The sequence below is a fragment of the Seohaeicola zhoushanensis genome (assembly GCF_014656415.1).
Taxonomy (GTDB): domain Bacteria; phylum Pseudomonadota; class Alphaproteobacteria; order Rhodobacterales; family Rhodobacteraceae; genus Seohaeicola_A; species Seohaeicola_A zhoushanensis.
The window spans coordinates 1-55,256 of record NZ_BNCJ01000017.1 but is presented as its reverse complement, the minus strand read 5'-3'; the positions used below and the strand labels follow the sequence as shown (position 1 = coordinate 55,256).

The 55,256-nt window shown below is 67.9% G+C and carries 56 protein-coding genes (1 of these 56 running past the window's edge); 31 read left to right on the top strand and 25 right to left on the bottom strand.

The features are described from left to right. Nucleotides 1-466 carry the 3' portion of a GTPase gene (locus IE266_RS20695; RefSeq protein ID WP_189682034.1) on the top strand. Its footprint begins 674 nt before the window's first position, so the window shows 466 of its 1,140 coding nt (coding positions 675-1,140); the start codon falls outside the window, past its left edge; its stop codon occupies nt 464-466. 60 nt (nt 467-526) lie between these two features. Here the strand turns inward: IE266_RS20695 and IE266_RS20690 are convergent, their stop codons facing one another. Further along, the gene (locus tag IE266_RS20690) at nt 527-907 is read right to left on the bottom strand and encodes a hypothetical protein (RefSeq protein ID WP_189682033.1); all 381 of its coding nucleotides are present in this window, start codon (nt 905-907) and stop codon (nt 527-529) included. 393 nt (nt 908-1,300) lie between these two features. On the opposite strand from IE266_RS20690, the gene IE266_RS20685 reads away from it, so the two are divergent. Continuing rightward, nucleotides 1,301-2,470 carry an MFS transporter gene (locus tag IE266_RS20685; RefSeq protein ID WP_189682032.1) on the top strand — a complete coding sequence of 390 codons (1,170 nt, stop codon included), beginning with the start codon at nt 1,301-1,303 and terminating at the stop codon, nt 2,468-2,470. 84 nt (nt 2,471-2,554) lie between these two features. Beyond that, nucleotides 2,555-3,346 carry a C40 family peptidase gene (locus IE266_RS20680; RefSeq protein WP_189682031.1) on the top strand — a complete coding sequence of 264 codons (792 nt, stop codon included), beginning with the start codon at nt 2,555-2,557 and terminating at the stop codon, nt 3,344-3,346. A gap of 56 nt (nt 3,347-3,402) precedes the next feature. Here IE266_RS20680 and IE266_RS20675 read toward each other — a convergent pair whose 3' ends face one another. Both IE266_RS20675 and IE266_RS20670 read right to left on the bottom strand, forming a co-directional pair. Beyond that, nucleotides 3,403-3,813, bottom strand: a complete 411-nt coding sequence (locus IE266_RS20675; RefSeq protein ID WP_189682030.1) for a VOC family protein — start codon at nt 3,811-3,813, stop codon at nt 3,403-3,405. A gap of 76 nt (nt 3,814-3,889) precedes the next feature. Continuing rightward, nucleotides 3,890-4,978, bottom strand: a complete 1,089-nt coding sequence (locus IE266_RS20670; protein WP_189682029.1) for a helix-turn-helix domain-containing protein — start codon at nt 4,976-4,978, stop codon at nt 3,890-3,892. A 356-nt stretch (nt 4,979-5,334) separates the two neighbouring features. Between IE266_RS20670 and IE266_RS20665 the strand changes: the two genes are divergently transcribed. From IE266_RS20665 to IE266_RS20655, 3 genes are read left to right on the top strand one after another with little or no spacing between them, the layout of a single operon-like run. Further along, nucleotides 5,335-6,030 carry a metal-dependent hydrolase gene (locus IE266_RS20665; RefSeq protein ID WP_189682028.1) on the top strand — a complete coding sequence of 232 codons (696 nt, stop codon included), beginning with the start codon at nt 5,335-5,337 and terminating at the stop codon, nt 6,028-6,030. A gap of 6 nt (nt 6,031-6,036) precedes the next feature. Next, nucleotides 6,037-7,002: an adenylate/guanylate cyclase domain-containing protein gene (locus tag IE266_RS20660; protein ID WP_189682027.1), complete on the top strand. Its 966-nt coding sequence runs from the start codon at nt 6,037-6,039 to the stop codon at nt 7,000-7,002. A 5-nt stretch (nt 7,003-7,007) separates the two neighbouring features. After that, a complete protein-coding gene (locus IE266_RS20655) occupies nt 7,008-7,973 on the top strand; it encodes a nuclear transport factor 2 family protein (RefSeq protein WP_189682026.1) in 966 nt (321 codons plus the stop codon). Nucleotides 7,974-7,976: 3 nt separating this feature from the next. Here the strand turns inward: IE266_RS20655 and IE266_RS20650 are convergent, their stop codons facing one another. Both IE266_RS20650 and IE266_RS20645 read right to left on the bottom strand, forming a co-directional pair. Next, nucleotides 7,977-8,297 (bottom strand): ATP-dependent Clp protease adaptor ClpS, encoded by a 321-nt coding sequence (locus IE266_RS20650; RefSeq protein ID WP_189682025.1) that lies wholly within the window; start codon nt 8,295-8,297, stop codon nt 7,977-7,979. A 65-nt stretch (nt 8,298-8,362) separates the two neighbouring features. After that, complete coding sequence (locus IE266_RS20645) at nt 8,363-8,812, bottom strand: nucleoside deaminase (RefSeq protein ID WP_189682024.1); 450 nt, start codon at nt 8,810-8,812, stop codon at nt 8,363-8,365. 148 nt (nt 8,813-8,960) lie between these two features. On the opposite strand from IE266_RS20645, the gene IE266_RS20640 reads away from it, so the two are divergent. The 7 genes from IE266_RS20640 (at nt 8,961) to IE266_RS20610 (ending at nt 16,888) form a co-directional block, all read left to right on the top strand. After that, complete coding sequence (locus IE266_RS20640; protein ID WP_189682023.1) at nt 8,961-10,583, top strand: pseudouridine synthase; 1,623 nt, start codon at nt 8,961-8,963, stop codon at nt 10,581-10,583. Between the two features lie 171 nt (nt 10,584-10,754). Continuing rightward, entirely contained in the window at nt 10,755-11,630 is an 876-nt protein-coding gene (locus IE266_RS20635; RefSeq protein ID WP_189682022.1) for a 5-bromo-4-chloroindolyl phosphate hydrolysis family protein, read from the top strand. A gap of 123 nt (nt 11,631-11,753) precedes the next feature. Beyond that, the gene (locus IE266_RS20630) at nt 11,754-12,944 is read left to right on the top strand and encodes a toxic anion resistance protein (RefSeq protein WP_189682021.1); all 1,191 of its coding nucleotides are present in this window, start codon (nt 11,754-11,756) and stop codon (nt 12,942-12,944) included. Between the two features lie 130 nt (nt 12,945-13,074). Further along, nucleotides 13,075-13,992, top strand: coding sequence for a DUF2927 domain-containing protein (locus IE266_RS20625; protein WP_189682020.1), 918 nt, complete (start codon nt 13,075-13,077; stop codon nt 13,990-13,992). A 30-nt stretch (nt 13,993-14,022) separates the two neighbouring features. After that, entirely contained in the window at nt 14,023-15,174 is a 1,152-nt protein-coding gene (locus IE266_RS20620; RefSeq protein WP_189682019.1) for an SPFH domain-containing protein, read from the top strand. Nucleotides 15,175-15,238: 64 nt separating this feature from the next. Next, a complete protein-coding gene (locus IE266_RS20615) occupies nt 15,239-15,724 on the top strand; it encodes a cytochrome b (RefSeq protein WP_189682018.1) in 486 nt (161 codons plus the stop codon). Between the two features lie 63 nt (nt 15,725-15,787). Next, on the top strand, nt 15,788-16,888 hold the full coding sequence (locus tag IE266_RS20610; protein WP_189682017.1) for a TFIIB-type zinc ribbon-containing protein: 1,101 nt from the start codon (nt 15,788-15,790) through the stop codon (nt 16,886-16,888). Nucleotides 16,889-16,909: 21 nt separating this feature from the next. Here IE266_RS20610 and IE266_RS20605 read toward each other — a convergent pair whose 3' ends face one another. From IE266_RS20605 to msrB, 6 genes are all read right to left on the bottom strand, one after another. Continuing rightward, nucleotides 16,910-17,344 (bottom strand): DsrE family protein, encoded by a 435-nt coding sequence (locus IE266_RS20605; RefSeq protein ID WP_189682016.1) that lies wholly within the window; start codon nt 17,342-17,344, stop codon nt 16,910-16,912. Between the two features lie 85 nt (nt 17,345-17,429). After that, nucleotides 17,430-18,842 carry an FAD-binding oxidoreductase gene (locus tag IE266_RS20600; protein WP_189682015.1) on the bottom strand — a complete coding sequence of 471 codons (1,413 nt, stop codon included), beginning with the start codon at nt 18,840-18,842 and terminating at the stop codon, nt 17,430-17,432. A 43-nt stretch (nt 18,843-18,885) separates the two neighbouring features. Next, entirely contained in the window at nt 18,886-19,719 is an 834-nt protein-coding gene (locus IE266_RS20595; RefSeq protein WP_189682014.1) for an MBL fold metallo-hydrolase, read from the bottom strand. 62 nt (nt 19,720-19,781) lie between these two features. Beyond that, nucleotides 19,782-20,567, bottom strand: coding sequence for an inositol monophosphatase family protein (locus IE266_RS20590; RefSeq protein WP_189682013.1), 786 nt, complete (start codon nt 20,565-20,567; stop codon nt 19,782-19,784). Nucleotides 20,568-20,748: 181 nt separating this feature from the next. After that, nucleotides 20,749-21,258, bottom strand: coding sequence for a peptide-methionine (S)-S-oxide reductase MsrA (gene msrA / locus IE266_RS20585; protein ID WP_189682012.1), 510 nt, complete (start codon nt 21,256-21,258; stop codon nt 20,749-20,751). Then, the gene (gene msrB, locus IE266_RS20580) at nt 21,255-21,698 is read right to left on the bottom strand and encodes a peptide-methionine (R)-S-oxide reductase MsrB (RefSeq protein ID WP_189682011.1); all 444 of its coding nucleotides are present in this window, start codon (nt 21,696-21,698) and stop codon (nt 21,255-21,257) included. The genes msrA and msrB overlap by 4 nt, the downstream gene beginning before the upstream one ends. Before the next feature lie 146 nt (nt 21,699-21,844). Between msrB and IE266_RS20575 the strand changes: the two genes are divergently transcribed. Then, on the top strand, nt 21,845-22,363 hold the full coding sequence (locus IE266_RS20575) for a glutathione peroxidase (RefSeq protein ID WP_189682010.1): 519 nt from the start codon (nt 21,845-21,847) through the stop codon (nt 22,361-22,363). A 6-nt stretch (nt 22,364-22,369) separates the two neighbouring features. Here IE266_RS20575 and IE266_RS20570 read toward each other — a convergent pair whose 3' ends face one another. After that, nucleotides 22,370-23,245 (bottom strand): DMT family transporter, encoded by an 876-nt coding sequence (locus IE266_RS20570; RefSeq protein WP_189682009.1) that lies wholly within the window; start codon nt 23,243-23,245, stop codon nt 22,370-22,372. A gap of 152 nt (nt 23,246-23,397) precedes the next feature. On the opposite strand from IE266_RS20570, the gene IE266_RS20565 reads away from it, so the two are divergent. After that, the gene (locus IE266_RS20565; RefSeq protein ID WP_189682008.1) at nt 23,398-24,792 is read left to right on the top strand and encodes an alpha/beta fold hydrolase; all 1,395 of its coding nucleotides are present in this window, start codon (nt 23,398-23,400) and stop codon (nt 24,790-24,792) included. 128 nt (nt 24,793-24,920) lie between these two features. Here the strand turns inward: IE266_RS20565 and IE266_RS20560 are convergent, their stop codons facing one another. The 3 genes from IE266_RS20560 to ade all read right to left on the bottom strand — a co-directional run bounded on the left by IE266_RS20560 (nt 24,921) and on the right by ade (nt 28,601). Beyond that, nucleotides 24,921-25,208, bottom strand: a complete 288-nt coding sequence (locus IE266_RS20560; protein WP_189682007.1) for an HU family DNA-binding protein — start codon at nt 25,206-25,208, stop codon at nt 24,921-24,923. A gap of 130 nt (nt 25,209-25,338) precedes the next feature. Continuing rightward, complete coding sequence (locus IE266_RS20555) at nt 25,339-26,802, bottom strand: AMP nucleosidase (protein WP_189682006.1); 1,464 nt, start codon at nt 26,800-26,802, stop codon at nt 25,339-25,341. Continuing rightward, complete coding sequence (ade, locus tag IE266_RS20550; RefSeq protein WP_189682005.1) at nt 26,799-28,601, bottom strand: adenine deaminase; 1,803 nt, start codon at nt 28,599-28,601, stop codon at nt 26,799-26,801. Before ade ends, IE266_RS20555 begins: the two co-directional genes overlap by 4 nt. A 110-nt stretch (nt 28,602-28,711) precedes the next feature. Between ade and IE266_RS20545 the strand changes: the two genes are divergently transcribed. Further along, nucleotides 28,712-29,131: a VOC family protein gene (locus IE266_RS20545; protein ID WP_189682004.1), complete on the top strand. Its 420-nt coding sequence runs from the start codon at nt 28,712-28,714 to the stop codon at nt 29,129-29,131. A 9-nt stretch (nt 29,132-29,140) separates the two neighbouring features. Here IE266_RS20545 and IE266_RS20540 read toward each other — a convergent pair whose 3' ends face one another. Further along, entirely contained in the window at nt 29,141-30,001 is an 861-nt protein-coding gene (locus IE266_RS20540) for a LysR substrate-binding domain-containing protein (protein WP_189682003.1), read from the bottom strand. Between the two features lie 105 nt (nt 30,002-30,106). Between IE266_RS20540 and IE266_RS20535 the strand changes: the two genes are divergently transcribed. The 6 genes from IE266_RS20535 to IE266_RS20510 all read left to right on the top strand — a co-directional run bounded on the left by IE266_RS20535 (nt 30,107) and on the right by IE266_RS20510 (nt 37,372). Continuing rightward, nucleotides 30,107-30,862, top strand: a complete 756-nt coding sequence (locus IE266_RS20535) for a class II aldolase and adducin N-terminal domain-containing protein (RefSeq protein ID WP_189682002.1) — start codon at nt 30,107-30,109, stop codon at nt 30,860-30,862. Between the two features lie 20 nt (nt 30,863-30,882). Further along, on the top strand, nt 30,883-32,043 hold the full coding sequence (locus IE266_RS20530; protein WP_189682001.1) for an acyl-CoA dehydrogenase family protein: 1,161 nt from the start codon (nt 30,883-30,885) through the stop codon (nt 32,041-32,043). Between the two features lie 271 nt (nt 32,044-32,314). Next, nucleotides 32,315-34,333 (top strand): acetate--CoA ligase family protein, encoded by a 2,019-nt coding sequence (locus IE266_RS20525; protein ID WP_189682000.1) that lies wholly within the window; start codon nt 32,315-32,317, stop codon nt 34,331-34,333. Further along, nucleotides 34,330-35,109 carry a carnitinyl-CoA dehydratase gene (locus IE266_RS20520; RefSeq protein ID WP_189681999.1) on the top strand — a complete coding sequence of 260 codons (780 nt, stop codon included), beginning with the start codon at nt 34,330-34,332 and terminating at the stop codon, nt 35,107-35,109. The genes IE266_RS20525 and IE266_RS20520 overlap by 4 nt, the downstream gene beginning before the upstream one ends. Nucleotides 35,110-35,295: 186 nt before the next feature. Next, nucleotides 35,296-35,907: a polysaccharide biosynthesis/export family protein gene (locus tag IE266_RS20515; protein WP_189681998.1), complete on the top strand. Its 612-nt coding sequence runs from the start codon at nt 35,296-35,298 to the stop codon at nt 35,905-35,907. 73 nt (nt 35,908-35,980) lie between these two features. Then, on the top strand, nt 35,981-37,372 hold the full coding sequence (locus IE266_RS20510; protein ID WP_189681997.1) for a hypothetical protein: 1,392 nt from the start codon (nt 35,981-35,983) through the stop codon (nt 37,370-37,372). 3 nt (nt 37,373-37,375) lie between these two features. Here the strand turns inward: IE266_RS20510 and IE266_RS20505 are convergent, their stop codons facing one another. Together IE266_RS20505 and IE266_RS20500 are read right to left on the bottom strand one after the other, a co-directional pair. Further along, on the bottom strand, nt 37,376-38,947 hold the full coding sequence (locus IE266_RS20505; RefSeq protein ID WP_189681996.1) for a hypothetical protein: 1,572 nt from the start codon (nt 38,945-38,947) through the stop codon (nt 37,376-37,378). 204 nt (nt 38,948-39,151) lie between these two features. Beyond that, entirely contained in the window at nt 39,152-40,624 is a 1,473-nt protein-coding gene (locus IE266_RS20500; protein WP_189681995.1) for a methyl-accepting chemotaxis protein, read from the bottom strand. A 182-nt stretch (nt 40,625-40,806) separates the two neighbouring features. On the opposite strand from IE266_RS20500, the gene IE266_RS20495 reads away from it, so the two are divergent. The 7 genes from IE266_RS20495 (at nt 40,807) to IE266_RS20465 (ending at nt 45,575) form a co-directional block, all read left to right on the top strand. Continuing rightward, complete coding sequence (locus IE266_RS20495; protein ID WP_189681994.1) at nt 40,807-41,421, top strand: ribonuclease D; 615 nt, start codon at nt 40,807-40,809, stop codon at nt 41,419-41,421. After that, the gene (locus IE266_RS20490; protein ID WP_189681993.1) at nt 41,418-42,380 is read left to right on the top strand and encodes a KpsF/GutQ family sugar-phosphate isomerase; all 963 of its coding nucleotides are present in this window, start codon (nt 41,418-41,420) and stop codon (nt 42,378-42,380) included. Before IE266_RS20495 ends, IE266_RS20490 begins: the two co-directional genes overlap by 4 nt. A 13-nt stretch (nt 42,381-42,393) precedes the next feature. Beyond that, a complete protein-coding gene (locus IE266_RS20485) occupies nt 42,394-42,993 on the top strand; it encodes a hypothetical protein (RefSeq protein WP_189681992.1) in 600 nt (199 codons plus the stop codon). Then, nucleotides 42,990-43,481: a lipopolysaccharide transport periplasmic protein LptA gene (gene lptA / locus IE266_RS20480; RefSeq protein ID WP_189681991.1), complete on the top strand. Its 492-nt coding sequence runs from the start codon at nt 42,990-42,992 to the stop codon at nt 43,479-43,481. The genes IE266_RS20485 and lptA overlap by 4 nt, the downstream gene beginning before the upstream one ends. Then, nucleotides 43,481-44,239 carry an LPS export ABC transporter ATP-binding protein gene (gene lptB, locus IE266_RS20475; RefSeq protein ID WP_189681990.1) on the top strand — a complete coding sequence of 253 codons (759 nt, stop codon included), beginning with the start codon at nt 43,481-43,483 and terminating at the stop codon, nt 44,237-44,239. The genes lptA and lptB overlap by 1 nt, the downstream gene beginning before the upstream one ends. 250 nt (nt 44,240-44,489) lie before the next feature. Further along, on the top strand, nt 44,490-45,065 hold the full coding sequence (hpf, locus tag IE266_RS20470; protein ID WP_189681989.1) for a ribosome hibernation-promoting factor, HPF/YfiA family: 576 nt from the start codon (nt 44,490-44,492) through the stop codon (nt 45,063-45,065). A 45-nt stretch (nt 45,066-45,110) separates the two neighbouring features. Next, nucleotides 45,111-45,575, top strand: coding sequence for a PTS sugar transporter subunit IIA (locus IE266_RS20465; RefSeq protein WP_189681988.1), 465 nt, complete (start codon nt 45,111-45,113; stop codon nt 45,573-45,575). A 4-nt stretch (nt 45,576-45,579) separates the two neighbouring features. On the opposite strand, the gene IE266_RS20460 is transcribed toward IE266_RS20465, so the two are convergent. The 7 genes from IE266_RS20460 to cysQ form a co-directional block, all read right to left on the bottom strand. Then, nucleotides 45,580-47,004, bottom strand: a complete 1,425-nt coding sequence (locus tag IE266_RS20460) for a nodulation protein NodH (protein ID WP_189681987.1) — start codon at nt 47,002-47,004, stop codon at nt 45,580-45,582. Nucleotides 47,005-47,007: 3 nt separating this feature from the next. Continuing rightward, entirely contained in the window at nt 47,008-48,705 is a 1,698-nt protein-coding gene (locus tag IE266_RS20455; protein WP_189681986.1) for a DUF5927 domain-containing protein, read from the bottom strand. Then, entirely contained in the window at nt 48,702-49,688 is a 987-nt protein-coding gene (locus IE266_RS20450) for a glycosyltransferase family 2 protein (RefSeq protein WP_189682070.1), read from the bottom strand. The genes IE266_RS20455 and IE266_RS20450 overlap by 4 nt, the downstream gene beginning before the upstream one ends. 159 nt (nt 49,689-49,847) lie before the next feature. After that, nucleotides 49,848-50,909, bottom strand: coding sequence for a glycosyltransferase family 2 protein (locus IE266_RS20445; protein ID WP_189681985.1), 1,062 nt, complete (start codon nt 50,907-50,909; stop codon nt 49,848-49,850). A 48-nt stretch (nt 50,910-50,957) separates the two neighbouring features. After that, nucleotides 50,958-51,851: a UTP--glucose-1-phosphate uridylyltransferase GalU gene (gene galU / locus IE266_RS20440; RefSeq protein ID WP_189681984.1), complete on the bottom strand. Its 894-nt coding sequence runs from the start codon at nt 51,849-51,851 to the stop codon at nt 50,958-50,960. Between the two features lie 194 nt (nt 51,852-52,045). Then, a complete protein-coding gene (locus IE266_RS20435; protein ID WP_189681983.1) occupies nt 52,046-52,846 on the bottom strand; it encodes a 3-deoxy-manno-octulosonate cytidylyltransferase in 801 nt (266 codons plus the stop codon). Continuing rightward, nucleotides 52,846-53,646: a 3'(2'),5'-bisphosphate nucleotidase CysQ gene (cysQ, locus tag IE266_RS20430; protein ID WP_189681982.1), complete on the bottom strand. Its 801-nt coding sequence runs from the start codon at nt 53,644-53,646 to the stop codon at nt 52,846-52,848. The genes IE266_RS20435 and cysQ overlap by 1 nt, the downstream gene beginning before the upstream one ends. A gap of 122 nt (nt 53,647-53,768) precedes the next feature. On the opposite strand from cysQ, the gene IE266_RS20425 reads away from it, so the two are divergent. Both IE266_RS20425 and IE266_RS20420 read left to right on the top strand, forming a co-directional pair. Further along, nucleotides 53,769-54,590, top strand: a complete 822-nt coding sequence (locus IE266_RS20425) for an ABC transporter permease (protein ID WP_189681981.1) — start codon at nt 53,769-53,771, stop codon at nt 54,588-54,590. Further along, the gene (locus IE266_RS20420) at nt 54,587-55,183 is read left to right on the top strand and encodes an SH3 domain-containing protein (protein WP_189681980.1); all 597 of its coding nucleotides are present in this window, start codon (nt 54,587-54,589) and stop codon (nt 55,181-55,183) included. The genes IE266_RS20425 and IE266_RS20420 overlap by 4 nt, the downstream gene beginning before the upstream one ends. Nucleotides 55,184-55,256 lie beyond the last annotated feature (73 nt).

Sequence of the window (55,256 nt, the reverse complement as noted above, 5' to 3'; positions counted from 1 at the left end):
CCTTGCCACCGCGCTGCGCGGCTTCGCGGCCCAGATCGCGGCGATTCCCGGCCGGCTCGACATTGCCGCTCCGGCGCCGCGCCCGGTGGGTGCGCCCGGCCGCCCGGCCGCCCTGCCGCCGGTCGAGGGCCCCGACGCCGAGGCGGTGCAGGCCCTGCGCGACTGGGTGGCGGGCATGAACGGCATCCTCGCCGCCGGCATCGCCGATGCGGAAACCGGGGACTGCCTGCATCCGCTGGGCGGCGCGCCCGAGCTCGCCGCCAGCACCGCCACGTTTGCCCGTGCCGCCCGCACAGGCGACGCGGCCGAGGACACGATGGTCGAGATCGACGGGCACCAGCTGGTCATCCGCCCCACCGAGGACGGCCAACTGCTGTTCCTGCTGTGCCAGAGCGGCAAGATCACCCGTTCGATCGCCGGCGCAGCGCTGGCGCGGATGGTGCGGCTGTGGGATCAGCGCGACTGACCGCCAGGCAAGCGAAAACCGGCCGCGAGGGGCCGGTTCGGCACTGCAATGGGGTCAGGTTCAGCGGTTGAACATCGCCGGCCTCGCGCCGGTGGAACGGGCCGCCTCGATGAAACCCTCGATGATCAGGTCCGCCGTCTCGGTGTCATAGGCCTGGGTCCAGTTCCGCGTCGCCTCGGCATCGACGAAACCGATGAAGTCCTGCATCGCCTCGTTGCGGATCAGGCTGTCGGGCAGGTCGTCGTTCTTGATGAGCTCCTCGACGTCGTCGTGGCAGCGGATCTCCTCGGCGAGTTCCATCGAGTCGCCCTTGAGCGCGCGCTGCATGAACCAGTTTTCGCCCTGGCGCCGACGGTAGCCATGACTGATCTCCGAGCGCAGCTCGGTCAGCAGCGTGCCGATCGCATCGCGCTGCTGGGTATTCAGGATCTCGTCGCTCATCATCAAATCCTTGCTCGTTCTCGCCCGGTGGCGGCCGCAAGGGGCACGCCATTGCCGGCATACAATCCGACCGGACCCGATGTCCGGCCAGGTATTCGCCGCGGCGCCCCATGCGGGAATCGCCTTGCGACATGGTAAATAATTAGCCGCCGGACCACCCGGCGGCGTGATCTGTTGCCATGTTTCTGCCAGTGAAACCTGTCGAAACTTGGGCACAAGTTGGTAAACAAGCGATTGTCTTTACGGCGAAATGGTTAATCGTTCCGGATCGAGAACAATCGCCCCGGTTTATCCACAGGAGAGGCTTTCCCGCCGCACAGCGGCGAATCGCAACCGTTGCCCAGCGCGCGCCGGATGGCTAAGCAGGTCCGGCAGGCGGGGGGAGCAGGCAGAGTGCAGTCACGGTATCTCGTGGTGGTCGGCGCATGTCTGACCCAGTTCACCATCATCGGCCTGCTGTTCTCCTTCGGGCTGTTCTTCAAGGTCTTCGAGGCCGAGTTCGGCTGGTCGCGGACGCTGTTCTCGGCCTGCTCGTCGCTGGCCTTCTTCATGATGGGCCTGCTGGCCATGGTCGGCGGACGGCTGACCGACCGCTTCGGCCCGCGCCGCGTGCTCTCGGTCACCGGGCTGGCCTATGGCCTTGGCTATGCGCTGATGTCGCAGGTGACCGAGCCCTGGCAGATGTTCGCGATCTTCGGCACGCTGATCGGCATGGGGCTTGGCACCCATGACGTGGTGACGCTCTCGACCGTGGCGCGCTGGTTCAACGCGCGGCGGGGCACCATGACGGCGGTGGTCAAGGTCGGCACCGCCATCGGCCAGGTGGTGCTGCCGATGCTGGTGGCGCTGCTGATTGCAGGAGTTGGCTGGCGCGCCACGGTGATCGGCATGGGCGCGCTGGCCGCGCTGGTGCTGTTTGCCGCGGCGCAGGGCATGGCGCTGCCGCCGGTGCCGCGCCCGCTGGTTGCCGGTTCGGCGCCGCTGCCGCCACAGGCCCCGCCCCGGGGCGACCGGCGCACCCTGCTGACGCTCTGCGCGATCCAGGCCTGTTTCGTGCCCTCGCTTCTGACCGTGCCGCTGCACCTGCCTGCCCATGGCGCCGACCTCGGCCTGTCGGGCACAGGCTCGGCCGGGCTGGTCGCGGTGATCGGCGCGGCGAGCGTTGCCGGGCGGCTCGCGCTGGGCCGGGCGCTCGATTCCATCGGCGGGCGCAATGCCTACCTGATCTGCCTGGCCGGCATGGTGCTGGCGCTGGCCGGGCTGGCGCAGTTCCGCGAGCTTGGTCCGCTTTACGCGGTCGTCACGCTCTACGGCTTCTCGCACGGGGCGCTCTTCGTCGTGGTCTCGCCCACCGTCGCCGAATACTTCGGCCTCGACGGGCATGGCGCGCGCTTTGGCTGGGTGCTCTTCGCCGGCACCTCGATGGCCTGGCTCGGGCCGATCCTGGCCGGGCGGCTGTTCGATGTCACCGGCAGCTATACCTGGGCTTTCGTGACGCTGATGGCGATGGGGGTGCTGGCCTTCCTGCTGACGCTCTCGCTGCCGCGCCGCCGCCACGCCTGACGCAAATTTGCGCCGCAAGGCGGGTGTATTGCGAGGCCAGGGGCATTAGGTTCCCGGGCAGGACAGACAAAGCGGACACATCGAATGACCGCCACCAACGATACCGCAATGGACCGTTTCCTCGACTGGCTGGGGCGGCGGCTTACCGCGAAGCTGAACGATCCGAGCCCCGGCTACCGGCCCTATACCCCTTCGGATTTCGCACGCCTTCAGAGCCTGCTGCGCCCCGGCGACGTGCTGCTGGTCGAGGGGCACGAGCGGGTCTCGATCGGGATCAAGTATCTGACCCAGTCGACCTGGTCCCATGCCGCCATGTTCGTGGGCGACGCGCTGCCCCTGCCCGAGGACGGGTCGGAGCGGCCGCAACTGGTCGAGGTCAACCTCGGCGAGGGCTGCGTTGCGCGGCCGCTGTCGAAATATCGCAACTACAACACCCGCATCTGCCGCGCGCCGGGGCTGAGCGCGGCCGACCGCCGCGCCCTGGTCGACTTCATGGTTGCGCATCTGGGCACCCGCTATGACCTGCGCAACATCATCGACCTGCTGCGCTTCTTCATCCCGACGCCGCCGGTGCCGGTGCGCTGGCGGCGGCGGATGCTGCATTTCGGCTCGGGCGATCCGACGCGGGCGATCTGCTCGTCGCTGATCGCCCAGGCCTTTCAGTCGATCGGCTACCCGATCCTGCCGACCATCCGGGTCGAGGGGGAAGAGGGCGACTTCATCCGGCGCGAGGTGTTCCACATCCGCCACCACTCGCTCTACACCCCGCGCGACTTCGACCTTTCGCCCTTCTTCGAGGTGGTGAAGCCGACGCTGGCCGGCGGCTTCGACTACCGCGAGGTGATCTGGGACACTTCGGTCGAGGCGACACTCTAGGCAGGCGCGCCTCCCCTCTCCCGCAGGGGAGAGGGGCTGGGGGTGAGGGTGCGCAGTCAGGCGCCGTCGACCTGGTGCACCTCGATCACGTTGCCGTCGGGATCGTAGAAGAAGATCTGCCGCCAGCCCGCCACAGCGCGTTCGCCCCAGTCGGAATAGCGCACGCCCCTGGCCTCCAGGTGCGCCTTGAAGGCGTCGAGATCATCGGTGCGATAGGCGATATGCCCGTGGCTGACCGGGTTGACGATCTGGCCGGTGTTGAAGCCCGCCATCACGTCCTTCTGCGCCAGGTGGGTCTGGATCGCGCCATCGGTGACGAAGGCCACGTCGCCGGCATAGCCCTTCTTCTTCTCCAGCACCGGCAGGCCCTCGGTCTCGCGGTCGAGGCCGAGCACGTCGCGGTAGAAGTTGTCGAGGCGTTCGACGTTCTCGGTCACGACGTTGATGTGGTGCAGGGTCAGTTTCATGCGGGCCTCCTCCTCGGCGCGGGTTCGGGTCGAATGTAGCGCATTTGCCCCGCGCCGATACCGTCCCGCTGCCGCCTCAGAGCAGCAGCAGGAAGGGGTGGTCGATCCGGTTCTGACGGTAGAGCGCCTCGCGGATGCGGTCGCGGGCGACGTCCATGCGCATGTAGCGCACCAGCCGCTCCATCACCGGCCAGAAGGCGCCGTAGTCGCGCGCCAGCTTGCGCACGAGGAAGCGCGCCTTGTAGTCCTCGACCGCCACCTCGGCGAGACGGGCCCAGGGCACGGTCAGCAGGACGGCGAAGAAATCGGCCTCGAGTTCGAGCGAATCCGCGCTGTCGTAACCGCCGACCGCCACGGCCTCGCGCGCGTCGCCCATCGCGCGGGCGGCGAGGGCATGCGGCGCCATGTGGCCGTCGGGCTGGGCCGCGATATGGCCGCCGTGCAGGACGTGGTGGGCATAGTCGTGCAGCAGGACGTGGTTGCCGGCCACCCGGCTGCCGGTGGCGCAATCAGACCAGAAGGCGGTCTCGACGAAGAGCGTATGGCCCTTGCCGCCGCGCGCGATGACCGCGCTGGCCTCGGGCGCGAAGAGCGGCATTTCCGTCAGCAGCTCGATGTCGAGGCGCGGGTCCTCCTCGAACTCCACCTCGAGGAAGGCGGTGGCCGAGAGGCGGTCCTCGGGGCGGGCATGGCGGTTGCGGATCTCCTCGGAGAGCAGCACCAGCTCGGCCAGGCGCGCGGGCGAGAGGCGCGGATGGCCCCTGACCGGCGCGACGGGCGCGTCGGGCATCTTTGCGGTGTCGCGGTGGCGGCTGCCACGCGACTTGGCGGCGATCTCCTCGGCGATGATACGGTTGATCTGGGCCTTTACCGCGTCCGAGAGGTCGCCGCCGTGGCGCGCCAGCAGCGCCATCAGCCGGTCGTCGCCCATGTAGCGGCGCGTCTCGGTGCGGCGGCGGTTCGATTCCGCCGCGGCCTCGGCCAGGGCGCGGGCCGGCTCGGAGCCGGGCTGCAGGCCCAGGACGCGGGCATATTGCCCGACGATGGCGCGGGTGCAGGGGGCGCGCATCTGTTCCAGCTCGTCGACATCCTCGACGCTCAGACCGATCAGCGCGGCGAATTCCTCGTTGGTGAGCCCAAGGTGCCCACGCAGTTCGGAGGCCATTTTACCAAAAGTTGACAACACGAAACCAATCCTTCGAACCGGGGCGGATTGTTTTCCGCTCCCCCGCCCCTTCAGTTCGTGCCTGTATCGCGCCTCGTTACGCGGATGCCTTCCGCCTGATGTTTCCCAGGCTTGAAAGCGCAGGAAATAAAGGGTCCTGCCGGGTTCTCGCCGTCTCTTTTCAGATCCGTTCCAAACCCTGAATATAAGGGTAAGTCATGGTAAATGGCCTAGCAACAGATTCCGCCACCTTTTCGCCACGTTTGCGCGGCAGCCGCGCCGCGCGGGCCGATCCACACGGTGGAATTTCCGGCCACCGGTGCTAGTCTGGTTTCCAGTTAATCTGGGAGAACGACATGAAGATCATCTGGCTGGGCCACGGCAGCTTCCGCTTCGAATCCGCGGGAACCGCGATCCTGATCGACCCCTGGCTGACCGGAAACCCGGTGCTGCCGGCCGAGCGCCACGACGAGGCGGTCGAGGGCGCCAGCGCGATCCTGATGACCCACGCGCATTTCGACCATTCGGTGGATGTGGTGGCGCTGGCCAAGCGGCTCGACGTGCCGGTGATCGGGCAATACGACGTCATGTCCTGGTGGGCCGAGACGCAGGGCATCAAGACCATCGGCATGAACAAGGGCGGCACGGTCGACGTGGCGCCGGGTTTCCGCGCCAGCATGGTCAAGGCCGAGCATTCCTCGACCTTCGGCTCGGCCGAGGGGCCGAAGGCGGCGGGGTCCGAGGTTGGCTTCATGATCCACGCCGAGGGCAAGACGGTCTATCACAGCGGCGATACCGACATCATGGCGGACATGGCCTGGTTCGGCGAATACTACAAACCCGAGATCGGCATCCTCAGCGCCGGCGGCCATTTCACCATGGACATGAAGGCGGCGGCCTGGGCGGCCAGGAAATACTTCAACTTCAAGACCGTGATCCCCGGCCACTACAAGACCTTCCCGCTGCTCGAACAGTCGGCCCAGGCGCTGAAGGACGGGCTGCCCGGCGTCAACGTGGTGGAACCGAAGCTGATGGAGGCAATCGAGGTCTGATGCACCGTGGCTGAACCCGCGCGCCGTTCCCCGGAACTGGAAGCGATCACGCAGCGCTGGATGGGCGCGCTGCTGGCCTCGCGCGGCGAAACCATGGTCAACCTGCTCGCCCCGGCCGATCCGCTGGTCTTCTGCGGCACGGCCGAGGGCGAGTTCTTCGTCGGCGACGATTTCCGCGCGACCTATCTCGCCCATCTCAAGGAGATCCCGCCGGGTCGGATGATCGACTCGCGCGTCGAGGCCTGGGAGCGGGGCGAGACCGGCTGGGCCTATTGGCATGGCACCTTGGAGTTCACCACCACCCAACGGCCGATCCCCACGCGGGTCACGCTGATCTTCGCGATGTATGACGGGATCTGGCGGGTGGAGCATATCCACAACTCCTTCCCGGTCGCCAACCAGGAGGCGCTGGGATACGAACACACCGCCCATGACGCCCTGCTGGAAGCCGCGCGCAAGCTCGACCCGCAGGTCGGGTCGAGCGGTTCGGCCACGGTGATGTTCACCGATATCGCCGACAGTTCGGCGATTGCCGAGGCAGTGGGCGATGCGCGCTGGAGCAAGGTGGTGCAGGCGCATGTCGAGATGGTGCGCCAGGAGCTGGAAGCGCACGGCGGGCGGCTCATCAAGTCGCTGGGCGATGGCACCATGTCGACCTTCGCCTCGGCCGGGCAGGCGATGCTGGCCGCGCTCGACATCCAGGCGGCGCTGGACGGACAGGCCGAGGAGCCGCGCCTGCGGGTGCGGATCGGGCTGCATACCGGCGACGTGGTGCAGGCGGGCGACGATTTCTTCGGCACGGTGGTCAACAAGGCCGCGCGCATCGCCGCCTTTGCCCGTCCGGGCGAGATCCTGGTGTCGGAGGCGACCCGCATCATGGTGGGCGGCGCGTCCGAATTCCATTTCACCGATGCATCGAGAGTTGCACTGAAGGGGCTGGAGGGCGATCATCTGGTCTACAGGCTGGAGTGACGTCGATGATCCGCGCATCGCCCGAACTGGTCGCCGTGGCCCGCCGCTGGCACTTCGCGCTGCGGGACAAGGACGAGCCCGCGCTGCTGAACCTGATGACCGAGAACGAGGCGCTGCGCTATATCGGCACCGCCGACGGCGAGATCTGGTCGGGCGCGATGCTGCGCAAGGGGCTGGGCGCCCATGCCCGCGAGATCCCCGACTATGACTTCCGCGAGATGAGCCTGGAGGCTTTCGAGAACGGCGATACCGGCTGGGCGCTGTTCACCGGCGAAACCACCTATGCCACCGGCGGCGCGCCGTCGTTCCACCGCTATTCCTTCGTCTTCGTGCTCGAAAGCGGGGCCTGGAAGGTGGTGCAGGTGCATGGCTCGAACACCGTCTCGAACGTGGCGAAGATGGGGATCGAGCATACCGCGCTCGACGCGCTGGTGGCCGCCGCCAAGGCGGGTTTCACCGGAAAGGGCACCGCCGGGACCACCTCGGTCATGTTCACCGATATCGCCGGGTCGTCGGCGCTGGCGCAGGTGGTGGGCGATACTGCCTGGGCCGACCTCGCCCGCCGGCACCTGGCCCGCGTGACCGATACGGTCGAGGCGCACGGCGGGCGGCTCATCAAGTCGCTGGGCGATGGCACCATGTCGACCTTCCCCTCGGCCGGGCAGGCGATGCTGGCCGCGCTCGACATCCAGGCGGCGCTAGACGGACAGGCCGAGGAGCCGCGCCTGCGGGTGCGGATCGGGCTGCACACCGGCGACGTGGTGCAGGCGGGCGACGATTTCTTCGGCACGGTGGTCAACAAGGCCGCCCGCATCGCGGCCCTTGCCGGGCCCGGCGAGATCCGGGTCTCGGACGCCACGCGGATCATGGTGGGCAGCCTCGCCGGGCTGGTCTTTTCCGACCCGGCGCGGGTGGCGCTGAAGGGGCTGGAGGGCGACCACCTGGTCTATCGGCTGGAGCGGGGTGGCTGAGGATCAGTCCTCGCGCTCGGTGGTGAAGGCGAGCGGATAGCCCTTGCGCTGGCCCGCCTCGGTGCCCTGCCTGGCCTTCAAGTCCGCCACCTCGCGGGTGAAGACCGCCACCACGCAGGCGCCGCGCCGGTGTGCGGTCAGCATCACGCCCAGCGCCTCGGCCTCGGTCATGCGGAAGACGCCCATCAGCACGCTCACCACGAATTCGCGCGGGGTATAGTCGTCGTTCAGCAGGATGACCTTGTAGAGATGCGGCCGCTCGGGCCGCGCCTCGACCTCTGGCGCGGGGGTCTGGACCTTTGGAGGGGCGGTGGTCTCGCTCATCGGGCGCTCCGGGGCGGCCTGCGCGAGGATAGCGCAGAGCGGGTCCTGCGGCCAGTGCGGGCGACCTATCGGCGGTTGGCGAAGAAGTCCCTGAGCAATTCCGAGGCGGCCTCGTCGGCAATGCCGTCGATCACCTCGGGCACGTGATGGGCCTGCGGGTGGGTGAAAACGCGCGCGCCATGGGCCACCCCGCCCGACTTCGGGTCGGCCGCGCCGTAGCAGACCCGCGCGAGGCGGGCGTTGGCGATGGCGGCGGCGCACATGGCGCAGGGTTCCAGCGTGACCCAGAGCGTGTAGCCCGGCAGCCGCTCCGACCCGGCGGCGGCGCAGGCCTCGCGCAGGGCGAGGATCTCGGCATGGGCCGTCGGGTCGCAGAGTTCGCGGGTGCGGTTCCCCGCCGCCGCGACCACCCGGCCATCTGGCGCCACCAGCACGGCGCCCACCGGCACCTCGCCGCGCAGGGCGGCGGCCCGCGCCTCGTTCAGCGCCTGATCCATGTGGGACGTGAAGGTCATGACGCACCCTTTACCGCAGCGCCGCCCCGGCGCAAGCCGCAGGGCGGAAAGCGCGGTGGATGACGTGCCGTTCCGGCCGCAATAATTCGCTCTTCGCCCCTGCGAGTCAGCTTTCTTTCCTGCGGCATTTGCTCTACGGGTCGCGCGCATGAGCACCCCCACCTCCCCCGGCGATCGCATCGCCAAGATCCTGGCCCGCGCCGGCATCGCATCGCGCCGTGATGCGGAACGCATGGTTGCCGAAGGCCGCATCACCGTGAACGGCGTCGTGATCGACAGCCCGGCCCTCAACGTGACCAAGTCCGACACCGTGCTGGTCGACGGCAAGCCGCTGCCGACGCCCGAACCGGCGCGGCTCTGGCTCTATCACAAGCCGCCGGGGCTGGTGACGACCGAGCGCGACGAACTGGGCCGCGCGACCATCTTCGACAACCTGCCCGAGGACATGCCACGGGTGATGAGCATCGGCCGGCTCGACCTCAACTCCGAGGGGCTGCTGCTGCTGACCAACGACGGCGCGCTCAAGCGCCGGCTGGAGTTGCCCTCGACCGGCTGGCTGCGCCGCTATCGCGTGCGCATCAACGGGCGGCCGACCGACGCGGACTTCGAGCCGCTGCGCCAGGGGCTGACCATCGGCGATGAGACCTTCCTGCCGATGATCGTGTCGCTCGACCGCCAGCAGGGGGCGAACGCCTGGCTGACCGTCGGCCTGCGCGAAGGCAAGAACCGCGAGATCCGGCGGTCGATGGAAGACCTCGGCTTCAGCGTGAACCGGCTGATCCGGCTGTCCTATGGCCCGTTCCAGTTGGGCCAGCTGCAACCCGGCGAGGTCGAAGAGGTGCGCCGCAAGGTGCTGCGCGACCAGCTGGGTGAGGCCGCGGTGGTGGTGGTGAAGCCCTCGAAGAAGGAAGGCTTTGGCCCCCGCCGGGCCGATCTCGGCCCCAAGGCTCCGGTGACGGAAGAGGCCGAGGCCCCGGTGCGCAAGCGTTTCGACAAGAACGCCCCCCGCCCGGCGCGCGAAGAGGGCGCCAAGTCCTTCCGCAAGGGCCCGCCTCGCGATGGCGACCGCCCGGCGCGTTCGGGCGACGACAAGCCGCGCTACCCGCGCCGCGATGACGATGGCGCCAAGTCCTTCCGCAAGGGCCCGCCGCGTGACGGCGACCGACCGGCGCGTTCCGGTAACGACAAGCCGCGCTATCCGCGCCGCGATGACGATGGCGCCAAGCCCTTCCGCAAGGGACCGCCGCGTGATGGCGACCGGCCAGCGCGTTCCGGTGACGACAAGCCGCGCTATCCGCGCCGGGATGACGACGGGGCCAAGCCCTTCCGCAAGGGACCGCCGCGTGACGGTGCCAAGCCAGCGCGTTCCGGTGACGACAAGCCGCGCTATCCGCGTCGGGATGACGACGGCGCCAAGCCCTTCCGCAAGGGACCGCCGCGTGACGGTGCCAAGCCAGCGCGTTCCGGTGACGACAAGCCGCGATACCCGCGTCGGGATGACGACGGGGCCAAGTCCTTCCGCAAGGGACCGCCGCGTGACGGCGACCGACCGGCGCGTTCGGGCGACGACAAGCCGCGCTATCCGCGCCGCGATGACGACGGGGCGAAACCCTTCCGCAAGGGCCCGCCGCGCGACGGCGCCAGGCCCGCGCGCTCGGGCGGATCTGGCAAACCCGCCCCCAAGCCCGGCCCGAAACCGGGTGGCGGCAAGCCGCGCGGGCCTTCCGCGCCTCGCGCGCCGGGTGGCAAAGGCCGGCCCAGCTCGCGCTAAAGAGGTTCTTCCCCCTAGCGCCGGACCGATGCATCGCTTAGGTTTCGAGGCATGGGTTCGGTGATGCGGGGAAGTGCCTTGTCTGGCAGTGGTTTGCAGAAACTCGCCTTCGTGGCGCTCTTTGTCCTGATGCTGGGCGTGACCACCGGCTGGCTCGGAGGTCTCTGAGCGATGGCCCAGCGTTTTGGCGGCAAGCACAGCCCCGGCGGACCCGCCGGACCGGCTGCCGAGAGCTATCACGGCGCCCGTGTCGAGCCGGCGGGGCTGCGCGCGAACCTGATGTTCCTGCCCCCGGTGATCCTCGCGGCGCTGTCCTTCGGCGGGGGCGCCTCGGGGCTGGTGCTGGGACTGGGCGGGGCCGCCGTGCTGGTTCTCGGCGCCTGGCTGCTGCGCAACGGGTTGCGCGCCGAGGCGGAGTTCAATGCCCGCAAGGTCGCCCGCCGCCCGGCGATGCCGCGCAAGCTGGCGGCTGCCGCGCTCAGCGGGATCGGCATTGCCATCGCCGCCTATGCCAATGAACCGGGACTTGTCGCGCCGGTGCTGTTCGGGCTGGTGGCGGCGGCACTGCATGTCGCGGCCTTTGGCATCGACCCGATGAAGGACAAGGGCATGGAGGGCATCGACACCTTCCAGCAGGACCGTGTCGCCCGCGCGGTGACCGAGGCCGAGGCCTATCTCAAGGCGATGACCGACGCGATCCTGCGCGCCGGGGACCGCAAGATCGAAGCCCGCGTCGCCCGTTTCCAGACGGCCGCGCGCGAGTTGTTCCGCAGGGTCGAGGAGGATCCGCGCGACCTGACCGGGGCGCGCAAGTATCTGACCGTCTACCTGATGGGCGCGCGTGATGCGACGGTGAAGTTCGCCGACATCTATGCCCGCACCCCCGACCCGCAGGCGCGGGCGGATTTCGAGGCGCTGCTGGACGATCTGGAACAGAACTTCGCGGCGCAGAAGACGAAGATGCTGCTCGACGACAAGACCGATCTCGACGTCGAGATCGAGGTGCTGCGCGACCGGCTGCAACGCGAAGGCGTGGCGCGGCGATGAGCGCGCGCGAAACATTTCACGGATTGGCGCGTTCCCGTGGGCACCGCAGCCCAAGGCCCGTGCCGCTGATGGCACCGACCTGCTTCCTTCCAAAGCCCCCTTTCACAACCGAGGAATTTCCCGATGTCTGAAACCGTGCGCCACAAGGCCGAACAGTCCCAGGATATCGTCGCCGAGGTGACGGCCATCGCCCTGCCCGAGCCCAAGGCCGAGATCGTGCCGCTGGCCGAGGCGTCGCAGCCGCTGGGGGACGAGATCCGCCGCCGCATGGGCGAGATCGACATGGGCGACACCAATTCCATCGTCTCCTTCGGCTCGGGCGCGCAGGCCGAGCTGCAGGAGATCAGCCAGGCCATGCTGCAGGACGTGCGCAACAAGGACGTCGGCCCGGCCGGTGACTCGCTGCGCAACATCGTCACCACCATCCGCGGCTTCTCGGTCAGCGAGTTGGACGTGCGCCGCGAGCGCAGCTTCTGGGAAAAGCTGCTGGGCCGCGCCGCGCCTTTCGCCAAGTTCACTGCCCGCTTCGAAGAGGTGCAGAGCCAGATCGACCGGGTGACCGACGACCTGCTGGGCCACGAGCACAAGCTGCTGAAGGACATCAAGTCGCTCGACCTGCTCTACGAGAAGACGCTGAACTTCTACGACGAGCTGGCGCTCTACATCGCCGCCGGCGAGGCCAAGATCGAGGAGCTGGACAAGACCGACATCCCGGCGCGCGAGGCGGCGGTGCAGGCCGCGCCCGAGGGCGACCAGGTGATGAAGGCGCAGGAGCTGCGCGACCTGCGCGCCGCGCGCGACGACCTGGAGCGCCGGGTGCATGACCTCAAGCTGACGCGGCAGGTGACGATGCAGTCGCTGCCCTCGATCCGGCTGGTGCAGGAGAACGACAAGAGCCTCGTCACCAAGATCAACTCGACGCTGGTGAACACCGTGCCGCTCTGGGAGACGCAGCTGGCGCAGGCCGTCACTATGCAGCGCAGCGCCGAGGCGGCTGCGGCGGTGCGCGACGCCAACGACCTGACCAACGAGCTGCTGACCAAGAACGCCGAGAACCTGCGGCAGTCCAACAAGATGATCCGCACCGAGATGGAGCGCGGCGTCTTCGACATCGAGGCGGTGAAGAAGGCCAATGCCGACCTGATCGGCACGATCCAGGACAGCCTCCAGATCGCCGACGAGGGCAAGGCGCGCCGCGCGGCCGCCGAGGAGGAGCTCAAGAAGATGGAAGCCGAGCTGCGCGAGACGCTGGCCGCCGCCCGCGCCCGCCGCGACGGGCTGGGCGATACCGCCTCGGGCGCGGTTCCGCGCTAGGCTTGAAGGAGAACGGGGTGCCGGTTTCGACGTGCCATGCCACGCGGCAGAGCGGGAGGAGCCAGCCCCTTCCCGCAACGCGCCCTGTTGCGGTGACGTACCGCACGCGGACCGGGGGACGGGCCGACCGATGAAGCGCTTTGCCCTGGCGTTGCTCCTGGCGGGAATGGCCCTGGCCTCCTGCACCGATCCCCTGCCCCGTGCCGGCTCGGCCCCGCCGACACGGCCGGTGCAGCCGCATGTCACCGAGCCCGAACCTTCGGCCGCAAGCGCCGAACTGGCCGCCTATTACCGCCGGCTGGAAAGCGACCAGGTGGCGCGCGGGCTGATGCGCACCGATGGCGGCGGGCCGGATACGCCCTTCACCGCGGACGACCTCGTCCGTGACTTCGAGACGCTGGTCTTCAGCGACGAATACCAGCGCGGTGCCGGCTCGGGCGGGCGGCTGAACCGCTGGGCCGCGCCGGTGCGCCTCGGGCTGGAATTCGGCCCCTCGGTATCCGAGGCGCGGCGCAAGCAGGACCGCAGCGCGATCTCGGCCTATGCCAGCCGGCTGGCGCGGGTGACGAGACATCCGGTCAGCACGGTCGAGCGTGGCGCGAATTTCCACGTCCTGATCGTTGGCGAGGACGACAAGGCCTTTGTCGCGCAGCGCGCCCGCGAGCTGCTGCCGCAGCTGACCCGCGCCGATACCGCGCTGCTGATGGACCTGCCGCGCCAGTATTACTGCCTGGTGCTGAGCGTGCCGAACCCAGGCACCTTCACCCATTCCGCCGCCATCGCGCTGATCCGCGACGAACACGCCGGCCTGATGCGCGAGAGCTGCATCCACGAGGAGATCGCCCAGGGCCTGGGCGTGCCCAACGACAGCCCGCGCGCCCGCCCGTCGATCTTCAACGACGACGACGAATTCGCGCTGCTGACGGCGCATGACGAGATGATCCTGAAGATGCTGTATGATCCCCGCCTGAAACCGGGTATGACGGCAGAACAGGCCCGCCCCATTGCGCAGACCATCGCGCAGGAGCTGATGGGCGGGTCGTCGTGATATTGTGTTGACCTGAAAAGGACCTGATTCATGGGCATTTTCGACTTCCTCAGCGGCGAATTCATCGACGTCATCCACTGGGTGGACGATACCCGCGACACCATGGTCTGGCGGTTCGAGCGGCATGGGCACGAGATCAAGTATGGCGCCAAGCTGACGGTGCGCGAGGGGCAGGCGGCGGTGTTCATCCACGAGGGCCAGCTGGCCGACGTGTTCACGCCGGGTCTCTACATGCTCGAGACCAACAACATGCCGATCATGACGACGCTCCAGCACTGGGACCACGGCTTCAAGTCGCCGTTCAAGTCGGAGATCTATTTCGTCAACACCACCCGGTTCAACGACCTCAAATGGGGCACCAAGAACCCGATCATCGCGCGCGACCCGGAATTCGGGCCGGTGCGGCTGCGCGCCTTCGGGACCTATTCGATGCGGGTGACCGATCCCGGCCGTTTCATGACCGAGATCGTCGGCACCGATGGCGAATTCACCTCGGACGAGATCAGCTTCCAGATCCGCAACATCATCGTGCAGGAGTTCAGCCGCGTGGTGGCCGGGTCGGGCATCCCGGTGCTCGACATGGCGGCCAATACCGCCGATCTGGGCAAGATCATCGCCAAGGCGATTTCCGAGACGATCGCGGGCTATGGCATGACCATCCCCGAGCTCTACATCGAGAACATCTCGCTGCCTCCCGCCGTCGAGGCGGCGCTGGACAAGCGGACCTCGATGGGGCTGGTGGGCGACCTCGGCAAGTATACCCAGTTCTCGGCGGCCGAGGCGCTGACGGCGGCTGCGGCCAATCCGAGCGGTGGCGGCATGGCCGCGGGTCTCGGTGCCGGGATGGGCATGGCGATGGGCGCGCAGATGGCGCAGCAGGGCCCCTGGGGCGCGGCCCCCGCGGCGCAGCCCGGTCCCTGGGGGCAGGCCCCGGCCCATTCGGCGCCCCCGGCCCCGCCCCCGCCGCCGGTCGAGCATGTCTGGCACATCGCCGAGAACGGCCAGACCAGCGGCCCCTTCTCCAAGGCCTCGCTGGGGCGCATGGTCACGGATGGCAAGCTGACGCGCGAGAGCATGGTCTGGACCGCCGGGCAGGACGGCTGGAAGCGCGCCGGAGACGTGACCGAACTGGCACAGCTCTTCACCATCATGCCGCCGCCTCCGCCGCCGCCGGCCCCGTAAGGCGACGGAAAGAATCGGCTCCTACGTAGCAAGGACATGTCCCGGTTTCGCAAAGGATGACCCGATGAGCACCGCAGTTGCCTATTCCCGCCTGCAGATCTCGCTGCATTGGCTGATCGCCATACTGATCACCGCCGCCTGGTTCATCAGCGACGGCATGGGCCGCGCGCTGCGCCAGCGGCTCGAGGCCGGCGAGACGGGGTTTACCGGCAATACCGTGCACGTCTGGATCGGCAGCGCGGTCTTCGCGCTGATCCTGCTGCGTATCCTGGTGCGCGCGCTGCAGGGCGCTCCGATCCCCATGCAAAGCTCGCCCCTGCTCGAGGCGGCGGCGCTCTGGGGGCACCGGCTGCTCTATGCGCTGATGATCGCGGTGCCGGGCCTGGGCGCGCTGACCTGGTATGCCGGCGTGGGCGAGGCCGGCGACGTGCATGCCGTGGCGGCAAACGCGCTGCTGATCGTCGCCCTGGGCCATGCCGCGGTGGCGATCTGGCACCAGCTGGTGCGGCGCGACGGCACGCTGACGCGGATGACCCGCCCGCGCGCCTGATCCGGGTTGCCGCCGCCGCGCCAGCCTCTATCCTTGGGAGAACAGGCAAGACGCAGGCAGGCGATGGACGACAGAAGCACTCCGACCGAGGAACACCGGTTTCCCTGCGACCAATGCGGCGCGGACATGCGGTTCGAACCGGCCGAGGGCGTGCTGAAATGCGACCATTGCGGCAATGTCGAGCCGATGGGCGGCACGGCCCGCCCCCCGGCGCTCAAGGAGCTCGACTTCGAGGCGGCCATGGCGCGCCGCCTGCCCGAGGCCGAGACCGAGGTGACGCGGGTCGTCTCCTGCCCCAACTGCGGCGCGCAGTTCGAGTTCGACCCCGCCGTACATGCCGCCGAATGCCCCTTCTGCGCCACCCCGGTGGTGACCGATACCGGCGAGAGCCGGCATCTCAAACCCAAGGGCGTGATGCCCTTCGCGGTGGACGAACGCAGCGCGCACAAGGCGATGACCGACTGGCTGGGCCGCCTCTGGTTCGCGCCGAACGGACTGCAGGAATACGCCCGCAAGGGCCGCAGGATGACCGGCATCTACGTGCCCTACTGGACCTTCGACGCCGACACCAAGTCAGCCTATTCGGGCGAGCGCGGGACGATCTACTACGAGACGGTCACCGTGGTGCGTGACGGCAAGCGGGTGCAGCAGCAAGTTGCCAAGATCCGCTGGACCCCGGTGCGCGGCCGGGTGGCGCGGTTCTTCGACGACGTGCTGGTGCTGGCCTCGAAGAGCCTGCCGCGCAAGTATACCGAGGCGCTGGAGCCATGGGACCTCTCGGCCCTTGTCCCCTACCAGCCGCAGTTCCTCGCCGGGTTCCGGGCCGAGGCCTATACCGTGACGCTTGAGGAAGGCCACCAGGACGCCCGGGCCCAGATGGCGCGGGTGATCGAGCGCGACGTGCGCTTCGACATCGGCGGCGACCAGCAGCGCATCCACAACATCGACACCGACGTGCGCGACGTGACCTTCAAGCACATCCTGCTGCCGGTCTGGCTGGCGGCCTACAAATACCGCGACAAGACCTACCGCTTTGTCGTCAACGGCCAGTCGGGGCGGGTGCAGGGCGAGCGGCCCTATTCGGCGATCAAGATCGCCATTGCCGTCATTCTCGGGCTGATCGTTGCCGCCGGTATCGGCTACCTGGCGGCGCAGCAGCAATAGGCCACGCCGCCCGCGCCCCGTTCAGGGACGCACGTAGGCGTAGCCGGCTTCCTGCAGTTCGACCAGACGCACCACGCCCGAGGGCACCACTTGCGCCTCGGACATCAGCGGCACGTCGCCGCCGGCCTTCTTCTTCATCGCGGCCAGCGTGTTGCCGCAGGCGGCGAAGACGACGTTGTCATGTTCCAGGCTCATCGCGCTGATGCGGTCCTTGACCGGGCTCTTGTCGGCCACCAGCATGTTCAGGCCGGGCCCGTAGGTGACCACCTCGATCTCGACGGTGTCGCCCTTCTCCTTGTAATAGGCGATCACGTTCTGGACGTTGTTCAGCGCCATGTTCATCACCGCGGGGTCGTTCTCGTCGACGTGAACGGCAATCTTGTGCATCGCGCCCTCGGCCAGGGCCGAGGTGGCAAGCGCGAGGCCGATGGCCGCGGCGGCCAGAAATTGCTTCATTTGTGATTTCCTCCCTGATGCCGGCGGGACGACAGGCCCGCCAGTCAGGCAATTGATACACAAATTCGCATTTGTGCGAATGTTTTTATCGCAGCACCGCGCCGGGGTTCATGATGCCCAGCGGATCGAGCGCCGCCTTGATCGCGCGCATCGCCGCCAGCCGGGCCGGATCGCCGTAGCGTTCCAGCTCGCCGACCTTGGCGCGGCCCACGCCGTGCTCGGCGCTGAACGAGCCGCCGAAGCCGACCACCATGTCGTAGATCGCCTGCCGGGCGGCTTCCTTGACGTTGGCGTATTCGGCGCGGGTGCGGCCCTTCTGCGGGAAGATGTTGTAATGCAGGTTGCCGTCGCCGAGGTGGCCGAAGCAGTTGATGCGGAAATCGCCGTGGCGGGCGATCTCGGCCGGGGCGGTGGCCAGGAACTCGGGCAGTGCACCCAGCGGCAGCGAGATGTCGTGGCTCGACACCGCGCCGATCTTGCGGTTCGCCTCGGGCAGGTGTTCGCGCACGGTCCAGAAGTCCTGCGCCTGCGCCTCGTTCTGTGCGATCAGCCCGTCATAAGCCAGGTCGCGCTCCATCGCCGCCTCGAAGAGATCGGCCAGCGCCTGCTGCGGGTCCAGCCCGCGGGCCAGGCCGACGTCGATCAGCACGCACCATTCCGGCGGCTCGGACCAGGGCTGGCGGATCTGCGGCAGCACCTCGGCCTGGAAGTCGAGGCCCTGGCGGTGGATCAGCTCGAAGGCGCTGACCCCCTCGCCCAGATGGTCGCGCGCCAGCGCGAGCATGTCGAGCGCGGCGCGCGGCGAGGCCACGGCGATCAGCGCCGTGCCGCGCCCAGCCGGCACCGGCGAGAGCTTGAGCGTCGCGGCGGTGATGACGCCCAGCGTGCCCTCGGCGCCGATCAGCAGGTTCTTGAGGTCATAGCCGGTGTTGTCCTTCCGGAGCCTGGTCAGCCCATGCCAGATGCTGCCGTCCGGCAGCACCGCCTCGAGCCCGAGGCAGAGGTCGCGGGTATTGCCATAGCGCAGCACGTTCACCCCGCCGGCATTGGTGCCCAGGTTGCCGCCGATCCGGCACGAACCCTCGGCGGCGAGCGAGAGCGGGAACAGCCGGTTCGCCTCGCGCGCGGCGGCCTGCACGTCGGCGAGGATGGCCCCAGCCTCGGCGATCAGCACGTTTTCCTCCGGGTAGACTGCCCGGATCGCCGCCATCCGTTCGAGCGAGAGCACCATCGGCGCGGGGCCGTCGGGCATCACCTGCCCACCCACCAGCCCGGTACCGCCGCCGTAGGGAATCACCCCGACCCGCGCCTCGCCCGCCGCGCGGATCAGCACGGCGACCTCCTCGGTGGTCTTCGGCACCGCGACCACCCCGGCCCGGCCATGGGCGATGTCGCGGGGATCCTCGAGATAGCGCGGCTCGACCGCGCGGATGCGATCCGCGGGGAGCAGGCTGCGAAGGTGGTCGGCGAAACGGGTGTCGGCGGGATTGAGGCTCATGCGCAATCCATGCCCATTCGCGGCCCATCGTGCAAGGCGCGGCTTAGGGCTCGATCAGGTAGCGCGGCATCAGCGTCAGCACCGTGGGCCGCGTCGGCAGCGTGCGCAGCGAGACCTCGATCGAGGACTCCTCGGTGCGCACCACCTCGAAATCGGGCGAGATGCCGGCGAGGAATTCGTCCAGCGCCATGCCCGAGAACCAGTGCATCGGAATCACCAGCGACGACTTCAGCCGCTTGAGCACCGCGATCATGTCGGCCAGCGGCAGGGTGTTGCCGCCATCGACCGGGGCCATCACCACGTCGAGTCGCCCCAACGCCGCGAACTGGTCGTCGGTCGGGACGTGGTGCAGGTGGCCGAGATGGCCGATGCAGAGGCCCGCAACCTCGAAGACGAAGATCGAATTGCCGTTGGTCTCGACCCCGCCCCAGCGCGAGCGGATATCGGTCGAGACGTTGCGCACCAGCATCTCGCCGAGGTCGAGATGGTGCTGCACCCCGAGACCGAAATCGCCCCAGCCTTCGAGCACATGGGGAATTGCCGGGTCGGGGGCGGTGGTCCAGTGGGTCTCGTGGGCGTGGTTCATCGTCACCACGTCGGGGATCAGCGGCACGGTGCCGATGAAGCCGGTGTAGTCGGTGACCGCGTTCAGCCCGCCGTGGGTCTGGATCAGGAAGCTGGCGTGGGCGATGTAGCTGATGCGCACCGTGTCGGCGGGCACGGCATCGCTCCAGGAGGCTTTCTGGATGTATTCGAGGCCCGGCGCGGCATCGGCGATGGCGATGCAATGGCTCGGCTGGCGGGTCTGCACCTGAGCCTGCGCCGAGAGCGCGGCGGGCAGGCAGGACAGGAGGGCGAGGAGAAACAGGCGGAACATGCGCCCGAGATTACCCGGACGCCGCCGCCTGTCAGCCAAAATCTGCGTGATCGCCGGCGGCGTCAGCCGCGGATGATCTTGGCGAAATTGCCAAAGATCGCGCCGTTGCCGGCAACGATGTCGCCGTCTTCCAGCAGGTCGCGGCCCACCGTGATCGGCTCGGCGAAGCCACCGGCCTCGCGCAGGATGACGATGCCTGCGGCGATGTCCCAGGCGTTCAGCCCGCGTTCCCAGTAGCCGTCATAGCGCCCGGCCGCCACATAGGCGAGATCGAGCGCCGCCGAGCCCCAGCGCCGCACGCCCGCGCAGGTCGGCATCAGGCGCGCCAGGTCCTTGAGCGTCTCGGGCAGGTCGGGGCGGCCGCCGAAGGGCACGCCGGTTGCGAAGATGCACTCGATCATCCGGTTGCGCCCCGAGACGCGCAGGCGGGTGTCGTTCATCCAGGCGCCCTCGCCCTTCTCGGCGAAGAACATCTCGTCCTTGGCGGCGTCATAAACCACGCCGGCCACCACCTGGCCCTTGTGCTCGAGCGCGATGGAGACCGCCCAGTGCGGCAGGCCGTGCAGGAAGTTGGTGGTGCCGTCGAGCGGGTCGACGATCCAGCGGCGGGTCGGATCCTCGCCCTCGCCGGTGCCGGTTTCCTCGCCGAGCCAGCCATAGGAGGGGCGCGCGGCGGTCAGCTCGTCGCGGATGATCTTCTCGGCGGCGTGGTCCGCGCGGCTGACGAAGTCGCCCGGCCCCTTCATCGAGACCTGCAGGTTCTCGACCTCGCGGAAATCCTTGACCAGGGAACGGCCCGCCTTGCGCGCGGCCTTGATCATGATGTTGAGGTTTGCACTGCCGACCATGTCGCGTCCCTTCGCTGCGGATCAGTGCGCGCGTATACGCGCCACAGCCGTGCTTGCCAAGGCCCGCAACGCGGCGTTTCGGGGGCGCTGCCCCCGCCGCGCCTGCGGCGCGACTCCCCCGGAGATACTTTTGAAGAAGAGAAGCAGGGGTGTGGCGCCCTGCTTCCCGCGTTTCGCGGCCCTATTCCGCGGCGTCGCGCTTGGGCAGCACCCAGTCGGGGCGGACCCAGTGGCAGGTATAGCCGTGGGGAATGCGCTGGAGGTAGTCCTGGTGCTCGGGCTCGGCCTCCCAGAAATCGCCCACGGGCTCCACCTCGGTCACCACCCGGCGCGGCCAGAGGCCGGAGGCGTCGACATCGGCGATGGTGTCGAGCGCGACGGCCTTCTGCGCCTCGTCGACATAATAGATCGCCGAGCGGTAGGACAGGCCGACGTCGTTGCCCTGGCGGTTCAGCGTGGTCGGATCGTGGATCTGGAAGAAGAATTCCAGGATCTCGCGGTAGCTGATCCTGGCCGGGTCGAAGAGGATCTCTACCCCTTCGGCATGGGTGCCGTGGTTGCGATAGGTCGCGTTCGGCACGTCGCCGCCGGTATAGCCGACGCGGGTCTTCAGGATGCCGGGCTTGTGGCGCAGCAGTTCCTGCATCCCCCAGAAGCAGCCCCCGGCCAGCACGGCGCGTTCGGTTGTCATGCGATGTCCTCCACCTGGTCGATATAGTCGCCATAGCCCTCGGCCTCCATGTCGCGCAGGTGCACGAAGCGGAGCGAGGCCGAGTTGATGCAGTAGCGCAGCCCGCCACGGTCGCGCGGCCCGTCGGGGAAGACGTGGCCGAGATGGCTGTCGCCATGCTTCGAGCGCACCTCGGTGCGGATCATGCCGTGGGTGCGGTCCTCGAACTCCTCGACATTGGCGATCGGCCTGGTGAAGCTCGGCCAGCCGCAATGGCTTTCGAACTTGTCGGCCGAGGCGAAGAGCGGTTCGCCCGAGACGATGTCGACGTAGATGCCCGGTTCCTTGTTGTAGAGCAGCTTGCCGGTGCCGGGGCGTTCGGTGCCGCTCTGCTGCGTCACGTAGAACTCCTCGCGCGACAGCTGCGCGATGCGGGCCGGGTCCTTGGTATAGGTTTTCATGGTATCCTCATGTCCGAGCTCGTGGCCAGTATCTGGGGCCGCGCGGGGGGAAAGCAACGGTATATTACCACGGCTCGCGCGCTCGTGCAGGTGATCCGGAGCCGGGCGGCGCGCGTATGCCTTGCATAGGCGATGGAGGATAGATGATGCTGAGACATGTCCTGGCGCTCTGCCTGGTCCTGGCCGGATTGCCGGCACTGGCGGGTGTGGGCGGCACGTTCGCCTCGATCGACGGCGGCACGCTGTCGCTCGAGGCCTGGCGCGGGCGGCCGGTGCTGGTGGTCAATACCGCCTCGCAATGCGGGTTCACGCCGCAATATGCGGCCCTGCAGAAGGTGTTCGACACCTACAGCGCGCGCGGGCTGGTGGTGCTGGCGGTGCCCTCGGACGACTTCAACCAGGAGCTGGGCAGCGCCGCAGAGGTCAAGGCCTTCTGCGAGCTGAACTACGACCTGACCCTGCCGATGACCGATATCACCCATGTGCGCGGCCCGCAGGCGCATCCCTTCTTCAAGGCGGTGAAGGCCGAGACCGGCTTCGAGCCGGGCTGGAACTTCAACAAGATCCTGGTCGGGCCGGACGGGGCGGTGATGGGCACCTGGGGGTCGACCACGCGGCCCGATTCCAAGGCGATCCTGCAGGAGATCGAGCCGCTGCTGAAGTGAGGCGGCTCAGGCCTGTCGGCGGCGCTGGCGCGAGAGCTGCACCGCGAAGATGCCGGCCGTGACGATCAGCACGCCGACCACGTCGCGGGGCCCTAGGCTTTCGCCAAGCAGGGCCGAGGCGATGGCGACGCCGAAGACCGGGTTGAGGAAGTGGAAGGTGGCGGCGCGGGTCGCCCCGATCCGGTCGAGCAGCAGGAACCAGATGAAGGTGGCGGCCAGGCCGGGCACCAGCGTGGTATAGGCGAAGGCCAGCGCCAAGGGCCAGGTCGGGTTGACCCGGATGTCCTCGAAGGCCAGCGCGGCCAGGAAGAGGACCGCCGCTCCGACGAACATCTGCAGCCCGACCACCATCAGGAAATTGCCGCCCGAGGTGGCGCCGCGCACCGCCAGCGTGGCGAAGGTCAGCGCCAGCACGCCGATGCCGCAGAGCAGGACGCCGTGCAGGTCGACCCCGGCGCTGATCCGGCTCGACATGATGAGCCAGACGCCGCCGACCCCGGCCAGCAGCCCGATCACGCCCAGCGGGCGCAGCGACTCGCGGAAGATCAGCCAGCTCGCCAGCGCCACCAGCAGCGGCATGGTCGAGGCGATGATGGCGGCAAGGCTGGCCTCGACCGTCTGCATGGCGACGAAATTCAGCCCGAGGTAGAGCGCGTTCTGGCAGATGCCGAAGAGGATAGTCGCATACCATTGCTTCGGGGTCAGGCGCCAGCTCTGCCCCATCAGCCGGGCGATGGTGACGCCGATCAGCCCCGAGATCAGGAAGCGCGCCGCCAGCGAGAACAGCGGCGAGGCATCGGCGACGATGATCCGGGCCGAGGTGAAGGCCGAGGACCACATGAAGGCGAAGGCCAGCCCCATGAGGATTGCGCGCATGTCCATCTGGCTGGTTCTTCCCCCCTTGGCGCCCGGTGGGCGCGGCGCGACCTTTCCCGATTTGACCGGGGAAGGCAAGGCTGGGGAAAGCCTGTTCGGGGCGCTTTGTTTTTGCCGGATCTTTGGTAGAGTCGGGGCGGGTCGCCAAGGGGTGCGGGATGGAAAGACGCCTCGCTGCCGTGCTGGTTTCGGACATGTCCGACTATTCCCGGCTGATGGGAATGGACGAGCTTGGCGTGCTCTCGCGCCAGAAGCTGCACCGGCGCGAGCTGATCGACCCGGCGATCACCAGCCACCGGGGCCGCATCGTCAAGACCACCGGCGACGGGCTGCTGGCCGAGTTCGCCTCGGCGCAGGACGCGGTGCGCTGCGCCATGGACATCCAGCACGAGATGCCCCTGCGCGAGGCCGAGAGCGACCCCGACCAGCGCATCCGCTACCGGATCGGGATCAACATGGGGGACCTGATCTTTGACGAGAACGACATGTTCGGCGATGCGGTGAACGTGGCGGCGCGGCTCGAAGGGCTGGCCGAGCCGGGCGGGCTCTGCATCTCGGATATCGTGCACCAGACGGTGCAGGACCGCTTCGACCAGCCCTTCCGCGACATGGGGCGGCAGCGGGTGAAGAACATCACGCGGCCGGTGCGGGTCTGGCAGTGGACCCCGGCGGCGCGGGTGGAACCCGAAGTGGTGGGCACCGCGCTGCAGCAGGAGGTGCAGTTCTGCACCTCGGCCGATGGCACCCATGTCGCCTGGGCGGCGATCGGCAAGGGGCCGCCGGTGCTGCGCGCGCCGCATTGGCTCAACCACCTGGAATACGAGCTGCAGAGCCCGCTGTTCGGCCCCTTCCTCGACCGTCTGGCCGCAGATCACCGGCTGGTGCGCTTCGACCAGCGCGGCAACGGGCTGTCGGACTGGGACGTCGAGCGGATCTCCATCGACGCGATGATCGAGGACATGGAGGCGGTGGTGGCGGCCTCGGGGCTGAAACGCTTTGCCCTGCTGGGAATCAGCCAGGGCGGCGCCTTCGCGGTGAAATATGCGCAGAAGCACCCCGAGCAGGTGGCCTGCCTGATCCTCTTCGGCGGCTACCTGCGGGGCCGGCTGCGGCGCAACGACCCGGAAGAGGAGAAGATGTATCACGCCGCCCAGGTGATGATCCGCGACGGCTGGGGATCGAACCTGCCGGTCTTCCGCAACTTCTTCACCGCGACCTTCGTGCCCGACGCCCCGCGCGAGATCCAGAGCAGCTTCGACGAGGTGCAGCGCGTCTCGATCAATGCCGGGAATGCCGAACGGATCTACGAGATGAATTCATCCGCCGATACCCAGGCCGAGGCCGTGGCGCTGAACGTGCCGACGCTGGTGCTGCATATCTCGGGCGACCAGGCGGTGCCGATCGCCGAGGGCCGCCGGGCCGCCCGCACGATCCCCGGCGCGCGCTTTGTCGAACTGCCGGGAGGCAACCACGTGGTGGTCGAGGGCCAGCCCTGCTTCCGCCAGTTCTTCGAGGCCGTGGAGCCCTTCATCCGCCAGCACATGCCCGAGTAGGCCGGGCTACCGCCGGCCCGTGGGGTGGCGCGGGGATATTTCGAACCCACAAAGCCCCCACCGCCCGCGCAAAAGAAAAGGGCCGCCCAGAGGAGCGGCCCGAAGATGATCGTCGCGAAAGCGCGAGATCAGCCGTTGACGCTGTCCTTGAGCGCCTTGGCGATGGTCATCTTCACGACCTTGTCGGCTTCCTTGGTGAAGGACTCGCCGGTGGCCGGGTTGCGAACGGTGCGCTCGGGGCGCTCGCGGCAGTAGATCTTGCCGACGCCGGGCAGCGTGACCGAGCCGCCTGCGGCGACTTCACGGGTGATCAGCGCGCAAACTGCGTCCAGTGCCCCGCCGGCGGTTTTCTTGTCGGAACCCATTTCGTCAGCCAGTGCGGCGACGAGCTGGGACTTGGTCATTGCTTTTGCCATTTTTGTTCTCCTTCAACTGCCCGCTCTATAGGGCCTCGTCCGCGCACTTTAGCGGGATGTTGTGGGAAAACACAACGACTAGTGGAAAAAGCCAAGCCCAAATCCGCCTGTTTTTCGCGTTTTTTTGGGCTTAAAGGAACGCCGTCTCGTCGAAAGAGCGCAATTTCCGGCTGTGCATCCGCTCCAGCGGCATGGTGCGCAGGCGTTCCATCGCCCTTATACCGATCTTGAGGTGGCGCGAAACCTGTGTCGTGTAGAATTCCGAGGCCATCCCGGGCAGCTTCAATTCGCCGTGCAGCGGCTTGTCCGAGACGCAGAGCAGCGTGCCATAGGGCACCCGGAAGCGATAGCCGTTGGCGGCGATGGTGGCGCTCTCCATGTCGAGCGCGATGGCGCGGGACTGGTTCAGCCGCTGCACCGGGCCGGACTGGTCGCGCAGCTCCCAGTTGCGGTTGTCGATGGTGGCCACGGTGCCGGTGCGCATGATCCGCTTGAGTTCGTAATCCTCCAGCCCCGTCACCTCCTCAACCGCCTCCTCCAGCGCGATCTGGATCTCGGCCAGCGCCGGGATCGGCGTCCAGACCGGCAGGTCGTCGTCGAGCACGTGGTCCTCGCGCAGGTAGGCATGGGCCAGCACGAAATCGCCCAGCGCCTGGGTGTTCCGGAGCCCGGCGCAATGGCCGACCATCAGCCAGGCGTGCGGGCGCAGCACCGCGATATGGTCGGTTGCGGTCTTGGCGTTCGAGGGGCCGACACCGATGTTGACCAAGGTGATGCCGGAACCATCGGCCCGCTTGAGGTGATAGGTCGGCATCTGCGGCAGCCGCAGCGGCGCGTCGAGCGGCGCGTCGGCCGTGGTGATCTCGGCATTCCCGGCGCTGACAAAGGCGGTATAGCCGCTCTCGGCATCGGCCAGTTGCGCCCGTGCGAAGGCCTCGAACTCGGTCACGTAGAACTGGTAGTTGGTGAACAGGACGTGGTTCTGGAAGTGGCTGGCATCGGTCGCCGTGTAATGGCTGAGGCGCGCCAGCGAATAGTCGATGCGCTGCGCGGTGAAGAGCGCGAGCGGGCCGATGCCGTCCGCAGGCACATGGGTGCCGTTGACGATGTCGTCGTTGGTGGTGGCGAGATCGGGCACATCGAAGATGTCGCGCAGGGTCAGGCCCGCCGCGCCCTCCTGCGGCACCGTCAGCTCGGGCTTGGTCGCCACCGCGAAATGCACCGGGATCGGGGTCTGCGACGGCCCGATGGTGACCGGCTGGCCGTGGTTGCGGATCAGCAGGCCGATCTGCTGGATCAGGTAGTTGCGGAACAGGTCGGGCCGGGTGATCGTGGTCGAATAGGTGCCCGGCAGCGCGACATGTCCGAAGGAGAGGCGCGAGTCGATGCGGGCATAACTCGTCGTGGTAAGCCGGATCTCGGGGTAGAAGGCGCGGATCCGACAACCGGGCGCGCCCGACTTCATCACCTGCATGAAGTGGCCGCAGAGGAACTCGGTCGCCTCGGTGTAAAGCTCCTGCAGCCGGTCCACCGCGGCGGTGGCATCGGTGAAGCTCTCGTCCCGGAAGCTGTCGGGCGTCTCGATGCGGCTCATGATGCGGGTTCCAGCAAGGGGATCAGCTCGAAGCTGCGCACATCGACCAGCCCGAGGTCGGAAAGGCGCAATTCGGGGATCACCACCAGCGCCAGCAGCGAGTGCTGCATATAGGCGTTGTTCAGGGTGCAGCCGCAGGCCTGCATCGCCTCGACCATCTGCATCGCCCTGGCCGAGACCTCCTGAGCGGGGCTGTCGGACATCAGCCCGGCGATGGGCAGCTCGACCAGCGCCAGCTCCTGCCCGTCGCGCCAGATGGTGATGCCGCCGCCGACCTCGGCGAGACGGTTGGCCGCCAGCGCCATCTGTTCCCGGTCGGTGCCGACCACGATCATGTGGTGGCTGTCATGCGCCACGGTCGAAGCCATCGCCATGCGGCCCTGGTAGCCAAAGCCCGAGACGAAGGCATTGACCACGCCGCCGGTGGCACGGTGACGTTCGACCAGCGCGATCTGGCAGACCGCGCCCTCGCCCTCGACCAGCCCGTCGCGCACCGGCAGATCGGCCTTGAGCGCCCTGGTCGGGGCCTGGTTCTCGACCACGCCGATCACATTGGCGCGGGCGGTATTGGCCCCGGCGGGGGCGGCGATCTCGAAGTCGCGGGCGCTCAACTCATGGCCCAGGTGCACGGTATTGCGCGCGCCGTCGGGCCAGTCGTAATGCGGGCAGTCGGCCAGGCACTGGCCGTCCTTCGCAACCACCTGACCCCGCGCGATCACCAGTTCGATCGGCAGCGTCACCAGGTCCGAGGACAGGATCACGTCGGCGCGGCGGCCGGGAGCGATCGAACCGATCTCGCGCTCCAGCCCGAAATGCGTGGCGGTGTTGATCGTCGCCATCTGCAAGGCGACCAGCGGGTCGCAGCCGCAGGCAATGGCGTGGCGCACCACGCGGTTCATGTGGCCCTCGTGGACCAGCGTGCCGGAATGGCAGTCGTCGGTGCAGAGGATGAAGTTCCGCGGGTCGAGGCCCTTTTCCGTCACCGCCGTGATCTGGCTTTCGACGTCGTACCAGGCACTGCCCAGGCGCATCATCGACCGCATCCCGAGCCGCGCGCGGGTCATGGCGTCGGCCTCGGAGGTGCCTTCATGATCGTCCGCCGGACCGCCGGCGACATAGGCCGCGAAGGCGGGGCCAAGGTCGGGCGAGGCGTAATGGCCACCCACCGTCTTGCCGGCGCGCTGGGTGGCGGCGATCTCGGCCAGCATCTTGGGGTCGGCGTTGGTGACACCGGGGAAATTCATCATCTCGCCCAGCCCGATGATCCCCGGCCAGGTCATCGCCTCGGCGACATCCTCGGGGGTGATCTCGTAACCGGTGGTCTCCAGCCCCGGCGCGGAAGGCGCGCAGGAAGGCATCTGGGTGAAGATGTTGACCGCCTGCATGAGCGCCTCGTCATGCATCATCCGCACGCCGTCCAGCCCCAGCACATTGGCGATCTCATGCGGGTCGGTGAACATGCTGGTGGTGCCATGCGGGATCACCGCGCGGGCAAATTCGGCGGGGGTGAGCATCCCCGACTCGACGTGCATATGCGCATCGCAGAGGCCGGGGAGCATGTAGCGGCCCTTGGCCTCGATGATCTCGGTATCGGGGCCGGTGCAATAGCTGGCATCGGGCACCACGCAGGCGATGCGGCCCTCGGCGATGGCGATGTCATATCCGGGCAGGCATTCGCGGGTCTGGACGTTGACCCAGATGCCGCCCTTGATCACGGTATCGGCGGGGCTGCGTCCGGCGGCGACGGCGATCAGGCGGGGGGCCACGTCGGGCCAGCTTGGGAAGGGCTTGGTGTTCATGTTTCAATTGTGCTGAATGGCGGGGGCGGCGCAAGGGGCGGCAGAGTACATTCATCAAAGCTTCATCTTGAAGCTGTCGCTTGGCGGGCGGGATAATCCCGGAGGGGCGCATGGACTACGAAACGGTGAAGGCCGGCGACTTCGGCAAGGCGCTGCGCGGCATCGGGCTGAACCTGCTGGTGCGCGACGTGCCGGCGCAATGCGCCTTCCTGCGCGAGGTCTTCGGCATGGCCTGCCACCAGGTGACGAACGACTTCGCCATCGTCACCTATGGCGCGCAGGTGTTCCAGATCCACGCCGACGGCACCTACCACGCGAACCCGCTCCTCGGCCTGCTGCCCGAGAGCCCGCCACGCGGCGCGGGCATCGAAATCAGGCTCTACGAAAGCGATCCCGACAAGGCGGCCGCCCGCGCCGAAACGGCCGGGGCAACCCTGCTGCAGGCCCCGACCGACAAGCCGCACGGACTGCGCGAGGCCTATATCCTCTGCCAGAACGGCTATGCCTGGGTGCCGAGCCGGCCCCTCTGACCGCCCGGCTCAGGCCCCGATCTCGCCGCGCAGCCAGTTGACGAAGGCGCGCGCGCCCGGCGAATGCTCGGCCTGGGGCGAGAGGATCAGGTAATAGGCCTCGGGCAACGCAGCACGATGGGCGAAGGGCGCGACCAGCCGGCCCTCGGCGATCAGCCGCGCGGCGATGGCGTCATGGGCCAGCGCCAGCCCGCCGCCAGCCATCGCCACCGCCAGCGTCACGGTGAAGGTCGTCGCATAGGTCACCGGCGGATCGGGCCAGGGCAGGCGCTGGTCCTCGGCCCAGGCCGACCAGTTCGCCAGCAGCCCGGTGCAGTCGTAAAGCGGCTGCATGTGCAGATCGTCGAGGCTCACCGCGTAACCCGGCGCGCAGACCGGGTAATAGGCGCCCGCCCAGAGCAGCTCCGGGCGCACCGTATCCGGCGGACGCAGCGAGAAGCGGATCTCGATATCGGCCCCCTCGGTCAGCTCGCGAGGCTCCCAGAGTTCGGTCGTCAGGCTCAGCAGCACGCCCGGATGCGCCGCCTGGAAGGCCGCGAGGCGCGGCGCCAGCCAATGCACCGCGAAGGTGAGGTTGCACATCACCTGCACCACGTCGCCGCGCCGCCCCGTGACCGCGCGGGTACCCCGCACCAGCGTGCGGAAGGCATCGCGCACCACCGGCAGATAGGTGATGCCCGCCTCGGTCAGCTCCAGCGCGCGCGGGCGGCGGATGAACAGCGGCTGGCCAAGGTGCTCTTCCAGCGCCTTGACCTGCTGGCTCACCGCGCTCTGCGTCATGTTCAGATCGCGCGCCGCCCCGGTGAAGGAAAGGTGGCGCGCGGCGGCCTCGAAGGTGCGAAGCCAGCCCAGCGGGGGAAGCGACTGCATTGCCATTATCCCGGCATAAGTATCGCTAATGGATTACCCGGAAATTTTTCGTTGGTCAAAGGGCGCCGGGGGCGGCAGGCTGACGGCCAGACAAGGAGAAATTTCATGGCCGTCACGAATCTGCGCCCCAACATGTCCCATTGGCAGGAACGGGTGGACCTCGCCGCCGCCTTCCGCTGGACCGCCCGGCTGAACATGCACGAGGCGGTGTCGAACCACTTCAGCCTCGCGGTGAACGACGACGGCACCCGCTTCCTGATGAACCGCAACCAGGTCCACTTCAGCCGCATCCGCGCCAGCGACCTGCTGGAACTCGACGCCAACGACCCTGAGGCGATGAAAGGCCCCGACGCGCCCGACCCGACCGCCTGGGCGCTGCACGCGGCGATCCACCGCCACGTCCCCTTCGCCCGCTGCGCCATGCACGTGCATTCGATCCATTCGACCGTCCTGGCCAGCCTCGCCGACAGCTACCTGCCGGCGATCGACCAGAACTCGGCGATGTTCCATGACCGGCAGGTGGTCGACGACCACTACGGCGGGCTGGCCTTCGAGGAAGAGGGCGAACGCGTCGCGGCGCTGTTCACCGACCCCAAGAAGAAGGTCATGATCATGGGCAACCACGGGATCATGGTGATCGGCTCGGACGTGGCCGACTGCTTCAACCGGATGTTCTTCTTCGAGCGCGCCGCCGAGACCTATATCCGCGCGCTGCAGACCGGCCAGCCGCTGCGCCGCCTCTCGGACGAGGTCGCCGCCAAGACCGCGCAGGAGGTCGACGACTACCCCGGCCAGGCCGAGCGGCACCTCGGCGAGCTGAAGCTGATCCTCGACGACGAAGGGTCGAATTACGCCACTTAGAGCCTGTTCGGAGCGCGGCGATGCAATACGGGTTGAACGACGCGCAGGAGATGATTGTCGCCACCCTGCGCGCCTTCGTCGAGAAGGAGATCTACCCGCACGAGGCGCTGGTCGAACGCAGCGGCACGGTGCCCGACGAGATCGCCGCCGAGATCAGGCGCAAGACCATCGACCTCGGCTTCTATGCCTGCAACTTCCCCGAAAGCGTCGGCGGCGCCGGGCTGAACCACCTGGAATTCGCCCTCGTCGAGCGCGAGCTGGGGCGCGGCTCGATGGCGCTGACCCATTTCTTCGGGCGGCCGCAGAACATCCTGATGGCCTGCCAGGGCGAACAGGTCGACCGCTACCTGCTGCCGGCGGTGCGGGGCGAGCGGATGGACGCGCTGGCGATGACCGAACCGGGCGCCGGGTCGGACGTGCGCGGCATGACCTGCACGGCCCGGCGCGAGGGCGGCGACTGGGTGGCGAACGGCACCAAGCACTTCATCTCGGGCGCGGAACATGCCGACTTCGTCATCGTCTTCATGGCCACCGGCGCCGATGAAACGCCGAAGGGCGTGAAGAAACGCATCACCGCCTTCCTGGTCGACCGCGGCACGCCGGGCTTCACCATCCGGCCCGGCTACAAGTCGGTGAGCCACCGGGGCTATGCCAATTCGATCCTCGAATTCGACGACTGCCGCCTGCCGGATGCCCAGGTGCTGGGTGAGGTCGACGGCGGGTTCGAGGTGATGAACACCTGGCTCTACGCAACCCGCCTGACCGTGGCGGCCATGTGCGTGGGCCGGGCGCGGCGGGTCTTCGACTATGCGCTCGACCATGCCGCCACCCGCGAACAGTTCGGCCAGAAGATCGGCAAGTTCCAGGGCGTGAGCTTCCAGCTCGCCGACATGATAACCGAAATCGACGCCGCAGACCTGCTGACGCTGGCCGCCGCCGACCGGCTCGACCAGGGCCTGCCCGCCAACCGCGAGATCGCCTCGGCCAAGCTTTATGCCTCCGAGATGCTGGCGCGGGTCACCGATGCGGCGATCCAGCTGCATGGCGGGATGGGGCTGATGGACGACTACCCGCTCGAACGGTTCTGGCGCGACGCGCGGGTCGAGCGGATCTGGGACGGGACCAGCGAGATCCAGCGGCACATCATCAGCCGCGATCTGCTGCGCGCGCTGGGGGCATGAGGGGTTTCGCCGCGACTGCGTCGCGCCGACCCGGGCGAGGGGTTTCACCCCTCGCGCTCCCCAGGATATTCAAAGCAAAAGGAAAAGGGGAGGGCACGATGTCCCTCCCCCGAAGAGATGGGTTCTCTTCCTCTTGCACGGTCATCGGCGTCCCCGCCTGTACCGTGCGGGCATCCTGGCGGAAGGTGGTTAAGAAACCGTTGCGGCTTCCTTTTGCCCCAAATATTCCCCGCCGGAGGCTCCCCCCTGGCCGCCAGCGCAGGGGCCTGAGATGACCCGCGACCTCTCCCGCCTGTTCAAACCGCGCACCATCGCGGTGATCGGCGGCGGCGCCTGGTGCGCGGCGATTGTCGGGGCGGCGGAGCGGATCGGCTATGGCGGGCTGATCGTGCCGGTGCACCCCGAGGGCAAGCTGATCGCCGGCCGGCGGGCGCTGCGCAGCCTGGCGCAGGTCGAGGGGCCGGTCGACGCGGCCTTTGTCGGGGTGAACCGCCAGGCCACGATCGATGTCGTGGCCGAACTGGCCGCAATGGGGGCCGGCGGCGCGGTCTGCTTCGCCTCGGGCTTCACCGAGGCGGCGGCCGAGGACGCGGCGGGCGGCGATCTGCAGGCGCGGCTGGTGGCGGCCGCCGGCAACATGCCGCTGCTGGGGCCCAACTGCTATGGCTTCGTCAACGCGCTCGACCAGGCGGCGATCTGGCCGGACCAGCACGGGATGCGCCCGGTGGAACGCGGCGTGGCGATCCTGACGCAATCCTCGAACATCGCGATCAACCTGACCATGCAGCGGCGCGCCCTGCCGATTGCCATGATGGTGGCCTGCGGGAACATGGCGCAAACAACGCAGGCCGAGATCGCCGCCGCCCTGCTGGACGACGACCGCATCACCGCCATCGGGCTGCATGTCGAGGGCTTCGGCAACCTGCGCGGCTGGGAAATGCTCGCCTCGAAGGCGCGGGCCAGGGGCGTGGCGCTGGTGGCGCTCAAGGTCGGGGCCTCGGAACAGGCGCAGGCGGCGGCGGTGTCGCATACCGCCTCTCTGGCCGGCGGCGATGCCGGGGCGCAGGCGCTGCTCGACCGGCTCGGCATCGCGCGGCTGCACACCCTGCCGGCCTTCCTGGAAACCCTGAAGCTGCTGCATTGCTGCGGGCGGCTGGCCTCGCGCGGGGTGGCCTCGATCAGCTGTTCGGGCGGCGAGGCGAGCCTCGTGGCCGACCTGGCGCGCGGCACGGGGCTGCATTTTCCGCCGCTCGATCAGGCTCAGAAGCAGGCTCTACGCGGGGCCTTGGGGCCGATGGTGGCCTTGGCGAACCCGCTCGACTACCACACCTACATCTGGCGCGACACGGCGGCGATGACGCGGGCCTGGGCCGCGATGACCGGCGCGGGCATCGGCATAACGCTCTCGCTGGTCGACTACCCGCATACCGATGCGACCGACTGGGACTGCGCCACCCAGGCGGCGCTGAACGTGCGGGCCGAGACCGGCGCCCCCTTCGCCGTGGTCTCGACCCTGCCCGAGCTGATGCCCGAGGCGGTGGCCGCGCGGCTGATGGCCGGCGGCGTCGCCCCGTTACAGGGCCTGCCCGAGGCGCTGGCGGCGCTGGTGGCGGCCTCGACGCCCCTGCCCCCGCCCGCCCCGCCGCTGCTCTTGCCTGGACCGGCGCGCGAGGCGGTCTTGATCGGCGAAGCCGAGGCCAAGGCGGCATTGGCCGGCTTCGGACTGGCGGTGCCAACAGGGTGGCTCGCCCAGGCCGGTGATCTCGAACAGGCCGCCAGGGGGCTGACCCCGCCCCTGGTGCTCAAGGGCACCGGCCTCGCCCACAAGTCGGACCATGGCGCCGTGCGGCTGGGCCTGAGGCCCGGCGACCTGGAACAGGCGGCGGCAGAGATCGGCCCCGGCCCCTACCTGCTGGAAGAGATGGTGACGGACGGCGCGGCCGAGCTGCTGGTCGGCGTGCTGCGAGACCAGGCGCATGGCTTCGTGCTGACACTGGGCGCGGGCGGCGTGCTGACCGAGCTGATGCAGGATAGCCTCTCGCTGCTGGTGCCGGCCCCGCGCGATGCGGTTCAGGCAGCGCTGATGCACCTGCGCTGCGCGCCGCTGCTGACCGGCTATCGCGGAGGCCCCGCCGCCGATATCGACGCGATTCTCGCCGCAATAGACTTTGTTCAGGCCTATGTGACCGCCCATGCCGCCACACTGGAAGAGATCGAAATCAACCCGCTGATCTGCACCCCGTCCCGCGCGGTGGCGGCAGACGCCCTGATCCGGGAGGCCCAGCCATGAGCCCCATCATCACGCGGCGCGAGGGCGCCGTGCTCACCGTCATCCTCGACCGGCCCAAGGCCAATGCCATCGACCTTGCCACCAGCCGGGTGATGGGCGAGACCTTCCGCGCGTTCCGTGATGACCCCGAGCTGCGCGTCGCCATCCTGACGGCGGCGGGAGAGCGCTTCTTCTGCCCCGGTTGGGATCTGAAAGCCGCCGCCGCGGGTGACGCGGTCGACGGCGACTATGGCGTCGGCGGCTTCGGGGGCTTGCAGGAGCTGCCCCGCATGAACAAGCCGGTGATCGCCGCGGTGAACGGCATCGCCTGCGGTGGCGGGCTGGAACTGGCACTCAGCGCCGACATGATCCTCGCCGCCGACCACGCCACCTTTGCCCTGCCCGAGATCCGCTCGGGCACCGTGGCCGATGCCGCCAGCGTGAAACTGCCCAAGCGCATCCCCTATCACATCGCCATGGAACTACTGCTCACCGGCCGCTGGTTCGATGCCCAGGAAGCCCACCGCTGGGGCCTGGTGAACGAGATCCTGCCCCCCGCGCGGCTGATGGAGCGGGCGATGGAACTGGCGCAGCTGCTCGCCTCGGGGCCGCCGCTGGTCTACGCCGCGATCAAGGAGATCGTGCGCGAGGCCGAGGACGCCCGGTTCCAGGACATGATGAACCGGATCACGCGGCGGCAGCTGGAAACCGTCGATACGCTCTACGGCTCCGAGGACCAGGTGGAGGGTGCGCGTGCCTTCGCCGAGAAGCGCGAGCCGGTCTGGAAGGGCCGTTGACCCGCAGGCCCGCCGATGGTTAGTGAACAATAAGCGCCGGATCGCGGTGACTGTGTTGCTCTGGCGGCACGTCCGTGGCGCCTGGCGGGCTCATTCCGGGGGATGGTGACTATTCCCTTTGGCTGTGCGAGAAAAACCTTTAACCTGAGCGATCAGGGGCCTGAAGTTGAAGACAGAGAGTCTGCTATGACGCGAATTTCGAAATACCTGGGTGCGCTGTTTCTGGTTCTGGCGGGATCGACCGCCGCGTTGGCGCAAGACAATTACCGGATCAAGCCGGGCGATACCGTGCGGTTCGAGGTGCTGGAAGACTCCTCGATCAACCGTGATGCGCTGGTTCTGCCCGACGGGCGCGTGACCGTGCCGCTGGCCGGAACCATCTCGGTGGCCGGGCGCACGATCGAGGAAGTGCGCGCCGACGTGACCTCGAAGCTGTCGAGCAACTTCGCCAATGATCCGACCGTGACCGTTTCGCTGACCCAGCTGGGCACGCCGGCCGCGACGGGCGGCGTGGCGACCTACCAGATGGCGATCTACTTCATGGGCGAGGTGAACAAGCCCGGCATGATCGAGGTCAAGCGGGGCACCACCCTGTTGCAGGCGCTGGCGCAGGCCGGCGGGTTCAGCCGTTTCGCCGCGGTCAAGCGGGTGCAGTTGCGCCGCACCGATCGTTCGGGCAAACAATCGGTCTACAGTTTCAACTATAACGACGTTCTCGCAGGCAAGAACTCGATCGGCGCCACCGTCCTCGCCACCGGCGATGTGATCGTGGTACCGACACGGCGATTGTTCGAATAACGTTCAGGGAGTCCGGGGCAGGGCAGTGAAGAACAGGGGCGTGATAGGAGGGACCGCTGCCGCGGCCCTGTTGGTGTATCTGACCGGCCCATCGCTCGCGCAGGACGAAAGCGGTCCGGCGGGGCTGCGGGTCCAGCTTGGCCTGCAGCAGAGCTTCGGCAGCTACGACAACCTGTCCCTCGGGACCGGCACCGCGCTCAACCCGCGCGAAGGCCGCTCGACGCTGTCGTCCACCGGCGTGGCGCTGAACGTTTCGAGCGAGACGCCCACCCAGACCTTCAACTTCCAGATCGGCGGCGCTCTGCGCTATGGCAGCACGCCCGCCGGCAGCACCACCGAGACTGGCTTCGTCGATCCCGCGGCCTCGCTGTTCTACACCCACGAAGGCGCCCGCTCGCGGCTGCAACTCGACGCCGCCTATTCCGAAAGCGCGATCTCCCTTGCACGGCCGCTGTGGGATTTCACCGACGAAGATAACGTCGTCACCCCGCCCAGCGACTTCGGCAGCCTGCAAGGCACCGGTGATCGCCGCGCAAGCCGCTTCGCGCTGATGTACGAGACGGGCATCGACGCTCCACTCGGCTTCCGGGCGAGCATCAACCGCGACAGCGTGCAATACCTGAACACCACGACGGCCCAGCCGACCGACTATGACCGCAGCTCTATCAAGCTGAGCACCTTCTTCCGGTTCCGGCCGGGTACGGCGCTCGTGGTCGACCTCAGCGCCAGCCGGTACGACAACAATATCCTGAACACGACGAACAAGTCGCAGTCGGCGGCCGTCGGCTTCGACCATGACCTCGCAAGCGGCGCGTCACTTTCCGCCCGGATCGGCTATACCAAGGCCGATTCGAAAAACACTGGCACAACCTCGAAGGATTCGACCGGCGTCACCGGCAGCCTGTCCTACGCGACACCGCTGCCATCCGGCTCGCTCTCCGCCTCCTACAGTGTGTCACGATCCGACAGCGGTGCAGTCGATACGCTGAGGGTCGGGCGCCAGTATGTTTTGCCGACGGGCAGCATCGGGTTCGACATCGGCGCGTCGAGCATCGCCGGCTCCTCGGCCAGGCTGATCGGCGGCGTGAACTGGCGCCAGACGCTGCCCTCGGGCAGCCTGTCCCTGAGCCTGAACCGCTCGGTGCAGGCGGACGCCAACAACGAGGATCGTTTCACCACCTCGCTGGCCGCGCGATACAGTCACCAGGTCAACGAGACCTCCAGTCTCTTCGCGAATGCCTCCTACTTCCTTGTCGATGGCACCGGCACTGCGAACCAGACAACGCGGACGACCATTTCGATGGGCTACAGCCGTGCCCTCACCGAGGATTGGAACCTCGACGCCGGCATCAACTACAATGCCCGCAAAGAGGTTGCCGTCGGGGCGCCAACATCGTCGACCCTCGGGCGTGGCACCTCCAACGGCGTTTTCGTGAGCCTGTCGCGCAAGTTCGACCTGAACTGAGCCCTACTCGGCACGCCAGTCCAGGACCATCGGCAGTGCCGGGTTGACCGGGGCATAGCGCACGATCCGCCCGTCCCGCAGCCTTCCGTCCGCGGCGAAATCCGTCACACGTTGGCCGCCCTGCCCTGCACCGCCCGGCCCTTCATCGTGGCGCTGCCAGCCGGCTAGCTGCCCCTCCGCGTCATAGCGCATCTCGTCGCGCCAGGCTCCGGTCCAGAACAGGCGCGGATCGAACTCGGTGCTGCGCCCGGCGGCGTTGTAATTCACCGAGACCAACCGCATCGCCCCGTCCGGCCCCGGCAGATACTCGCGCTTCTGATGCGTGGGAAAGGCGACCGAGACATAGGCCGGCGCGCTGACCGCGGCGCCGGTCTCGGCAAAGACGCCGATATCCACCCGCGAGGTCAGCCGCGTCTCGCGTCCCGGCAGGGCAAACTCGTCGTGCCAGGCGATACGTAGCCGCGCCCTGCTCCCGGCCTCGTCGAGCCTGGTGATCCAGACCTTCTCGGGATCGCCGCGCAGCAGCACCCAGTGAAAGCGCAGCGATTGACCCTCGGCCACCGGATCGCTCTGCGCCGAAATCATCATCTCGCGCGCCCAGTCGCCGGCCCGCCAGAGCCGGGCAATGGCCTGCGGCGTGGTGAACAGGATCTCGCTCTTGCCCGTCAGGCCGGCAGCGGTGCGAAAGGTCTCCTCCTCGACCTCAATCCTCAGCGGCGGCGGAAGCTGGTCCGGTCGCATCGCCGCGGCCTGGGCGATCATCCGCTCGGGCCGCAGGGTGGTGCCGTCGATGGCCGAAGGATGCGCCAGCGCCGTCATGTAGTCGGCATCGCTGTCGACCCCCAGCAGGTTACGCCGCAGGATCATCTGCAGCGCCGGCGCCAGCTGGTGCGTCTCGACCAGGCGCGCCCGCGTCTCGGCGGTGAAACCGGCAAGCGTCATCAGCAGGGCCCGAATTATAGGCTGATCGGACCCCGACGAGCCCTGACTGTTGATAGTATAGGGCCAGATCGCCGGATAGAGATCGCGCCCGTCGTGGTCGCGATGCTCGGGGTAGATATAGAGGCTGTCGGCGGCATATTGCCTCTGCGCAATCTCGGCGCCCAGGCGCGATGTCATCGCGAGCCGGGTCAGGCTGCGCGCGAAGGGCCCCCGCGTCAGGGCGGTCGAGGAATTGCCGATCAGCGGGCCTTCGACCACCACCTTGCCGGCAAGCCCGTAGTCGAACCCCTCACCCTTCAGCGCCTTGTCGAAACTCAGGAAGGTGAGCCCCGGGAAGGCCTCGGCCGAGAGGGTCGAATGGCCGCGATCGCGGTTCTCGTAGAGGATGCCGTCCAGGCCCTGTGCCTTGCCGCGCGCGACCAGGGAATTCAGCAGCCTGGCGCCCGGAATCCCCTCGGCGATACCGGCGAGTGCTGCCGGGCGCGGCGTGGCGGGCCGGTCCAGCGGACGGGCGATGGCAAGACCGGGCAGGCCGGAAGGCACCAGATCGGCCCGGCCGATCACCACCTCCTGCCCCGAGGCCACCTGGGCCAGGCAGATCAGCAGCGACGAGATCAGGGCGCGTAGCAGCATTCAACTCCTCCGACGGCGCCGAGCGGGGCCCGACAGGATTGCGCGGGCGCGGCGCCGGCGCCCCCTGCCCCGCAGTCTTTCATCCGGCACTTCGGGTTGGCAATGGCCTGAAAGGATCGCGCCCTTTCCCCGTGTCGCCGGGAAAACGCCGTCCAGAGCACAAGTCCCCTGCGACATATGCCCATGACCCGCCACCCCGCGGCCTCAGCCCGCCGCGCGCAGGCGGGGCCGGTCGCCTTCCGCCGGCTTCGCGCCGTCGCTGGCGGTGGTCCGCACCGAGCCGGTCAGACTGTCGAGCGCCGCGGCGGTTTCCTCCAGCGTCGCCGCCTGGGTCTCGGTCCGCTTGGAGAGCGACTGCGAGGCGGCACTGATGCTGTCGGTGTCCGACCGGATCGACCCGGCGCTGAGGGCGATGCTGCCGATCGCCGCTTCAAGCCGCCGGGTCGCGCCGTTGAAATCCTGGCGCAGCTGTTCGTATTGCGTGGCGAAGGCGGTCTCGATCCGGGCGGTCAGGTCGCCCTCGGAAAGGCGGGTCAGGCCCTGGCGCAGGTTCTCGACCACCTGGGCCTGCTCGCGTTCGTTGCGCGCCCGTTCGGCATTCGCCGCCTCGAGCGTGTTGCGCTCTTCGGTCACGTCGGCGCCGACCATGACCACGCCCGCCGGATTGCCCTGCGGATCGTTCATCGGCGTCAGCGTCGCGTCGATGCGAATCTCTCGGCCGTCGATCCGTATGACCACCTCGCGCATCACCACCTCGCGCATCTGCGCGATCTCGGACAGGCGCGGCGCGGTTTCGCCGGCCTTCGCCGGCGTCGTCATGATGGTATCGACCTCGATGTCGAGCAGGTCCTCGACCTGTCGGCCCAGCCTGCGGCAGACAAAGCTGTTGGCCCAGCCGAGCCTGCCCGCCCTGGTGATCTCGATCCGCACCGAATTGGCGTCGAGCGCCGCGATGATCGTCGCATCGCGCAACGCCTTGGATTCGTTCTTCCACTCCAGCACCAGGCCGGCCGTCCCGCCCGCCTCGTCGGGAATCGCCGCGATCATCAGCGAGAAATAGGTCGCGCCCACCTTGATCACCGCGCGCATCGGCAGGTTCTCGGGGCGGGACACGATCTCGCGCACGCGGGCGGGCACGGCATGAAAACGGTCCATGTTCAGGCCGATCAGGTCGCGCGCCTGCTGCACCCCGGTCAGCTTGCGGAAATCCTCGATCTTCTCGTTGAAGACCGCGACCATGGCCGCGTTCATGAAGTTGATGTTGAAGTCGCGGTCGACCATCAGCATGGCCGCCGAGGCATTGCGGAACCCGCCGCGCTGGAAGGCGGCCTCGATACGGGCGGCCTCGGCCACGACCGCCGCCTGGCACAGCGTTTCGAGCCCGCGCGCCAGCTGCCCGATTTCATCCCGGCGCGTGGCGCCGGGCACCACGGCCGCGTCCTTGCCCTCCGCGATCTCGCCCATGGCCCGGCCGATCCGCCGAACCGGCACCAGCGCCGCCCATAGCACCAGCGCCGAAACCGCCAGCGCCACCAGCGCCGCCACCCCGCCCGCCAGCACCAGGTCCCACCAGGGGGCGGCGCGGTAGAGGCCGATGCCGATCACCACCGGCAGGATCAGGGCCAGGATCGCCATTGGCAGCTTCACCGCCATCGGCAGGGGGGACAACGGGTTCATGGCGTGCTCTCCGCGTTTCGCCGGCCCGCCTCGCAGACCGTGCCTGGTGGTCCTAGACCAAACTCCTTACGTGCCGGTAAACCGCCGATGTCACCGGGGACGAGCGGTTGAGTTTGCGGCGCAAAGCGCCTATTTCCCGGCACAGGCCGCATCCTCGCGGCGACACATGGGAGCCCCGGCGCGTGGCGAATCATCTCTACCGGAACGACCTGCCCGACGGGCTCGACATGGGCCCAATCGTGGCCATCGACTGCGAGACGATGGGGCTGAACCCGCATCGCGACCGGCTCTGCGTGATCCAGATGTCGGGCGGCGACGGCAATACCCATATCGTCCAGGTCGAGCGCAGCCAGACCGAGGCGCCGAACCTCGCGCGGATGCTCGAGAACCCCGAGGTGCTGAAGCTGTTCCACTTCGGCCGCTTCGACATCGCCGCGCTCTACAACGCCTTCGGGGCGCTGGCGGCGCCGGTCTATTGCACCAAGATCGCCAGCCGGATGGTGCGCACCTATACCGACCGTCACGGCCTCAAGAACCTGACGCAGGACCTGCTCGGCATCGACATCTCGAAACAGCAGCAGCAGAGCGACTGGGGTGCGGCCAACCTGACCGAGGCGCAGCTCGACTATGCCGCCTCGGACGTGCTGTACCTGCACCGGCTGAAGAAGGAACTCGACAAGCTGCTCGCGCGCGAGGGGCGGACCGGGCTGGCGCAGGCCTGCTTCGACTTCCTGCCGGCGCGGGCGCAGCTCGACCTGGCCGGCTGGCCCGAAATCGATATCTTCGCCCATTCATGAGCCAGTCCGAGACATTCCTCGCCACGGCGCGCCAGGTCATAACCGACGAGGCGCGCGCGCTCGACACGCTGGCCGAGGGGCTGGACGAGGGCTTTGCCGAGACCCTGCGGCTGATGCTCTCGGCCACCGGGCGCATCATCGTCAGCGGCATCGGCAAGTCGGGCCACATCGGGCGCAAGATCGCCGCGACGCTGGCCAGCACCGGCACGCCGGCGCATTTCGTGCACCCGGCCGAGGCCAGCCACGGCGACCTCGGGATGGTGGCCAAGGGCGACGTGGTGCTGGCGATCTCGAACTCGGGCGAGGCGCCGGAGCTGGCGAATCTCGTCGCCTATACCCGCCGCTTCGGCATCCCGCTGATCGGCCTGTCGAGCCGGCCCGAAAGCTCGCTCATGAAGGCCGCCGACGCGCACCTGCTGATCCCGAACCTGGGCGAGGCCTGCGGTTACGGCATCGTGCCGACCATCTCGACCACGCTGACGCTGGCGATGGGCGACGCGCTGGCCGTGGCGCTGATGCGCTACCGCGACTTCCGGGCCGAGCACTTCCGCGACTTCCACCCCGGCGGCAAGCTGGGCGCGCAGCTGACCCGCGTGCAGGACCTGATGCACCCGATCGCCGAGGTGCCGATGGTCACCGAGACGACGCCCATGGCCGAGGCGCTGGCGGCGATCAGCCGGGGCAGCTTCGGCATGACCGGCGTGACCGATGCGGCGGGCAACCTGGTCGGGATCATCACCGACGGCGACATCCGCCGCCAGGTCTCGGGCCTGCTCGACCATACGGCGGGCGAGGTGATGACGCGCAACCCGAAGTCGATCCGCCCGGATGCACTGGCCGAGGCCGGCGCCGCGATCATGAACAAGGCGCAGATCACCTCGCTCTTCGTGACCGAGGGACCGGGACCGGCGCTGGGGCTCCTGCACATCCACGACTGCCTGCGCGTCGGTCTGGGCTGAGGGAGGAGGCGGGATGGATCTCTATTCCCGCATGGTCGCCTTCTTCAAGGTGCTGTTGCCGCTGCTTGCGCTGGCGATCCTCGCCACGCTGTTCCTGATCTCGCGCGGGGTCAACTTCGACGCCAAGATCCCCTTCGCCGAGAACGAGGTCGCCGACCGGCTGCGCACCCAGCAGATCACCGCGCCCTTCTTCTCGGGCACCACGCCGAACGGCGACGAGGTGACGGTCAGGGCCCGCATCGCCCGCCCCGGCACCACCGGCGCCCCGGCCGAGGCCGAGGAGGTGCAGGCGAAGATGACGCGCAGCTCGGGCGAGGTGGTGACGCTCGACTCGAACGCCGCCCGCGTCGACATCGAAGAGGACATGGCGACCTTCACCGGCGAGGTGAAGATCGAGACCTCGACCGGCTTCACGCTGAACACCGAGGTGCTGAACACCTCGCTCCACGGGGTCTCGGGCAGCGCGCCCGGACCGGTCTCGGGCGTCGGGCCCTTCGGCACCCTGAACGCCGGGCAGATGGAATTCGGCCCGAAAAACGAAGGTGAACCTGTGCAATTGCTTTTCAAACAGGGCGTCAAGCTGGTATATCAGCCGAAAATAACGGAAAAATGATTGTGCTGCCTGTTCGGATCCTGGCTGTCTGCGTGATGCTTGCCGCTTCTGCGGTACAGGCACAGACCACCAACCTTGCCTTCGGGGCCGTCAAGGCCGACACCAGCCTGCCGGTGGAAGTGACCGCCGACAGCCTGGACGTGAACCAGACCGACGGATCGGCCCTGTTCAAGGGCAACGTGCTGGTCGGCCAGGGCGAGATGAAGCTGACCGCCCGCCAGGTTCTGGTCGTCTACAACAAGGACGGCGGCGGCATCCAGCGGGTCGAGGCCACCGGCGACGTGGTGCTGGTCAGCGGCCCCGACGCGGCCGAGGCCGACCGCGCCGACTACAGCATCGACACCGGCGTCATCGTGATGACCGGCAACGTCCTTCTGACGCAGGGGCCGAACGCGCTGACCTCGGACCGCGCGACTGTCAACCTTGCCACCGGCACGGCCCAGATGAACGGGCGCGTCAAGACCGTGCTGAACCCGAAGGGCAACTGATGGCACGCCCCGAGCTGACCGTGACGGACGGCAAGTCCGGCCTGGTGATCGAGCACCTGCGCAAGTCCTTCCGGCGCCGGATGGTGATCCGCGACGTCACCATGACCCTGCACCGGGGCGAGGTGGTGGCGCTGCTGGGGCCGAACGGATCGGGCAAGACAACCTCCTTCTACGCCATCGCCGGGCTGGTCTTCCCCGAAGCCGGCACCGTCACCATCGACGGGCAGAACGTGACCACCCTGCCGATGTATCGCCGCGCGCGGCTGGGCATCGGCTACCTGCCGCAGGAAATGTCGATCTTCCGCGGCCTCTCGGTCGAGGACAACATCCTCGCCGTGCTCGACGTGGTGCATGACGACCCGCACAAGCGGCGCGAGCGGCTGGAAGAGCTGCTGTCCGACTTCTCCATCGAACACCTGCGCCGCGCCCCCGCGCTGGCCCTGTCGGGCGGCGAACGGCGGCGGGTCGAGATCGCCCGCTGCCTGGCGGCGGAACCGAAATACCTGCTGCTCGACGAACCCTTCGCCGGGGTCGACCCGATCTCGGTCGGCGAGATCCGCCACCTCGTGGCCGACCTCAAGAAACGCGGCATCGGTGTGCTGATCACCGACCACAACGTGCGCGAGACGCTCGAGATCGTCGACCGCGCCTATATCCTGCACGACGGCCAGGTGCTGATGTCGGGCACCCCGGCCGAGGTCGTCGAGAACGAGAACGTCCGCCGCGTCTACCTGGGCGAGAATTTCCGCATCAGCTGAGGCGCGCCCGGAATCGGCGGCGGTACGATCATGGACACCATGAAATGCGGTTATCATTGACTCCGTGACGGACTGATGCGTCAATTGACATATGGCGATTGCTCGGTGCGATGCATGTTCAGGTCAGACCCAGACGTTCGGGCGGCTGTGCGCAGAACCGGACGCTTTCGCCTTTTCCGCCAGCCGAGAATGAACCACCCGCGCCGCGCGATCGCGGCGCAGGCCGGCCGGCCAATGTGAAGGAGCACGCATGCGTTACAAAATCAGCGGTAAGCAGATCGACATCGGAGAAGCTCTCCAATCCCACGTCCAGACGCAGCTGGACGACATCGTCGGGAAGTATTCCGGCCGCCCGACCGATGCCAACGTGGTCTTCTCCCGCTCGGCACATGAATACGTGTGCGAGGCGGTCGTGCATCTTTCGACCGGGCTGAACGTCACCGCCAAGGCCCATGCAAACGAGATCTACCCCGCGTTCGAAGCCTGCGCCGAGAAGATGGACAAGCAGTTGCGCCGCTACAAGCGCCGCTTGAAGGACCACCACCGCGACCGGTCGGAACCGGTTGAACATCTGGGCGCATCCTCTTATATCCTCGCCGCTGAAGACGAGTCGGAGGACACGGAGCCGACAACGCTTCAGCCGATCATCGTCGCCGAGATGGAGACGAAGATACCCTCGCTGTCCGTCGGCGAGGCGGTGATGCAGATGGAATTGGCCGGCGCGCCGGTGCTGGTGTTCAGGAACGAATCCAAGAAAGGCCTGAACGTGGTCTACCGCCGGGAAGACGGCAACATCGGCTGGATCGACCCGCGCAGCCAAGAATAACGCGAACGCAGCCCGAGCGCGCTGCACAAACGGAGCAGTCCCCGCATGGAGCTTTCGAGCATCCTGAGGCAGCAAGCTGTCAAGGTGTTCCAGGCCGCTTCCAGCAAGAAGCGCCTGTTTCAGGAAATCGGCGATCTCGCCGGTTCGGCCTATGGATTCGAACCGTCCACGATTGTCGACGCCCTGCTTGAACGCGAAAGCCTGGGACCGACGGGCGTGGGCCACGGTGTGGCCCTGCCCCATGCCCGCCTGCCGGGCCTGGCCCGGGTGGTCGGATGTTTCGTGATGCTGGAAAAGCCGCTCGACTTCGGTGCGGTGGACCGGCAGCCGGTCGACCTGGCCTTTGCGCTCTTTGCGCCGGAAGAGGCCGGGGTCGACCACCTCAAGGCGCTGGCGCTGGTCTCGCGCACGCTGCGCAACGCGGCGCTCTGCTCCAAGCTGCGCGCCAACCCCGAGCCGGCCAAGCTCTACGCGCTGCTGACCTCCGATCACTCGATCCAGGCAGCCTGACGCCTCAGCCCCGCCAGGGCCCAAATCCGAACATCAGGTAATCGCGCTGGTAGGTATCCGCCACCAGCGCCTCCAGCGCGGCGTCATGGATCGCGCCCAGCGCGTGCGGCTGATCGGGCGCGGCGGCCACGCAGGCCGGCGGCGCCGCATGGCCCAGCCGGCGGGCAAGCGCGGGCAACTGGTCCAGCTCCTCCTCGCGCAGCACCAGGTCGGGCACCATGAACTCGGCAAAGCTGGTCAGGCTCTGCGCCTGGGTGCTCCAGCTGGCATCCACCCGCAGCGCCGTCTGCCCGGCAAGGCTGGCCTTCACAAAGGCGAGGAAGCCCTCGAAGGCCTCGCGGTGGCGCTCGGCGGTATAGGTGGCGCTGAACGGATCATCCGGCAGCGGCAGCTTGAACTGGCCTTTCAGGATATCCCGGATCTTGCCAAAGCTGCCCGCCCCCCGGTTCAGGATCCGCCGGCAGAACACCGCGTGCGCCCGCGCCGCCGGGTGGCGCAGCACGGTAAAGCTGCGGTGGCCGGGCATCGACCGCTTCCACTGGCGCAGCTGCTTCTGGTTCATGCCGGTCGGCAGATCCTCGACCGCCACGCCATCCAGCGCCGCCAGCCAGCCGGTCACCTCCTCCTCCGGCCCGCCCCGCACCGGCAGGTAGAGCAGCGGCGTCTTCGCCCCGGCGACATAGGACGGCACCCCCGCCCCGCGCCTCGGCTCGAAGTTCGGAGTGCGCGCCAGGTTGAAGGCGTCGAAGGCGGCCAGCGCGCGCTCCATCTCCTCGGGGTTCGCCACCTTGGCGGCCAGCGGCTCGGGGTTCTGCACCTTCAGGCTCTGGTCGAGACTGTCGAGCCGCGCCTCGACCCCCAGCCAGGCCGCCAGCCCGTTCATCACGGCAAGGTCCTGCAGGTCCTCGTAGGCGAGGTAGAAGGCCGTCTGCCCGCTGGTCTGAAGCCGGTTCAGCAGCGTGACCTGAAAGCCCTGCAACGTCGCCACATGACCGGCGAATTCATCGCCATCGAACTCGGCAAGCGCCTCCTTGCGGCGCTTCACGTCGGTCAGCTTCCACTGGTTGGTCGCCTTGGCGATCTTCCAGCTGACGTAGCTTTCCAGCGGGTTGCGGGTCAGCACGATCTTGGCGCAGCGCGGGTCGTTCAGGATCGCATCCAGCACGCGCGGGTCGTGGTCGTGGAAATACCGAAACCCCGCCAGCCCCGGCGCCGCCGTCACCGCCGCGACCAGCCGCAGCGGATCGGCGTCGCGCTCGGCGCGCGAAAGGCCCAGCACAGAGTCGCGGTTGGGATAGCCGATGAAATGCGGATTGAAGGCCTCGCCGTGGCAGGTCACACCCGCCAGCGCGTTCAGGTTGGTCTCCAGGAAGTTGGAGCCGGTGCGCATCTCGGCGAAGACCACGAACCAGTCGAAACGCTCCGCCATGCCTCAGCGCACCAGATAGGGCTTGCGCGGCGTGCCCGGTGCCGTGGCGGGGGCCTGCTCGACCGGGAAGTCGCCCATGAGATAGGGGTGCATCCCCTGGTTCTTGAGGTTCTGCAGGAACTGCCCGAAGCCCGACAGGTCGACCATGCGCGGCGCCTCGGTCAGACGGCGCTGGTGCACCATGCCGATCTCGTCGACGATGGTCTGCAAGGGCTCCATCGGCGCCTCGACGAACTCCGCCATGGTCCAGATCCGCACCCGCGCCTTGGCGTAATACGACCGCAGCACGTCCAGATGCTCCTTCTCGATCTTCTGCAGCCGCGCCGCCTCTTTCCGGATCTCGCCGAAGTTGCGGTTCGACCGGAACAGCGGCACCGCCCAGGCGCCCGAGATCACCGAGACCTGCGCATTGGGGTCGCGCGCCACCAGCCAGTTGACCGCCTGGTTGTCCGCCGGGCCGAACTGGAAGCACTGCCGCTCCCCGCGCGAGTTCCAGATCAGGTTGGTGAGGAAGCTCTCGGGCGCATAGTCGCGCACCGTCGCGCTGTCGCTCAGCGCGCCGTTGATCAGGGTCTGGCCGCCGGCGAACTCGGCCCGGTCGGGCGCGAAGAGATGGCCATGCACCCGCGCCCCGGTGGCCCGCGCCAGCCAGGTCTCGAAATCGTCGAACAACTCGGCAAAGCCCTGGAACATCGAATACTGCGCCGAGGTGATGCCGTTCTCGAACCCGTGCTTCGGCATCCGACTTTGCATGTAGAGACCGGGCCGCCCCCGCGTGCGCCGCTCCACCGCCTTGGAAAAGATGCGGTCGATCTTGCCGGGGTTCGGCTCGGTCTTCTTCATCGCATGGGCGCTGTCGGTCAGGAACGCCTGGTAGAGCCGGTCCGCCCGCGGCCAGATCTTGCGCGCGACGAAACAGTCGGACCGGCGCAGCAGTTGCAGGTGATCGTCGTAGAAGATATGCGGCTTGCCCTGGAAATCGAACTTGGACAGCGTCAGCGAGCGGCTTTCCACGTTGCGCGAGTAAAGCCTTATCAGAGTCTGGTAATAGCTCTCGTCCGGGATCCAGACGCCCTTGAAATAGTCGTCAAAGACCTTCCGGTTCGGCGCTTCGAGGATGGCCGAAAGGGTCTGCCGGGTCAGGCACCACCACTGGCTGCCCATGTGCGGCACGATGCCTGCGGGGATCCGGCGGCGGATGCCCAGGCGCCGTTGCAGCGCGACATAGCGGTCGAACAACCCCCGCTGGCGCTTCCAGCTGAAGGGGAAGCGCAGGGTAAAGCGTTCCTCGTCCAGCCCACCCACCGTCCAGGGCACGTCGGCGGTGGTGGCGCTTTCGATGAAATCGGTCTGCGGGCGCGCGGCAAGGTAGTCGATCAGCTCCTGCACCGGCCGCAGCGGCAGGCAGGACCCCGAGGCGAGATAGACGTGGCGCACCTCGGGAAAGGTCTTCAGCATCAGCTCCGAGGCCGATTGCGAGGCCGCGACGATCCCCCATGTCCCCCACTCGCAGCGGTGCCGCTTCGAGAAGCGGATCAGCGGATCGCCCTCCAGCGCCTGCACGAAGGCGCGGTGGGTGCGGCGGCGCACGTTGCGGTCGATATGGATCACCACTGGGCAGCCCGAGGCCGTCCAGTGCCGCGCCACCTGCTCGGCCCGGTCCAGCGCGGTATGCACCAGCATGACGATCCCGACGGTCATGCCCAGTTGCCCTTGCTCATCAGCCCGAGGATCTCGAGCTGGCGCCAGTTGATGTATTTCTCGCTCCACTTGCACCAGAGGTCGGGGTTATCCTTCAACCGCTCGGCATAGGCGCGGTATTCCATCGAGTTGGCATAATGCTGCCCGCGCTCCAGCTCCTCGCTCGCCTTGGCGGTGAAGGTGTCGAGGAACTTGGCATGAAGCAGCGCGCCCGAGGCCTTCTCGCCGCCGCTGTCGTCATAGACCTGGTTCAGCCCGCGCGGCAGCAGCGTGTGGGTCGAGCTGACGAAGGCATACTTGCGGTGCCATTTCACCAGCGGGATCTTGTTCAGCGCGGGGGCCTGCTCGGGCGCCTCGGCAAAGAACATCCGCGCGCGCGGCCCCCCCTGGATCCAGAGGTTGCCATAGGTCTTGTTGCGCTTGATCGTGTAGTTGCCGCTGTCGAACCACGAGGCGATCTCGAGCGGGTTCTGCCCCGGCAGGTAGGGCTGCGCGTCGATCCGCCCCTTGGGATACACGTCGATCAGCATGGCCGAGAAGCTGCGGATCGAGGAATTGTCGAGCCAGTCGACCAGCGCCGGGATCGGGCGGGTGTCGCAGAACGGGTAGATGAAGAACTCGTCCGGATCGACCACCAGCGTCCAATGGTCGTGGGCATGTTTGCGGGCCAGCCAGTTCACCCAGTCGACCCCGAAAGTCGACCGGCGGTAACTGGCGGTGGTGGTCCAGACCGAAACATCGGGCTGCCCGGCAAGTTGATCCAGCGTGTCGTCGCTGCTGTCATTGTCGACGAAGAGGAAGTGGCCGACGCCAAGCCCCCGGTAATAGCTGAGGAAATAGGGCAGCCGCACACCTTCGTTGCGCATGGTGCAGATCAGCAGCACATCGGTCTTGCGGATCGCACCGGTGTGGTCCTGGAACGGCTTCAGCTCGAAGGACTTCCGCGCAGCGCGAAGCAGACGGTATCTGCGCCGGACCCGCATGCGGTAGGAATCCCAAAGGCTCACGTTCTCTTCCCCAAGGCGGCGGAAATTCGCCCAGAATGAGAGTCGGTGAATTTACATTCGGTTACAAGAGCCGTGACGGGGTGAAACACGCCAAAGCTTGCGCTTGTGGCGGCGCGGCCCCCGAGATGCGGGGTTTCACCAGTCGATCGCGGGCATCAGCCCGTGCTGCACCAGCGTCTCCCACCCCTCCAGCTGCCGCGAGTCCGGGGTCCAGAGCACCGGGCGCGCGGCGATGGCGCGATAGTAGGGCACCAGCAGGTCGGGGTCGTGGAAGTGCTGGCGGCGCTGCAGGTCCTCGACCGCGCGGTCCACCACGTCAGCGAGGAACTTGGTATGCAGCAGCACCCCCGCCGGCTCGGGCCCGCCGGGGCCGCTCCAGGCCATGTTCACCTGCCAGGGCAGCAGCGCGTGCGACGAGTTGGTGAAGGCCCAGCGCCGGTTCCAGCGCAGCAGCGGCAGCTTGTTCAGCGTCGGCGACCGCTCGGGCGCATCGGCGAAGAACATCCGCTCGCGCATGCCGCCCTGCACCCAGAGGTTCATCCCCGGCACCTGGCGCACCGCGCGGTAAGGGCCGGCATCGAACCACGAAATCGCCTGCACAGGGTCTGTTCCGGGGGCCGCATCGGCCTCGCCCACCGGCCCCTTCGCGTAGAGGTCGAGCATCAGCGCCCCGAAGGCCAGCTGCCCACGCGCCTCCAGCCGGGCGGTCAGGTCGCGCAGGTCGTGATGGTCGCAGCCGGCATAGACCAGCAGCTCGTCGGCATCGGCCATCAGGCACCAGTGGTCATGCCCGAAGTGCATCAGCAGCCAGCTCGCCCAGTCGAGCCCGAAACGCGCGTCCCGATAGCTCGCCCCGGTCTGCCAGAGCGAGACATCCGGCGCAGCGCGCAGCAGCTCGACCGTGGCATCGCTGCTCATGTTGTCGACCACGAGGAAATGCGACACGCCCAGCCGGCGGTAATGGTCGAGCATGTAGGGCAGCCGCTGCGCCTCGTTCCGCACCACCATCACCGCGAGAATGTCACCCGCCCGGATCGCCCCCGAACGGTCGGCCAGCGCGACCAGATCGTGACGGCTCCGGAACGAGCGCCACAGCAGGCGGCGGCGCTTCAGACGCAGGCGGTAGCGTTGAGCCAGGCTCGGGCGCGCGTCGGTCACGTCGTCAGGCCCGGCAATGGAAAAAGGCGACCGGTGCATGACCGGTCGCCTTCAAGAACTGTCCTGTGCCGGTGCCGGGACTGGCCCTCACTCGGCGGCTTTCGACATGTTCACCACTTCGCGCAGGTAGGCGCTCAGGTCGTCGCGCAGGTCGTCGCGGGCAAGGGCAAAGGCCACGGTTGCCTGCAGGAAGCCCGCTTTCGAGCCGCAGTCGAACCGCTGGCCACGGAAGCGGTAGCCATAGACCCCGTTCGCCGTGCCGATATCGGCGGCAATCGCGTCGGTCAGCTGGATCTCGCCTCCGGCGCCCGCGCGCATCTTGTTGAGGTTGTTCAGCACCGAGGGCCCGAGGATGTAGCGGCCGATCACGGCGAGGTTCGACGGCGCCTCTTCCCGCTTCGGCTTTTCCACCATGCCCTTGACCGAGACGATCGAGCCCATGTCCTCCTGGACATCGAGCACGCCATAGGCCGAGGCCTTTTCCGGCGGCACCTCCATCGCGGCAACCATGTTGCCGCCCGTCTCGGCATAGGCCTCGACCATCTGCTTGAGGCAGGGCGTCTCGGCCGCGATCACGTCATCGGGCAGGATCACCGCGAATGCCTCGTCGGCGATCAGCCGCCGGGCGCACCAGACCGCGTGGCCAAGGCCCAGCGCCCTGTGCTGGCGGATATAGGCAATCGCGCCGCTGTCCATGTTGGTGTCCTTGAGCAGCGCCAGAAGCTCGGTCTTGCCCTTCTTGCGCAGCTCCTGCTCGAGGATCGGCGAATGGTCGAAGTAGTCCTCCAGCGCGCTCTTGCCGCGCGAGGTGACGAAGATGAATTCCTTGATCCCGGCGGCGCGCGCCTCGTCGATCGCATACTGGATCAACGGACGGTCCACCAAGGTCATGATCTCCTTCGGAACCGACTTGGTGGCGGGAAGGAAACGGGTTCCAAGGCCGGCTACGGGGAAAATGGCTTTGGTGACTTTTTTGCGCATTCTGATCCTCAATTCGTATCGAACAGCGAACTAGTTAATCGCCGGAAAGGGTATTTTTGTGGCAGGCGGCCCATTACTAAGCTTATTTTTACTACATTTCCAGTGCGAGAAGGGGGATACCCCCAAGCCATCGGCATGAGTTCGCTGCACTGCAAAAAAATGGTGCGAAAACCCTAATTTCCGGTGCCCCTACGTCACTCCAGCCCCATCTGGGCCATCATCGCCTCGAGTCTGGGAACGTCCTCGGGGTTGTTCAGTTCCCAGAATTGTCTGCCCCGCGCCGTGACTTCGACACAGAGCACCTTCCCGCCGTTCTCCATGAATCGCAGCTGCTCGAGTCCCTCGTGCCGCTCCAGCGGGCCGGCAGGCCAGGACGGATAGGCCGCCAGCGCGTCGGGGCGGTAGGCATAGACGCCGACATGGTGGAACACCGGCGTTGGCTCGATCGGGCCATAGCGCTTGGAGGTGAAGGGAATCACCTCCTTCGAGAAATAGAGCGCGGTGCCATCGGCGGCGAAGACCGCCGTTGTGCCGCCCACGCGGCCATGGCGGCGGTCGTCGAGGAAGCTGTTCAGCGTCTCGCCGTCGCAGCGCAGCACCGGCGTGGCGATGCCCGCGCCGGGCGCGGCGCGCAGGCCGGCAACCAGGTCCTCGACGAACCAATGCGGGGTCAGCGGCGCGTCGCCCTGCAGGTTCACCACGATCTCGTAGCCGCCGCCCAGCGCGGCATGGGCCTCGGCGCAGCGCTCGGTGCCGTTGGCGCAATCCGAAGAGGTCATCACCACCTCGGCGCCGAAGGCCTCGGCGGCGGCGCGGATGCGGTCGTCATCGGTGGCCACGACCACCCGGTCGACCCCGCCCACCGCGCAGGCCGCGCGCCAGGACCGCTCGATCAGGGTCTGTTTCTTCCCGGTCGCGCCGGTCAGCTCGACCAGCGGCTTGCCGGGATAGCGCACCGAGGCATAGCGGGCCGGGATCGCGATCAGGACCGACATCAGAGCGCCTGCTTCAGCTCGACGCCCGGCGCATAGGCGATGAAGAAGGGGTTGGCGAAGCCTTCCTTGCCATAGGCCAGCGGGGTCTGGTCGTCGAAGCGAACCACCTGCCCGCCCGCGCCAAGCAGAACGGCATGGCCGGCGGCGGTGTCCCATTCCATCGTGCGCCCGAGGCGCGGATAGAGATCGGCCTCGCCGGTGGCAACAAGGCAGAACTTCAGCGACGAGCCCGCCGAGGTCATGTCGCGCACGGCATACTGCGCGATATAGTCGTCGGTGGCCTGGTCGCGATGCGATTTCGAGGCCACGACCATCAGCGCGCCATTGTCGGGCTTGCCCACGCGGATCGGTTTGGTCTCGCCCACGGTCGCCGGGTCGAAGGCGCCGCTCTCCTCGACCGAGGTGCCATCGGCCAGGGTGAAGAACATCCGGTTCTTGGCCGGCGCATAGACCACGCCGCGCGTCGGCACGCCCTTTTCCACCAGCGCGATGTTCACGGTGAAATCGCCCCGGCGGTTGATGAATTCCTTGGTGCCGTCCAGCGGGTCGACGATCAGGAAGGTATCGCCCTTCGCGCTGTGCGAGGCGGCCTGTTCCTCGGTCACCAGCATGACCTCGGGCAGCGCCGCGCGCAGGCCGGCAGAGATCAGCGCATCGGCGGCCTCGTCAGCCTCGGTCACGGGGCTGGCGTCCGACTTGGACTTCACCGCGAAGTCATCGGTCCCGTAGATCTCCATGATCCGCTCGCCTGCCTCGATCGCCAGTTTGCGCATCAATGGCACCAAAGTCTCGTAGTTCACGCGATCTGCTCCACTCGTCCGGGGGTTTGTTGAAAATTCATTTGGCCCCCCTTATGCTGGCAATGCAACGGATCGGCAAGAAGTCCGTGCCGGGTCGAACCAGGGGCGCAGGGCCAGGAACGATGTTCAGACACAGGGTACACCGCTCGCCGCTGTCCGGCGCGCTGACCACGCTCGAACTGATCTTCCACTCGGTGGTGCGCTCGGTGCGCGCCAAGCACAACAACGCCTTCATCGCCATCGGGCTGAACATGATGCAGGTGATCGTCTTCGTGCTGATCTTCTACTTCATGTTCGTGGTGCTCAAGCTGCGCGGCTCGGCGGTGCGGGGCGATTTCCTGCTCTACGTGATGTCGGGCATCTTCCTGTTCCAGTGCCACGTGAAGGGGGTCGCCGCCGTCACCGGGGCCGAGGGGCCGGGCAGCACGATGCTGCAGCACGCCCCGCTGAACACCGCCATCACCATCAGCGCCGCCGCGCTCGGCTCGCTCTATACCCAGGTGCTGTCGATGTTCGTGATCCTCTTCGGCTATCACACCATCGTCACGCCGGTATACATCGACCAGCCGCTGGCCGCCTTCGGGATGCTGCTGCTCAGCTGGTTCACCGGCTGCGCCGTGGGGCTGGTCTTCCTGGCCTTCAAGCCCTGGTTCCCCTCGGTCTCGGGCATCGCCGCCACCGTCTACCAGCGCGCCAACATGATCGCCTCGGGCAAGATGTTCCTGGCCAACACGCTGCCCGGCTTCATGCTGCCGATCTTCGACTGGAACCCGCTGTTCCACACCATCGACCAGGCGCGCGGCTTCGTCTTCATCAACTACAATCCGCATTTCTCGAACTGGCATTACGCGCTCTGGGTCGGCATCGCACTGACGATGATCGGCCTGATGGGCGAATTCTACACCCGCCGGCACGTGTCGGTCAGCTGGGGAGCCCGGCGATGAAAGCACTGTCCCTTGCAATTTCCCTCCTGGCGGCCGCTCCGCTGGCGGCGCAGGAGTTTCCCTCGCTCTTCGACGTGGCGGGCGTGGCGGCGAACGACGTGCTGAACCTGCGCGAAAGCCCCTCGGCCCAGGCGCCCATCGTCGGCACGCTGGCGCCCGGCGCAACGGCGGTCGAGGTGGTCGGCGCCGACCCGAGCGGGCGCTGGGGCCTGGTCAATACCGGCGAGACGGCGGGCTGGGCCGCGCTGGCCTACCTGCGCCAGCAGCACGGCAGCGAGGACCTGGCGGGCCACGCGCTGACCTGCGGCGGCACCGAGCCCTTCTGGTCGCTGCGGATCACGCAAGGCACGGGCGCGCATTTCAACCCGATGGAAGGCGGCGCCGAGGACTGGCCCGCCGGAACGCTCGCCCCCGGCGGCGGCCGCAGCGACCGCTTCCTGATCGGGCTTGGCGAGGGCCGCGCCGCGGTGCTCTCGCGCGGGCTCTGCAGCGACGGGATGAGCGACCGCATGTTCGGGCTCGAGATCAACCTGGTCTCGCATCCGGGCGGCCTGACCCTGTGGAACGGCTGCTGCTCCATCGCGCCGCGCTGACCCACTGCGCAGGGTGGGGGCGCTGCCCCCGCCGCGCCTGCGGCGCGACTCCCCCTGTCTATTCCGGCCTGTG

Excerpts from the sequence above, each read along its gene's own strand:
- IE266_RS20460 (WP_189681987.1), bottom strand. The coding sequence starts at position 47,004 with ATGGCGGAGCGTTTCGACTGGTTCGTGGTCTTCGCCGAGATGCGCACC.
- IE266_RS20455 (WP_189681986.1), bottom strand. The coding sequence starts at position 48,705 with ATGACCGTCGGGATCGTCATGCTGGTGCATACCGCGCTGGACCGGGCC.
- IE266_RS20675 (WP_189682030.1), bottom strand. The coding sequence starts at position 3,813 with ATGAAACTGACCCTGCACCACATCAACGTCGTGACCGAGAACGTCGAA.
- IE266_RS20595 (WP_189682014.1), bottom strand. The coding sequence starts at position 19,719 with ATGTTCCGCCTGTTTCTCCTCGCCCTCCTGTCCTGCCTGCCCGCCGCG.
- IE266_RS20605 (WP_189682016.1), bottom strand. The coding sequence starts at position 17,344 with ATGAAGCAATTTCTGGCCGCCGCGGCCATCGGCCTCGCGCTTGCCACC.
- IE266_RS20545 (WP_189682004.1), top strand. The coding sequence starts at position 28,712 with ATGGACTACGAAACGGTGAAGGCCGGCGACTTCGGCAAGGCGCTGCGC.
- IE266_RS20445 (WP_189681985.1), bottom strand. The coding sequence starts at position 50,909 with ATGCACCGGTCGCCTTTTTCCATTGCCGGGCCTGACGACGTGACCGAC.
- IE266_RS20540 (WP_189682003.1), bottom strand. The coding sequence starts at position 30,001 with ATGCAGTCGCTTCCCCCGCTGGGCTGGCTTCGCACCTTCGAGGCCGCC.
- IE266_RS20450 (WP_189682070.1), bottom strand. The coding sequence starts at position 49,688 with ATGCGGGTCCGGCGCAGATACCGTCTGCTTCGCGCTGCGCGGAAGTCC.
- IE266_RS20490 (WP_189681993.1), top strand. The coding sequence starts at position 41,418 with ATGAGCCAGTCCGAGACATTCCTCGCCACGGCGCGCCAGGTCATAACC.
- IE266_RS20590 (WP_189682013.1), bottom strand. The coding sequence starts at position 20,567 with ATGGTCGGCAGTGCAAACCTCAACATCATGATCAAGGCCGCGCGCAAG.
- IE266_RS20690 (WP_189682033.1), bottom strand. The coding sequence starts at position 907 with ATGAGCGACGAGATCCTGAATACCCAGCAGCGCGATGCGATCGGCACG.
- IE266_RS20420 (WP_189681980.1), top strand. The coding sequence starts at position 54,587 with ATGAAAGCACTGTCCCTTGCAATTTCCCTCCTGGCGGCCGCTCCGCTG.
- lptB (WP_189681990.1), top strand. The coding sequence starts at position 43,481 with ATGGCACGCCCCGAGCTGACCGTGACGGACGGCAAGTCCGGCCTGGTG.
- IE266_RS20505 (WP_189681996.1), bottom strand. The coding sequence starts at position 38,947 with ATGCTGCTACGCGCCCTGATCTCGTCGCTGCTGATCTGCCTGGCCCAG.
- IE266_RS20515 (WP_189681998.1), top strand. The coding sequence starts at position 35,296 with ATGACGCGAATTTCGAAATACCTGGGTGCGCTGTTTCTGGTTCTGGCG.
- IE266_RS20565 (WP_189682008.1), top strand. The coding sequence starts at position 23,398 with ATGGAAAGACGCCTCGCTGCCGTGCTGGTTTCGGACATGTCCGACTAT.
- galU (WP_189681984.1), bottom strand. The coding sequence starts at position 51,851 with ATGCGCAAAAAAGTCACCAAAGCCATTTTCCCCGTAGCCGGCCTTGGA.
- IE266_RS20600 (WP_189682015.1), bottom strand. The coding sequence starts at position 18,842 with ATGAGCCTCAATCCCGCCGACACCCGTTTCGCCGACCACCTTCGCAGC.
- msrA (WP_189682012.1), bottom strand. The coding sequence starts at position 21,258 with ATGACAACCGAACGCGCCGTGCTGGCCGGGGGCTGCTTCTGGGGGATG.
- IE266_RS20670 (WP_189682029.1), bottom strand. The coding sequence starts at position 4,978 with ATGGCCTCCGAACTGCGTGGGCACCTTGGGCTCACCAACGAGGAATTC.
- IE266_RS20650 (WP_189682025.1), bottom strand. The coding sequence starts at position 8,297 with ATGAGCGAGACCACCGCCCCTCCAAAGGTCCAGACCCCCGCGCCAGAG.
- IE266_RS20655 (WP_189682026.1), top strand. The coding sequence starts at position 7,008 with ATGATCCGCGCATCGCCCGAACTGGTCGCCGTGGCCCGCCGCTGGCAC.
- IE266_RS20680 (WP_189682031.1), top strand. The coding sequence starts at position 2,555 with ATGACCGCCACCAACGATACCGCAATGGACCGTTTCCTCGACTGGCTG.
- msrB (WP_189682011.1), bottom strand. The coding sequence starts at position 21,698 with ATGAAAACCTATACCAAGGACCCGGCCCGCATCGCGCAGCTGTCGCGC.
- IE266_RS20665 (WP_189682028.1), top strand. The coding sequence starts at position 5,335 with ATGAAGATCATCTGGCTGGGCCACGGCAGCTTCCGCTTCGAATCCGCG.
- IE266_RS20575 (WP_189682010.1), top strand. The coding sequence starts at position 21,845 with ATGCTGAGACATGTCCTGGCGCTCTGCCTGGTCCTGGCCGGATTGCCG.
- IE266_RS20465 (WP_189681988.1), top strand. The coding sequence starts at position 45,111 with ATGGAGCTTTCGAGCATCCTGAGGCAGCAAGCTGTCAAGGTGTTCCAG.
- IE266_RS20500 (WP_189681995.1), bottom strand. The coding sequence starts at position 40,624 with ATGAACCCGTTGTCCCCCCTGCCGATGGCGGTGAAGCTGCCAATGGCG.
- IE266_RS20485 (WP_189681992.1), top strand. The coding sequence starts at position 42,394 with ATGGATCTCTATTCCCGCATGGTCGCCTTCTTCAAGGTGCTGTTGCCG.
- IE266_RS20620 (WP_189682019.1), top strand. The coding sequence starts at position 14,023 with ATGGGCATTTTCGACTTCCTCAGCGGCGAATTCATCGACGTCATCCAC.
- IE266_RS20635 (WP_189682022.1), top strand. The coding sequence starts at position 10,755 with ATGGCCCAGCGTTTTGGCGGCAAGCACAGCCCCGGCGGACCCGCCGGA.
- IE266_RS20640 (WP_189682023.1), top strand. The coding sequence starts at position 8,961 with ATGAGCACCCCCACCTCCCCCGGCGATCGCATCGCCAAGATCCTGGCC.
- IE266_RS20535 (WP_189682002.1), top strand. The coding sequence starts at position 30,107 with ATGGCCGTCACGAATCTGCGCCCCAACATGTCCCATTGGCAGGAACGG.
- IE266_RS20645 (WP_189682024.1), bottom strand. The coding sequence starts at position 8,812 with ATGACCTTCACGTCCCACATGGATCAGGCGCTGAACGAGGCGCGGGCC.
- IE266_RS20625 (WP_189682020.1), top strand. The coding sequence starts at position 13,075 with ATGAAGCGCTTTGCCCTGGCGTTGCTCCTGGCGGGAATGGCCCTGGCC.
- IE266_RS20630 (WP_189682021.1), top strand. The coding sequence starts at position 11,754 with ATGTCTGAAACCGTGCGCCACAAGGCCGAACAGTCCCAGGATATCGTC.
- IE266_RS20530 (WP_189682001.1), top strand. The coding sequence starts at position 30,883 with ATGCAATACGGGTTGAACGACGCGCAGGAGATGATTGTCGCCACCCTG.
- IE266_RS20610 (WP_189682017.1), top strand. The coding sequence starts at position 15,788 with ATGGACGACAGAAGCACTCCGACCGAGGAACACCGGTTTCCCTGCGAC.
- IE266_RS20570 (WP_189682009.1), bottom strand. The coding sequence starts at position 23,245 with ATGGACATGCGCGCAATCCTCATGGGGCTGGCCTTCGCCTTCATGTGG.
- IE266_RS20615 (WP_189682018.1), top strand. The coding sequence starts at position 15,239 with ATGAGCACCGCAGTTGCCTATTCCCGCCTGCAGATCTCGCTGCATTGG.
- IE266_RS20425 (WP_189681981.1), top strand. The coding sequence starts at position 53,769 with ATGTTCAGACACAGGGTACACCGCTCGCCGCTGTCCGGCGCGCTGACC.
- IE266_RS20520 (WP_189681999.1), top strand. The coding sequence starts at position 34,330 with ATGAGCCCCATCATCACGCGGCGCGAGGGCGCCGTGCTCACCGTCATC.
- IE266_RS20555 (WP_189682006.1), bottom strand. The coding sequence starts at position 26,802 with ATGAGCCGCATCGAGACGCCCGACAGCTTCCGGGACGAGAGCTTCACC.
- hpf (WP_189681989.1), top strand. The coding sequence starts at position 44,490 with ATGCGTTACAAAATCAGCGGTAAGCAGATCGACATCGGAGAAGCTCTC.
- IE266_RS20560 (WP_189682007.1), bottom strand. The coding sequence starts at position 25,208 with ATGGCAAAAGCAATGACCAAGTCCCAGCTCGTCGCCGCACTGGCTGAC.
- IE266_RS20525 (WP_189682000.1), top strand. The coding sequence starts at position 32,315 with ATGACCCGCGACCTCTCCCGCCTGTTCAAACCGCGCACCATCGCGGTG.
- IE266_RS20435 (WP_189681983.1), bottom strand. The coding sequence starts at position 52,846 with ATGTCGGTCCTGATCGCGATCCCGGCCCGCTATGCCTCGGTGCGCTAT.
- ade (WP_189682005.1), bottom strand. The coding sequence starts at position 28,601 with ATGAACACCAAGCCCTTCCCAAGCTGGCCCGACGTGGCCCCCCGCCTG.
- lptA (WP_189681991.1), top strand. The coding sequence starts at position 42,990 with ATGATTGTGCTGCCTGTTCGGATCCTGGCTGTCTGCGTGATGCTTGCC.